53 protein-coding genes (2 of these 53 running past the window's edge) are annotated in these 57,671 nt (G+C 52.0%); 28 read left to right on the top strand and 25 right to left on the bottom strand.

What is annotated here, in order from left to right:
* The 10 genes from F454_RS0106535 to F454_RS0106490 form a co-directional block, all read right to left on the bottom strand.
* Positions 1–551, bottom strand: the 5' portion of a protein-coding gene (locus F454_RS0106535) for a dienelactone hydrolase family protein (RefSeq protein WP_018969838.1). The gene continues 187 nt to the left of window position 1, outside the view; the window shows 551 of its 738 coding nt (coding positions 1–551); it begins with the start codon at positions 549–551; its stop codon lies beyond the left edge, outside the window.
* 54 nt (positions 552–605) lie between these two features.
* The gene (nspC, locus tag F454_RS0106530; RefSeq protein WP_018969837.1) at positions 606–1,754 is read right to left on the bottom strand and encodes a carboxynorspermidine decarboxylase; all 1,149 of its coding nucleotides are present in this window, start codon (positions 1,752–1,754) and stop codon (positions 606–608) included.
* 18 nt (positions 1,755–1,772) lie between these two features.
* Positions 1,773–2,216: a hypothetical protein gene (locus tag F454_RS0106525; protein WP_018969836.1), complete on the bottom strand. Its 444-nt coding sequence runs from the start codon at positions 2,214–2,216 to the stop codon at positions 1,773–1,775.
* 7 nt (positions 2,217–2,223) lie between these two features.
* Positions 2,224–2,793 carry a hypothetical protein gene (locus F454_RS0106520; RefSeq protein WP_018969835.1) on the bottom strand — a complete coding sequence of 190 codons (570 nt, stop codon included), beginning with the start codon at positions 2,791–2,793 and terminating at the stop codon, positions 2,224–2,226.
* An 8-nt stretch (positions 2,794–2,801) separates the two neighbouring features.
* Positions 2,802–3,221 carry a hypothetical protein gene (locus F454_RS0106515; RefSeq protein ID WP_018969834.1) on the bottom strand — a complete coding sequence of 140 codons (420 nt, stop codon included), beginning with the start codon at positions 3,219–3,221 and terminating at the stop codon, positions 2,802–2,804.
* 14 nt (positions 3,222–3,235) lie between these two features.
* Complete coding sequence (locus F454_RS0106510) at positions 3,236–4,825, bottom strand: Rne/Rng family ribonuclease (protein ID WP_018969833.1); 1,590 nt, start codon at positions 4,823–4,825, stop codon at positions 3,236–3,238.
* A 123-nt stretch (positions 4,826–4,948) separates the two neighbouring features.
* The gene (gene mrdA, locus F454_RS0106505) at positions 4,949–7,045 is read right to left on the bottom strand and encodes a penicillin-binding protein 2 (protein WP_018969832.1); all 2,097 of its coding nucleotides are present in this window, start codon (positions 7,043–7,045) and stop codon (positions 4,949–4,951) included.
* A gap of 19 nt (positions 7,046–7,064) precedes the next feature.
* The gene (locus F454_RS0106500) at positions 7,065–7,703 is read right to left on the bottom strand and encodes a hypothetical protein (RefSeq protein WP_018969831.1); all 639 of its coding nucleotides are present in this window, start codon (positions 7,701–7,703) and stop codon (positions 7,065–7,067) included.
* Between the two features lie 3 nt (positions 7,704–7,706).
* The gene (mreC, locus tag F454_RS0106495; RefSeq protein WP_018969830.1) at positions 7,707–8,510 is read right to left on the bottom strand and encodes a rod shape-determining protein MreC; all 804 of its coding nucleotides are present in this window, start codon (positions 8,508–8,510) and stop codon (positions 7,707–7,709) included.
* A gap of 42 nt (positions 8,511–8,552) precedes the next feature.
* Positions 8,553–9,575 carry a rod shape-determining protein gene (locus F454_RS0106490; protein WP_018969829.1) on the bottom strand — a complete coding sequence of 341 codons (1,023 nt, stop codon included), beginning with the start codon at positions 9,573–9,575 and terminating at the stop codon, positions 8,553–8,555.
* Positions 9,576–9,875: 300 nt separating this feature from the next.
* Between F454_RS0106490 and F454_RS0106485 the strand changes: the two genes are divergently transcribed.
* Entirely contained in the window at positions 9,876–10,433 is a 558-nt protein-coding gene (locus F454_RS0106485) for a hypothetical protein (RefSeq protein WP_156817167.1), read from the top strand.
* 119 nt (positions 10,434–10,552) lie between these two features.
* Here F454_RS0106485 and gltS read toward each other — a convergent pair whose 3' ends face one another.
* The gene (gene gltS, locus F454_RS0106480; RefSeq protein WP_018969827.1) at positions 10,553–11,776 is read right to left on the bottom strand and encodes a sodium/glutamate symporter; all 1,224 of its coding nucleotides are present in this window, start codon (positions 11,774–11,776) and stop codon (positions 10,553–10,555) included.
* A gap of 209 nt (positions 11,777–11,985) precedes the next feature.
* Here gltS and F454_RS15685 point away from each other — a divergent pair, with 209 nt between their 5' ends.
* Both F454_RS15685 and F454_RS0106470 read left to right on the top strand, forming a co-directional pair.
* Complete coding sequence (locus F454_RS15685) at positions 11,986–12,774, top strand: PP2C family protein-serine/threonine phosphatase (protein ID WP_018969826.1); 789 nt, start codon at positions 11,986–11,988, stop codon at positions 12,772–12,774.
* A gap of 128 nt (positions 12,775–12,902) precedes the next feature.
* Positions 12,903–13,844 carry a bile acid:sodium symporter family protein gene (locus F454_RS0106470; RefSeq protein WP_018969825.1) on the top strand — a complete coding sequence of 314 codons (942 nt, stop codon included), beginning with the start codon at positions 12,903–12,905 and terminating at the stop codon, positions 13,842–13,844.
* Here F454_RS0106470 and F454_RS14435 read toward each other — a convergent pair.
* Positions 13,841–15,100, bottom strand: coding sequence for a phospholipase D-like domain-containing protein (locus F454_RS14435; RefSeq protein ID WP_156817166.1), 1,260 nt, complete (start codon positions 15,098–15,100; stop codon positions 13,841–13,843). The genes F454_RS0106470 and F454_RS14435 overlap by 4 nt on opposite strands.
* A 91-nt stretch (positions 15,101–15,191) precedes the next feature.
* Positions 15,192–16,094 (bottom strand): homocysteine S-methyltransferase family protein, encoded by a 903-nt coding sequence (locus F454_RS0106460; protein ID WP_018969823.1) that lies wholly within the window; start codon positions 16,092–16,094, stop codon positions 15,192–15,194.
* 141 nt (positions 16,095–16,235) lie between these two features.
* Here F454_RS0106460 and F454_RS0106455 point away from each other — a divergent pair, with 141 nt between their 5' ends.
* The gene (locus F454_RS0106455; protein WP_018969822.1) at positions 16,236–17,684 is read left to right on the top strand and encodes an SDR family oxidoreductase; all 1,449 of its coding nucleotides are present in this window, start codon (positions 16,236–16,238) and stop codon (positions 17,682–17,684) included.
* 2 nt (positions 17,685–17,686) lie between these two features.
* Here F454_RS0106455 and F454_RS0106450 read toward each other — a convergent pair whose 3' ends face one another.
* Positions 17,687–18,280 carry an HNH endonuclease gene (locus F454_RS0106450; RefSeq protein ID WP_018969821.1) on the bottom strand — a complete coding sequence of 198 codons (594 nt, stop codon included), beginning with the start codon at positions 18,278–18,280 and terminating at the stop codon, positions 17,687–17,689.
* 190 nt (positions 18,281–18,470) lie between these two features.
* On the opposite strand from F454_RS0106450, the gene F454_RS0106445 reads away from it, so the two are divergent.
* Both F454_RS0106445 and F454_RS0106440 read left to right on the top strand, forming a co-directional pair.
* Positions 18,471–21,134, top strand: coding sequence for a PVC-type heme-binding CxxCH protein (locus F454_RS0106445; RefSeq protein ID WP_018969820.1), 2,664 nt, complete (start codon positions 18,471–18,473; stop codon positions 21,132–21,134).
* Positions 21,135–21,373: 239 nt separating this feature from the next.
* On the top strand, positions 21,374–22,306 hold the full coding sequence (locus F454_RS0106440) for a 2-dehydropantoate 2-reductase (protein ID WP_026292752.1): 933 nt from the start codon (positions 21,374–21,376) through the stop codon (positions 22,304–22,306).
* Here the strand turns inward: F454_RS0106440 and F454_RS0106435 are convergent.
* The 6 genes from F454_RS0106435 to F454_RS15680 all read right to left on the bottom strand — a co-directional run bounded on the left by F454_RS0106435 (position 22,303) and on the right by F454_RS15680 (position 28,942).
* Positions 22,303–23,100: a hypothetical protein gene (locus F454_RS0106435; protein ID WP_018969818.1), complete on the bottom strand. Its 798-nt coding sequence runs from the start codon at positions 23,098–23,100 to the stop codon at positions 22,303–22,305. The genes F454_RS0106440 and F454_RS0106435 overlap by 4 nt on opposite strands.
* A 219-nt stretch (positions 23,101–23,319) precedes the next feature.
* The gene (locus F454_RS0106430) at positions 23,320–24,135 is read right to left on the bottom strand and encodes a PEP-CTERM sorting domain-containing protein (RefSeq protein ID WP_018969817.1); all 816 of its coding nucleotides are present in this window, start codon (positions 24,133–24,135) and stop codon (positions 23,320–23,322) included.
* Positions 24,136–24,300: 165 nt separating this feature from the next.
* On the bottom strand, positions 24,301–25,044 hold the full coding sequence (locus F454_RS0106425) for a hypothetical protein (protein ID WP_018969816.1): 744 nt from the start codon (positions 25,042–25,044) through the stop codon (positions 24,301–24,303).
* Positions 25,045–25,200: 156 nt separating this feature from the next.
* Positions 25,201–27,051, bottom strand: coding sequence for a sulfatase (locus F454_RS0106420; RefSeq protein WP_018969815.1), 1,851 nt, complete (start codon positions 27,049–27,051; stop codon positions 25,201–25,203).
* Positions 27,052–27,094: 43 nt separating this feature from the next.
* Positions 27,095–28,015 carry an alpha/beta hydrolase gene (locus tag F454_RS0106415; protein WP_018969814.1) on the bottom strand — a complete coding sequence of 307 codons (921 nt, stop codon included), beginning with the start codon at positions 28,013–28,015 and terminating at the stop codon, positions 27,095–27,097.
* 102 nt (positions 28,016–28,117) lie between these two features.
* The gene (locus tag F454_RS15680; protein ID WP_018969813.1) at positions 28,118–28,942 is read right to left on the bottom strand and encodes an alpha/beta hydrolase; all 825 of its coding nucleotides are present in this window, start codon (positions 28,940–28,942) and stop codon (positions 28,118–28,120) included.
* A gap of 153 nt (positions 28,943–29,095) precedes the next feature.
* Between F454_RS15680 and F454_RS0106405 the strand changes: the two genes are divergently transcribed.
* The 22 genes from F454_RS0106405 (at position 29,096) to F454_RS0106300 (ending at position 54,038) form a co-directional block, all read left to right on the top strand.
* On the top strand, positions 29,096–30,070 hold the full coding sequence (locus tag F454_RS0106405; protein ID WP_018969812.1) for a 2-hydroxyacid dehydrogenase: 975 nt from the start codon (positions 29,096–29,098) through the stop codon (positions 30,068–30,070).
* A gap of 315 nt (positions 30,071–30,385) precedes the next feature.
* Positions 30,386–31,126 (top strand): cytochrome c3 family protein, encoded by a 741-nt coding sequence (locus tag F454_RS0106400; protein ID WP_018969811.1) that lies wholly within the window; start codon positions 30,386–30,388, stop codon positions 31,124–31,126.
* A gap of 38 nt (positions 31,127–31,164) precedes the next feature.
* Positions 31,165–34,629, top strand: coding sequence for a TAT-variant-translocated molybdopterin oxidoreductase (locus F454_RS0106395; protein WP_018969810.1), 3,465 nt, complete (start codon positions 31,165–31,167; stop codon positions 34,627–34,629).
* Between the two features lie 55 nt (positions 34,630–34,684).
* Entirely contained in the window at positions 34,685–36,181 is a 1,497-nt protein-coding gene (gene nrfD / locus F454_RS0106390) for an NrfD/PsrC family molybdoenzyme membrane anchor subunit (protein WP_018969809.1), read from the top strand.
* Positions 36,182–36,220: 39 nt separating this feature from the next.
* Positions 36,221–36,772 (top strand): DUF3341 domain-containing protein, encoded by a 552-nt coding sequence (locus tag F454_RS0106385; protein ID WP_018969808.1) that lies wholly within the window; start codon positions 36,221–36,223, stop codon positions 36,770–36,772.
* A gap of 26 nt (positions 36,773–36,798) precedes the next feature.
* The gene (locus F454_RS0106380) at positions 36,799–37,455 is read left to right on the top strand and encodes a c-type cytochrome (RefSeq protein WP_018969807.1); all 657 of its coding nucleotides are present in this window, start codon (positions 36,799–36,801) and stop codon (positions 37,453–37,455) included.
* 42 nt (positions 37,456–37,497) lie between these two features.
* Positions 37,498–38,943, top strand: coding sequence for a hypothetical protein (locus tag F454_RS0106375; protein WP_018969806.1), 1,446 nt, complete (start codon positions 37,498–37,500; stop codon positions 38,941–38,943).
* A 42-nt stretch (positions 38,944–38,985) separates the two neighbouring features.
* Complete coding sequence (locus F454_RS0106370; protein ID WP_018969805.1) at positions 38,986–39,318, top strand: hypothetical protein; 333 nt, start codon at positions 38,986–38,988, stop codon at positions 39,316–39,318.
* Positions 39,319–39,367: 49 nt separating this feature from the next.
* A complete protein-coding gene (locus F454_RS0106365; protein ID WP_018969804.1) occupies positions 39,368–40,828 on the top strand; it encodes a cbb3-type cytochrome c oxidase subunit I in 1,461 nt (486 codons plus the stop codon).
* Between the two features lie 36 nt (positions 40,829–40,864).
* Positions 40,865–41,629 carry a cytochrome c family protein gene (locus F454_RS0106360; RefSeq protein WP_018969803.1) on the top strand — a complete coding sequence of 255 codons (765 nt, stop codon included), beginning with the start codon at positions 40,865–40,867 and terminating at the stop codon, positions 41,627–41,629.
* 55 nt (positions 41,630–41,684) lie between these two features.
* Positions 41,685–42,461 carry a c-type cytochrome gene (locus tag F454_RS15675; protein ID WP_018969802.1) on the top strand — a complete coding sequence of 259 codons (777 nt, stop codon included), beginning with the start codon at positions 41,685–41,687 and terminating at the stop codon, positions 42,459–42,461.
* A gap of 44 nt (positions 42,462–42,505) precedes the next feature.
* Complete coding sequence (locus F454_RS0106350; RefSeq protein WP_018969801.1) at positions 42,506–44,344, top strand: cytochrome c oxidase subunit I; 1,839 nt, start codon at positions 42,506–42,508, stop codon at positions 44,342–44,344.
* A 44-nt stretch (positions 44,345–44,388) separates the two neighbouring features.
* Entirely contained in the window at positions 44,389–46,050 is a 1,662-nt protein-coding gene (locus F454_RS16300) for a cytochrome c oxidase subunit 3 (RefSeq protein WP_018969800.1), read from the top strand.
* Between the two features lie 38 nt (positions 46,051–46,088).
* Positions 46,089–46,439, top strand: coding sequence for a cytochrome C oxidase subunit IV family protein (locus F454_RS0106340; protein ID WP_018969799.1), 351 nt, complete (start codon positions 46,089–46,091; stop codon positions 46,437–46,439).
* A 31-nt stretch (positions 46,440–46,470) separates the two neighbouring features.
* Entirely contained in the window at positions 46,471–46,680 is a 210-nt protein-coding gene (locus F454_RS0106335; RefSeq protein WP_018969798.1) for a hypothetical protein, read from the top strand.
* 9 nt (positions 46,681–46,689) lie between these two features.
* Positions 46,690–46,893: a hypothetical protein gene (locus F454_RS0106330; protein WP_018969797.1), complete on the top strand. Its 204-nt coding sequence runs from the start codon at positions 46,690–46,692 to the stop codon at positions 46,891–46,893.
* Between the two features lie 41 nt (positions 46,894–46,934).
* Positions 46,935–47,774 carry a cytochrome c oxidase subunit II gene (locus tag F454_RS0106325; RefSeq protein ID WP_018969796.1) on the top strand — a complete coding sequence of 280 codons (840 nt, stop codon included), beginning with the start codon at positions 46,935–46,937 and terminating at the stop codon, positions 47,772–47,774.
* 176 nt (positions 47,775–47,950) lie between these two features.
* Entirely contained in the window at positions 47,951–49,348 is a 1,398-nt protein-coding gene (locus F454_RS0106320) for a metal-dependent hydrolase family protein (protein ID WP_018969795.1), read from the top strand.
* Between the two features lie 89 nt (positions 49,349–49,437).
* Positions 49,438–50,988, top strand: coding sequence for an amidohydrolase family protein (locus F454_RS0106315; protein ID WP_018969794.1), 1,551 nt, complete (start codon positions 49,438–49,440; stop codon positions 50,986–50,988).
* Between the two features lie 45 nt (positions 50,989–51,033).
* Positions 51,034–52,245 (top strand): carbohydrate porin, encoded by a 1,212-nt coding sequence (locus F454_RS0106310; protein WP_018969793.1) that lies wholly within the window; start codon positions 51,034–51,036, stop codon positions 52,243–52,245.
* Positions 52,246–52,268: 23 nt separating this feature from the next.
* On the top strand, positions 52,269–52,763 hold the full coding sequence (locus tag F454_RS0106305) for a hypothetical protein (protein ID WP_018969792.1): 495 nt from the start codon (positions 52,269–52,271) through the stop codon (positions 52,761–52,763).
* A 12-nt stretch (positions 52,764–52,775) separates the two neighbouring features.
* Positions 52,776–54,038, top strand: a complete 1,263-nt coding sequence (locus F454_RS0106300) for a dipeptidase (RefSeq protein WP_018969791.1) — start codon at positions 52,776–52,778, stop codon at positions 54,036–54,038.
* A gap of 52 nt (positions 54,039–54,090) precedes the next feature.
* On the opposite strand, the gene F454_RS15670 is transcribed toward F454_RS0106300, so the two are convergent.
* The 5 genes from F454_RS15670 to F454_RS0106275 all read right to left on the bottom strand — a co-directional run.
* On the bottom strand, positions 54,091–54,747 hold the full coding sequence (locus F454_RS15670; RefSeq protein ID WP_018969790.1) for a DUF3299 domain-containing protein: 657 nt from the start codon (positions 54,745–54,747) through the stop codon (positions 54,091–54,093).
* Complete coding sequence (locus tag F454_RS15665; RefSeq protein ID WP_169334336.1) at positions 54,744–56,333, bottom strand: ABC transporter permease; 1,590 nt, start codon at positions 56,331–56,333, stop codon at positions 54,744–54,746. The genes F454_RS15670 and F454_RS15665 overlap by 4 nt, the downstream gene beginning before the upstream one ends.
* A gap of 26 nt (positions 56,334–56,359) precedes the next feature.
* Complete coding sequence (locus F454_RS0106285) at positions 56,360–57,040, bottom strand: ABC transporter ATP-binding protein (RefSeq protein ID WP_018969788.1); 681 nt, start codon at positions 57,038–57,040, stop codon at positions 56,360–56,362.
* Positions 57,041–57,178: 138 nt separating this feature from the next.
* Positions 57,179–57,631 carry a MaoC family dehydratase gene (locus F454_RS0106280; protein ID WP_018969787.1) on the bottom strand — a complete coding sequence of 151 codons (453 nt, stop codon included), beginning with the start codon at positions 57,629–57,631 and terminating at the stop codon, positions 57,179–57,181.
* Positions 57,628–57,671, bottom strand: partial view of an amidohydrolase family protein gene (locus F454_RS0106275; protein ID WP_018969786.1) — the 3' end only. The gene runs 808 nt beyond the window's last position; the window shows 44 of its 852 coding nt (coding positions 809–852); its start codon lies beyond the right edge, outside the window; the stop codon is at positions 57,628–57,630. Before F454_RS0106275 ends, F454_RS0106280 begins: the two co-directional genes overlap by 4 nt.

Genomic DNA, 57,671 nt, shown 5'->3' with positions numbered 1-57,671 from the left:
GGGTCTTGTCGGCCCCAAATGAACATGAGTTCGGCATCGGTGTCGCCGAGTTGTTCGATGGTTTGTGGCTTGTCGCCAGCAGGCATGGTGGAGGAATGGATGTCGGTGGCGTAGAGACAGGCGGCGGCTTGGACGCGCGCGTGGAGAGCGGCGCGGCAGGCCAGATGGCCACCGAGGCAGACACCAAAGCTCCCGAGGCTGCCATTGCAGAATGCTTGCTCGTCCAGCCATTGGACGATGGCTTCGGTGTCGCTATCGTGGTCGCTGAGTGCTTTGGTGAACTTGTCGTTGTTGCCTTTGTCTTTACCCGCATCGTCGTAGGCGAGCACGGTGCCAATCGGATTGAGTTCGTGGAAGACTTCCGGGACGACGACCACGTATCCTTGGCCGGCCAGGTAGGCAGCGGTGCGGGCGATCGGGCTGGTGATCTGGAAGATCTCTGAGTAGAAAATAACGGTAGGGAAGGCGCCATCAATCGTGGGGCGCACTACGCTGCAGCGCATTGTGCCAGTGGCTGTTTCGAGGTCGACAAAAGACTGGGTGACGGTCATGGCTGCAGCTAAGCATAGCTGGGCGGGAGCTGCCACCGAAAAACGAGTGACAAGCTAGCAAAGGCGATCTCGGAAATCGTGATAGCCGAATTCGCGCAGGCATTCAATACTGCCGTCCTCGTGCTTGAGGGCGATGGCTGGGTGGGGTACGCCATTGAAGGTCGTGGTTTTGACCATGGTGTAGTGTGCCATGTCGTCGAAGGTGAGTTTGTCACCCACCTTCAAAGGGTTTGAAAAGGCGTAGTCGCCGATGACATCGCCTGCTAGACAGCTGGGGCCACCAAGTCGGTAAAGGTGCTGGCCACTCGCCGTAGCGGCTAGGCCGTTTGGGCCGATGACATCGGGGCGGTAGGGCATTTCGAGCACATCGGGCATGTGGCATGTGGCCGAGACATCTAGGATGGCAATGTGCTGTCCTGCATTTGTTACGATATCCAAGACGCTGGCCTCGAGTACCCCGGTGTGGATGGCGATGGCTTCACCGGGTTCAAGCCAGACGTCTTCAAGTTGGTAGCGTTGCTTTGTCTCTCTAATGAGCTTCACTAACAAATCACAGTCGTAGTCGGGCTTGGTGATCCAATGGCCACCACCCATATTGAGCCACGTGATTTCGGGGCGGCTGAGGATGTGACCAAACTTCTGGTGAATGGCCTCGAGTGTACTTTTTAGGTCGTGGGAGTTTTGTTCGCAGAGGGTGTGGAAGTGGAGGCCGGTGATGCCGGTGAGATCGACGCCATCTAGCTGCTCGGTGGTGGTGCCCAGTCGTGAGCCGGCGGCGCAAGGATCATAGATCGGGGTGCTGCCGGTTGAGTGTTCGGGGTTGATGCGTAGCCCTAGCTTGAGTTTGCCGCTGTGGTAGCGCGGGTGCTTTAGGGCGAGATCACGGAAGCGCAGCCATTGGCTTGGGGAGTTGAAATCGAGGTGGTTTGAGATTTCGAGTAGCTCAAGCAGCTCAGGTTCCTTGTATGCTGGTGAGTAGGTCAGCGTGTGTGAGCCAAATTCTTGTTGGGAGAGTTTGGCCTCCCAGAGGCCGCTGGCGCAGCATCCGTCGAGGTAGTCACGGATCAAGGGAAATGATTTCCAGAGTGCGTATCCTTTGAGGGCGAGGACGATCTTGCACTCTGCGTCTTGTTTGACCTTCGAGAGTATTTCAAGGTTGCGGCGCAATGCTGCGAGGTCGATCACGTAGCGAGGCGTTGTCATCTAATGAGCGAATACGATTTATTGAGCTGCTAGGTAGAAGAATGTGCCGGCCGTGGGTGAGGAGACGAGGGCTCCGGGCTTGCTGTGGAAGAAAGATACCTGACGTTTGTCGTAGGGGTTGATGTAGGTGTGGCGGGTGCCGGGCACCTTTTGGGCAGTTGGATATTTACTGATCTTGGGGATGTAGTAGCGCTTGCCTTCTGAGCGCAGGAGTGTGCCAGGTACTTTGCCGTGCACGGATACGGCCTTGCCGGTGTATGGGTCGATGACTGCTGCGGATAGCCCGCGTGATGACTGGGCGATGGCGTGACGCCCTTTGGGACCGTCGACCATGATGGGTGCTGGGAGGTCTGGCGTTTCTTTTTCTTCTTGTTCAAGCATGACCGCCATGGCGGCTACTTCGACACAGGAGCTAAGCTGCAGTGCTGTGAGGAGTGTGAGGGTGATGGCAAGTAGGCGCATTGGGGCTTTAGTTGGTGATGATGTTGTCGTTGTGATAGATCACCGAGAAGGTCGCACGCTGGCTGTTGCGAAGGTTGTCGCGGATTTCTGAGTAGGAGAGCATGAGAAAGAGTCCTGCCACGGGTTCGATGTGATAGCTTTGCTCATTGATGGTGAAATCATTCGGAAGCACGTCGCGCTTTTTGTGAGTGAGCTTAAATTGGCCGTGTTTGGCAGTGAGGTCGCGCTTGGCTTGGAAGAACTGGCTCCGTGCGACTTCGTAGCTCTGGGATTCCAGTTGGTAGTGGAGGCTGACTTCGTAGAGTCGGCCCTTGCGGAAGTGAGCTTCGAGCGAGGTGGCTTGGTGTTTCGGCAGAGTGTTCCCGCGATTGCTGATGGTGATGTAGCGTTCGCCGGGTTTATCCGAGGGGTACTCGATGGTGACATCGAGCTTTTGTGCTTCCGCCCACTTGAAGAACTTTTCGGGAGCTTCACCCCACTTGAGCCCAAAGGGGGGAGATAAGATCGCCTGCGCCTGCGCCAGACCACTGAAGGCCAGGGTGATGAGAATGCTGCAGACTGTGATCCAGGGTCTCATGCGCAAAGCTATTTTTTAAAGAGGTCGGTGTAGGCGCTGATGATGGCCTGCACCATTTTGTAGATGAGGAAGAGGATGCCGCCTAGGACGATGAAGCCAGAAAGTAGGATGCCGGCTACGACCCAAAGTGGCCACCACTTCTTTTGTAGGAAGCGGGTGAACTTTGGGTTGGTAGCAAGGCGTGTGAGCCAAGCGAGAAGCTTGAGCTTGAGCGACGAGGCGCCGGGGCCGCCAGCGCCGAACCCCTGAGCCCCTTGGAAGGCGGCGAAGGGATTGTTGGGGTCGATGTTTGGCATGCTGCCAGCAGTGCCCGCGAATGGCGAGCCTTGCGCGGCCGATGCATTGCGGGTGTTCTGCTGGGATCTAGAATCATTGGCACTGAGGACTTCGTCCACGCGTGCTTCGATGACGTTGCGATCAATTGCCATTGTCGGTCGTGAGCTTAGTTACTTTGGAAGACGGTCTTCTCAGTTTCTGCATCGATGACTGCGAAGCGTTCGCGGTGGAGTGAGGGATCGGTGCGGAAGATCAAGCGGCCGCTATGGGTGCGCTCGAGTTCGATGAGGAGCTTGGAGTCTTCGGATTTGAAGCGGTTGAGCACGTCAGGGTTGACCATCACGATGAGGTCGTTGAGTTGCTCGCCATTGCGTTGGATGATGGTGTTGAGACGGCGCTGAATTTCCACGGACATGGTCATGGTGGTCTTGACGCGGCCGCGGCCCTGACAGTATGGGCATGGCTCGTACATCGTGTCGCGCAGTGATTCGTTGAGGCGCTGGCGCGTCATTTCCATGAGGCCGACTGGAGAGATTTGCATCACTTGGGTCTTGGCCTTATCACGCTTGAGGCGTTCTTTCATGGCGCGGTAGACAGTCATCTGATCGCGGCGGTGGCGCATGTCGATGAAGTCCACTACCACGAGGCCACCGATGTTGCGGAGGCGCAGCTGGCGTGCAACCTCTTCGGCGGCTTCTACGTTGGTTTGAAGGATCATCTTATCGACATCCTTGGAGCCTTTGTTGCGGCCTGTGTTGACGTCAACGGCGATCAAGGCCTCGGTTTCATCGATCACAAGGTAGCCTCCACATGGGAGCCAGACTTGGCGGTGGAATGCTTCGTCGATTTGCTTTTGCACCCCAATCTTATTAAAGATGGAGCGGCGGGATGGGTAGTGGTGGATGCGGCGCTTGGCGCGGCGTGAAATCTTGCCGGCAACGTCACGCATGAACTCAGTGGTTTCGAGGTCATCGCAGATGATTTGATCGACTTCATCGGTGAGGAAGTCACGTGCGGTACGCTCGATGAGTCCTGGTTCTTGGAAGGTGCAGACTGGCGCTGGCTTGGAGTCGCGCTTGCGTTCTACTTCTGCCCATTGTTCGAGGAGCATCGCGAGGTCGCGCACAAAGTGGCGCGAGCGCTGGCCTTGGGCTACGGTGCGCATGATGATGCCCATGCCTTCTGGCACTTGGAGCTTTTGCATGATGCGGCGTAGACGCTGGCGTTCTTTCGGGTTGTCTACCTTGCGGGAGATGCCGAATTGCTCAGAGAATGGCATGAGGACAAGGTAGCGACCCGCGAGTGAGACATTGGTTGTGACGCGTGGTCCCTTATTGCCGATCGGGCCTTTGGAGACCTGGATCATGATTTCGGAGCCGATCGGGTAGATGCGCGGGATGTCCTTGGAGGTGATTTTCTTTTGTTTTTTCTTCGGGCGTCCTTCGCGTTGGATTTCTTCGAGTCCGCCGTCGAGTGCTGCGGGGATGGCATCCCAGAAGTGCAGGAAGGCATTTTTCTCGAGTCCGATGTCGACGAACATGGCCTTGAGTCCTGGTTCGATGTTTTTGACGGTACCTTTGAAGATGCCGCCAACGATATTGGCATCGCCTTCGCGTTCTACATCGTATTCTTCGAGGCTGCCGTTTTCGATGAGTGCGACACGACGTTCGAGTTTTTCAGCGTTGATGACGAGTGATACGCCTTCGCGCGGGTTCGGTTCGCCGAGCCCGAGCGCTTGTTTGATCTTTTTAATCATATTGAAAATAGGGAAATTGGTTATTTAAATTGAAAATTTCAGCAATGGGAATTGGGTTATATTAATTGCTTGTGTGGTTATGTAGTTGGATGTTTGCGCTTGTGGTAGCTTAAAATCGAATAATTATTCTGAAACTGGTATGGCTCTGGGTGGGAGGGTCCCTCGAGTGTCGACTTCGGGGCGGATACTTGGAGTGGGGATATTCTCATCTTCTGGTTCGGGTTCAGTGGGAATGATGACGATCGAAGAGGCTTCGTCGCCGGATTCGCCATTGGCCATGAAGGTGGCCATGAGGGCGTTATTTTCTGGAATGGAAATTTCAGCAATGAGGTCGGTGTTGCCGATGTAGGGTTCGAGTGGGTCGAGTGGGAGGCGCTGTCCGGCCTCCTTGGCGAAGATGCCGTTGAGGATGAGTTTTACAAGCGGGGCGGCTACCTTGCCCCCGCTGCCTCCACGTTTGACTGCGACGGCTACGGCGTAGCGCGGTTCTTCGAATGGGGCGAAGGCGACGGTCCAGGCCACGTGTGTTTTGATGCCTAAATCGGAGGTTTGCGCGGTGCCGGTTTTGGCGCCTACTTCGATGCCGGTGGGGGCGGCTAGGCGCGCGGTTCCTCCGAGCTTGTGGGCGGCGCGGTGCATGCCGAGGCGGATGTCTTCAATTTGGCCTGTGGTGATCCCTTGCTTGGTGAGATCGAGTTTGGTGCGTGGGCGGTTTTTGATTTGTTCTCCGAGTTCTGGGTGGATGACTCTGCGGATGATGCGTGGGTGGTAGAGTGTGCCGCCATTGGCAATGCCGCCGACGAGGGTGGCCATTTGCAATGGGGTGGCCTCGGCGTCGCCCTGGCCAATCGAGAGCATACCATTGAGGGCTGGCGTGATTCGGTTGTTGCGGTTGCGCCTTTGCCAGGCCTTGCTGCCAGTGATGATGCCGCTGGATTCACGCGGGAGCTGGACCCCGGTGGGGGAGCCGAATCCAAACATGTTGAAACTATCGACCATTTTTGCTGAGCCTAGGAGGTTGGCGAGTTTCATGAAGTAGGGATTGCATGAGACTTGGATCGCTTCTTGGAGTCTTAGTTCACCGTGCCCCCAGGTTTTCCAGCAACGGATTTTCGCTTTGCCGTAGGTGGTGTAGCCGATGCAGTCGCATTCTGTATCGTGGATGCCGTTTGCTGCGGCGGCTAGTGCTGCGGGGAGTTTGAAGGTGGAGCCCGGTGGGAAGGTGCTGATGGCGCGGTTGAGAAACGGGCCTGATGGGTTGTCACGGTAGTAGCTGTAGCGCTCGACGCTGATGTTGGGGATGAAGTCGTTGGGATCAAAATCAGGAACCGAGGCCATGGCGAGTATTTCGCCATTGCGCACGTCGAGTACGACCGCTGCGGCGCGGCCAGCACGGCGGAGTACAGTTTCGGTGAGGTATTGGATGCGGGCGTCGATGGTGAGTTCTACTTGAGACCCTTGGGCGGGTGGTTGGTAATCTGAGACGCGAAGGTTCTTGCCTTTCTCGTTTTTGAGAATGGTACGCACGCCCTCGGAGCCTCGGAGGTAGGAGTCCATAGTGGATTCGACTCCTGCAATGCCTTTGGGGTCACCGACGTAGTGTTTGAATTGTGGTGGGATGTCGCCTTTTTCCCATTGTTTGAGGTAGCCTAGTGTGTGTGAGGCCAGCGCTTGATAGGGGTAGTGGCGGCGTGGGTTGGCCATGACGTAGACGCCTGGGAGTGCGAGGTTGTGCTCGGAGAAGTGCGCCATCTGGTCGTAGCTCAAATTGTCTTTGAAGACGAATGGAACGAGGCCGCCGTGGGTGTTGTAGTGTGCTTCGAGTGCTTTGGCGCTGTAGTCGTTGTCTACCCCTTGCTTGGCGAGATGTGGACGCACCCATTGGTTGATGATGGTGACGATGTCGGGGAATGCTTCGGGGCGTTGTTCTTCTGGGAGTTCGCGGTAGTGCTGGAGGTAATCTTGTTGGATTTCTCGGAGGTTGAAGCTCAGTTGGTAGTTGATGGTGTTTTGCGCGAGGGTGATGCCATGGCGGTCGGTGATCTCGCCACGCACTCCGGGTTCGCGTACTTTGACTTCATAGTTGCTGGGCACCATGCTGCGGAACTTGGGCTGATGGTTGATCTGGAAGTCGTAGAGCTTTGTTAGGAGCACGCCACAGGCTACCAACACCGTGGCGGTGAGGAGGTAGATGCGATAGCTGTAGCGTTTACTTGGCATGATTGGCAATGCGGGGTGCTTATCCTTTCGGTTTTTTCAGCAGCTTGTGCGCGGCGGTCTCGATCGAGTAACCTTCTTGGTTGAAGTAGCGTCGTTTGAGTCCGTCGTAGCGGATGGTGTAGTCAAATATGTTCGAAAGCTTGAATAAGAGAATAAAGATCACTGGGGCTAGTCCCATCGAGATTAGGCTGGTGAGGCCTATCTGGTATGCCACTTGGTGGGTGAAAGTGAAATCGCCGCGAATGAAGTTGATGAGTAAGAACTCGATCAGCAAGTAGATGCTGAGTGAGACGCCGGAGAGGATGGCGGATATTTGCCAGACCCCTTTGCGGAAGAGTGGCTGGATCCCTTGCATGATCACTCCCATGATGCCGAAGAGGATGATCGAATAGCCAAAGTGTAATGAACCCGTGGGTGAGTGGTAGATCGAGGGATCGCCAGCAGCAGCAGCTAGGGTGTTGTCTGCATCCCAGAGGAAGCCTCCGAAGTAGGCGAGTAGGAGCATGGCGGGGAATTTGACGGTGACTGCGCAGCATAGAAAGACCGTATGGAATAGCAGCACTCGCGCGTTGAATAAGGTCTCCATCGAGCTGAAGTATTGCTGCGTGATGCAGGCAATACTGAGCAATATAAAGAGGCTGATATGGTAGCGAATCACGGTTTACTTGTGGCCTGTTAGGACAAATACGGAGTCTAATGCCGCAAAGTCCACTGCAGGTTTCACCAGTGCTTCAGTGTCAAAGGCACCAAGCTCTGTCGACACAATGGTGCCGAGCTTGATGTTGGCTGGAAATAATCCACCACGGCCAGTGGTGACGACACTGGCGCCGGGGCGGATTTTAGCCTCCTTAGAAAGGTAACGGAGCAGGAGCATACTTTCTTGGCCCTGCTGAGCGCGTTGTCCACTGAGGATGCCCACTTCTTGGGTGCCTTGAATCTTGGCGGATACTTGGCACTTTTCATCGGTGAGCAAAATGACGGTGGAGGACTCATCGTGTGGTCGGTCTACCTTGCCGACGAGTCCTTCTGCAGCGATCACTGGAAGGTGATCTTTGAGTTGGTCTTGCAATCCGCGATCGATGGTGACGGTTTCCCACCATGTTGCGGGTTTGCGGCGAATGATGTTGGCCGCAATCACGCGGAACGGGGAACGTTCCTTGAAGTGGAGTGCGGCGCGAAGGTCGATGTTTTCTTGCTCCAGCTTACGAAGGTGGGAAACTTCGGTGCGCAGCTGCACCAATTGTGCTTCTGCGGACGTGAGTTTGGCCTGTAAGGTGGAGGAGTGTTCGAGTTCGTTGCGGAACTCGCGCACTTCTTGTTTGAGGCTCGACCCATTTTTAAGGAATGGATCAATGACTGCATAATAGGAACGCTGGATATCACGCACACCTTGCTCGCTGCGGGTGAACGCCCAAATGACGCCCGCAAGGAATAGTAAGATCGCAATGAGATTCAGCGGCTTCATAGAGATGGTGGTGCAAAGCCCAAGCCTCGCACCTCCGAAGAATTAGTCCATGTTGGTGATGCGGTGGAGCAAATCGATGGATTGTAGTGATTTGCCGGTGCCCTCTGCGACGGCGCTAAGGGGGTCTTCCGCTACGTGTACGGGAAGGCCTGTTTCTTCCTTGAGTCGCTTGTCCAAGCCTTTGAGTAGGGCGCCGCCGCCTGCGAGCACGAGGCCTTTGTCGACAAGGTCGGCGGCTAGTTCAGGTGGGCAACGCTCGAGGGTGGTGCGCACGGCATCCACGATGTTGGAGAGTGGGTCGGCCATGGCTTCGCGGATCTCTTCGGAGGAGATCTTGATGGTTTTGGGGAGGCCTGCGACGAGGTCGCGACCTTTCACTTCCATGGTGATTTCTTTGGGGAGCTTGAAGGCGGATCCTAAGCGGATCTTGATTTCCTCTGCGGTGCGTTCACCAATCATGAGGTTGTAGGCGCGCTTCATGTAGGAGATGATAGCCTCATCGAGGTCATCACCGGCGGTGCGGACTGAGCGGCTGTATACGATGCCAGCTAGAGAAATGAGGGCTACCTCAGTGGTGCCACCACCGATATCGACAATCATGTTGCCTGAAGGGTCTTGTACTGGCAGTCCCACGCCGATGGCTGCGGCCATCGGTTCTTCCATGAGGAATACTTCGCGGGCTCCCGCTTGCTCTGCAGACTCACGCACGGCACGGCGTTCGACCTCGGTGATGCCCGAGGGTACGGCAATCACCACGCGAGGGTTGGAGCGGCGTTTGTTGTTTGCCTTGCGGATGAAGTGGCGGAGCATTGCTTCGGTTACTTCGAAGTCTGCGATGACACCATCCTTGAGTGGGCGGATTGCGACAATGTCGCCTGGGGTGCGTCCCAGCATTCGCTTGGCGTCGTCTCCGACGGCGAGGACTTTGTTGGTGCCGGCTTTCACCGCTACCACTGATGGTTCGCGAAGGACAATTCCTTGGTCCTTCACGGTGACCAAGGTGTTGGCTGTGCCGAGGTCAATGCCGATGTCGCGGGAGCGCCATCCAAAAAGTTTTGAGAACATAGAGATGTTGGTACGATAAGTGATTAAAATACTATGGGAAATTTCCTGGTCTAATCCAGTGCAGCAGTCTTTCGACGAGGGGAAATAGCAATCAAGGTGCCACCTTCAAAAGTGCGGACTAACTATTTGACCAGCGCCTCCTTAGGTCAAGCCGATTATGAGGGCGGCTCATAATTGTATTTCACCGGAAAAGTGAGAATTTCTATTTCATCGATGAAATAAATTTGCTAGTTTGTTCGATACTCTCGCTTTGGCAGTTTTTGTTAGGTGAGTACAATGAACTTATTTCCCTAGTATTTGATGAGACTGTATCCGACTTTAATCTGTGTTTGTGTGGTGGCGAGTGGTTCCTTGGTGGCGCAGCCATCAACGGGTGCCAGCCAAGTGAAAGCTGAGCAAATGGTGAGTAGTTATTACAAACAGGCTGAGAAAGCATACCGTGATGGAGATCTGGAGATCTGCACGGAGGCTTTACGCAGAGCTCTCAAGTTGAACCCCAATCATGGCCCGTCGTACGCTCTGGCATTGAAGCTAAAGAATTCTGGGCCAGCATTCAAGGTGAAGGCTCGTGAGAAGCAATTCCAGAGTGTGGTATTGCCGATTGCTGAGTTTAATGACGTGCCTCTGGAAGATGCTCTGCGTGACCTGAGTGATTTGGTCATGAAGGTGAGTGAAGATAAGGTGATTCCAAACTTCGTGATTCAAGACCCAAGTGATCAGCTGCAGAAGAAGCAAGTATCATTGAGCCTCAAGCAAGTGCCTGCTCATGTCGTGCTGAATTACCTAATGGAGATGGCTGGAGCCACCGCGAACTTTGGCGAGTATGCGATCGTGGTGAAATCAAAGGCTAGTCGCTGATTGGTAGATGGTCATGCGCTGTGGCCAATAGAATATTTGATTGTTAGACATAACGAAACCCCTTAACGAAGCTCCCAGCGTTAAGGGGTTGTTTCGTTTTAGGGCAGCGGAGGGTTGAGCTAGAGCGAGAGGAAGTAGCGGATGACGAACGCATTCGCGAGGTCGACAAAAAAGGCACCGACGAGTGGGAGGATGATGAAGGCGGTTGGTGCTGCTCCGTGAGTTTTGGTGACTGCTGTCATGTTGGCGATGGCGGTGGGGGTGGCGCCGAGCGCAAAGCCGGTGAAGCCCGCGCTAAGTACTGCAGCGCGATAGCCTTGACCCATCAGAGGAAAGAGGAGGAAGCGTACGAAAAGTATCGTGGCGATGGCTTGAATGCCTAGTAATAATAGGAGTGAGCCCGCCAGATCGGCGAGAGTCCAGAGCTGCATCCCCATCAGTGACATGGCGATGAAGAGGCCCAGAGAGAAGTCTGAGATGACTGCCATGGCGCGGCTGTGTGCCGGCCACTTGAGTTCTTTGAAGAGGAAGGGGATGCTATTTGAAAGAGCGATAGCGACTAGGAGGCATGACACGAAGAGTGGGAGCTTAACCCCTTGTTCGTTGATCCAGCCGTTGAGTGAGTACCCGCAGATGATGGCGATATGGATCACGAGGGTGGAATGCATCAAGCTGACGTGGGTGATTTTTTCTTTTTCTTCGTTGTCGTATGTGAGGCCTACCGTCAATTTGCTTTTTTTCTGATGTAGGTTGTTGGGGCCTTTGAGATGGTATTTTTGGATCAACCATTTCGAGACGGGCCCACCTAACAAGCTGGCCATGACGAGTCCAAGTGTGGCGGCGGCGACACCGATTTCTAGGGCGCCTTGGACTTGGTGGTGGTCTTGTATTTCGCCCGACCATGCGATTGCGGTTCCGTGCCCACCAATGAGGGCAGCAGATCCAGTGATGACTCCCATCGCTGGGGGGAGATTGATTGCTCGTGCTCCAGCCACGCCGACAATGTTCTGGATGATGATAAAGCTCAAGGTGAGCACTAAGAGGACGAAGAGTGGGCGACCGCCTGAGCGTAGGTCGGAGAAGCGGGCGTTGATTCCGATTGTCGTGAAGAAGTAGACTAGTAGGATGTCTCGGAATTCCAGATTGTAGGATAGCTCGATCCCTAGCAGGTGATAGAGCCCTAAGCTGCTAAGTGATGCAATGATGCCGCCAGTGACCGGCTCGGGGATGTTGTAGTCGCGCAGGATCTTGAACCGATGCGTGAGGCTCAATCCAATGAAAAACACGAGGATCGCCAGCGTGTAGGTCATGAAGGTGTCGACCTCTATCAGATTTTTTTCCATAAATTTTGGGGGATATTACTAACATGCCATGGTCGTTGAGATTTGTAAAACTATTCATGCATCAATGATTTACTCGAATTTTGGTGTGACACATGGATGCTCTATGAGATGTTGCGATGAGTGGCATTTTTTCCTCGATTGAGGATCTATAGGTATTGTTGTGCTGCCACGTATGCTATAGATTGTAATCTGACTGACCGATTGCTGAGATGAAATATTTCCACCAAAAAGACCAACTCGCATGGGAGGTGCAGAAGCGGACCTATCCAAGTAAGATCCCTCCAGTTGCTGGTTTTGACGTCTACGGGAAGACGGTGCCGGCTGAGATCAATAATGGCGACTTTTACGATGCGATTGGGGTGGCGAGCCGTGAGATCGAGAAAGGGTTCATCATGGATCGGTCTGAAGATGTTCGTAATATGGTGCTGCTGTTAGGAGATGCCACAGGGCACGGGATGGCAGCTGCATTGATGGCTACTGAATTGCGAGCGCTGATCAGGGCGGCGATCCGTCTTGGGGTTTACCACCGCGTGCTTTCATTTTTGATCAACAAGCAATTGTATGAGGATCTAGCGGACGACCACTTCGTGACCTTGTTGATGGGGCGCTTGAATGTGGACGAGGCGTATTTTCGGTGGGTGAGTTTTGGGCATGGTCCTATCTGGTTCTATCGAGCGGCAGATGGTGAGATTGTTGAATACACGGCGAATCTAGCTCCTTTGGGTGTGGCTCCAGATTTGGACAATTACCAACCGATAAAGACGTATTTTGCACCTGGAGATGCGATGGTTGTGCTGAGTGATGGCTTTGGGGAAACATTCAGTCCAGAGAGAGAAATGATTGGTGAAGTGGCATTTAAGGAGCTTTTGAAAGAGGTGGTGAAACTGCCCTTAGAGGAGGTGGCGGATGCTTTCTGGAATAAGGCCAATAGGCATCAACGGGACGGTAACACGAGGGATGATCGTACGTTTCTGATGATTAGGAGGCATGCTGAGTGAGCCAGGCAGGTGCCACCGCATGACTCTACTCTGGTTGTCTTTGCTGAGATTGGTTTTGGTGCTTGGGCTTATTTCGATGGTATCTTGACCTTACTTGTTCGTGCAGGTAAAAGCCGCTTCGTTAGCAAATGCGTATCTTATCATACATCACGAACTTGTTTTGGCTGTGGACCATCCTCGGCGCAATTTTTGCATGGTTTTTCCCGGATAGCTTCACTTGGTTTCTCAGTGGCAAGGTACCTGGTACAGAAGTCAAGTTGCTGACGGCTGGCTTGGGTTTGATCATGCTTGGGATGGGAGTGACCTTGAAGACTAGCGATTTTCTCGGTGTATTGAAGACTCCGTGGCAGGTGGGTGCCGGCGTGGCGGCGCAATTTATCATCATGCCCTTTGTTGGCTGGGCGGTGGCCACGGTCTTTAGTTTACCTCCGATGCTCAAGTTAGGTGTGATTTTAGTGAGTTGTTGCCCGGGCGGTACGGCGAGTAATGTGATCTGTTATTTGGCGCGGGCGAATGTGGCTCTGAGTGTGATGATGACAATGTGCTCTACCTTGTTGGCTGTGTTGATGACGCCGATACTTACCAAATGGTATGCGAGCGCGATTTTGGAGGTGGACGCAGGCGCGATGATGCAGACGATGTTGTTGGTGGTTTTGATCCCAGTGGTTAGCGGGGCTGTGCTCAATCACTTCTTTGGGAAGCGTTTGCTTGCCGTTCGCGCTCTAGCACCAGTCGTGTCGGTGGCTGTGATTGTGCTTATTGTTAGTGGGATTGTCGGGCGCACACGAGAGGATATCATCGAGTATTCTAGTTCACTGCTTCCTGCGGTTTTCATCGTGCATGTTTGCGGTTTTGGTTTGGGTTATCTGATTGCTCGAGTGTTGAAGCTACGTGAGGAAAACTGCCGTACCTTATCGATCGAAGTTGGGATGCAGAACTCTGGGCTCGGATCGCAGCTTGCGAAGCAACACTTCACCGTTTTGGCCTCTACTCCCTGTGCAATTTCGGCATTCTACCATTGTTTGATTGGTAGCTTGTTGGCCGCGTATTGGCGCCGCAAGAGTGATTAGAGTTGTGGCTCTATGAGTCTGCCAAGCCACTGTTGTGGTTTGTCATAGAGGGGGACTTTTGCATCGGACCAGCTCATTGGCTTGCTCTTTTTGAGGTCATCTTCGAACATGGCGCGTTGCTCTGCAGCGAAGCGTTTACTGAGAACATTGACGTTAAACTCATCGTTGATGAAGAAGGTGCGGTCGTCGAAGTTGCCCGACCCGATGATCGAGAGCGAGTCGTCGACTACGATGAGTTTGCCGTGGAGCATGCCGGAGTCGAATTCGTAGATACGCATGCCTGCATCGAGCATTTCACGCCAATAGGTCTTGCTGGTGAGACGGATCATTTTGGAATCGATTGTCTCGTTTGGAAGGATGATATCGATCTCGACGCCTCGCTTGCGTGCGCGAAACAGTGCGTCACGTAATGTTTTATTGGGGAGGAAATAGGCGTGTCCAATAAGAATGGAGTGCTTCGCTGCATCGATGGCTAAGAGGTAGCTTGCTCCGAGAGTGTCGCCTTGTTCTTGGGGTGCCCCAAGAACCCCGATGGCCTGCATCGAGCCTGCTTTTTCTGGCTTAGGGAAATATTCTGCGCCACTCAGGCGCCGTCCAGTGAGTTCCTCCCAGTTGTCATTAAATGCGTGCTGGATGTGTGCGACGATGGGTCCCTCCAAGCGATACATGGTGTCACGCCAGCGCCAGTGATGTTCGCAGTCTCCATCCCAAACATCCGCATACCCGGCGCCTCCAGTGAAGCCTAGTTTGCCGTCAATGACCATGACTTTGCGGTGGTCTCGGTTGTTGCAGCGCCAGAAGTTGTGCGGCCGGAGCGGCCTGTAGATATGGACTTCAGCGCCCGCGTCACGTAGGGTGTCCAGGTACCAATCCGGGAGTTTACGAGAGCCGATGCCGTCGACTACAAAGTGGACTTTCACCCCCTGCTCCGCTTTGGCTTTGAGTGCCATTACGAGTTCGTAGGTGACTTGAGCATTGATGGCAACAAAGGTTTCAAAGGTGATGGTTTGTTCGGCAGATTCGATTGCCTCGAGCATGGCTGGGAAATACTCGGCGCCATTGACGAGGGTCTCAATGTGGTTGCCATGGGTCCAAGTGGCACGGCAGGTACTGGCCATCTTCTGAGTAAAGTCGCGATGATTGACTTTTGGGGCGGAGCTACTGAGCGCTGCGTAGGGGCTGGGGCTAAGTTTGGCGCAGGAGCACAAGCCCAAAAGTAGGCTGGAGACTAATGCAAATGACAGAAAGCGACGCACGATGCTAGCACGCTACCTAACAGCGCCTGGTAATGCAATCTCAAGTCCTTAGTATCTGAGCGTATGATCCAGGAGCTGGAGTCCTGGTGGTTTAGCTTTGCAGTTGGGCTAGGCCGCGGAGGTGCTCGGTAGTGGTGCCGCAGCAGCCACCAAAGACACGGAGGCCCTGCTTGCGAAGGGATTGCATTTCATGGAGCCAGTCACTGATGGAGTCGCTCTGGGAGCAGCACGCATGCTCGAGTTGGTCGTGACTCAGTGAAGAGGCATTGGCCCAGATGCCGAGGACGCGCTCGGAGTTCTGGAGTTGCTTGAGCTTGAGGGTGCTTGGGTAGACGCAGTTGACTGCATATGCCAGTGGGGCGTTGATTTGATCGAGGTGATGGATTGCCTCATCGAGTGGGGTTCCATCGAGGACCTGCATGTCAGCGTTGATGCAAAAACTCATGATCATTGGGGTGTTTTGCTGCTGAGCAGCTCGGAGGATGCCTTCGGCCTCAGAGACTGCGGGGATCGTTTGAGCTATGATGAATTCGGCTTGTGCCTCGGCGAGTTGCTCGATTTGCCAGCGGTGGAATTGCTCAGACTCTGAGGCGCTCAGCGCGAGTTCTGGGCGGTAGCAATCGTTTTTTGGGCCGAGTAATGAGCCGACCCAAATGCTCGGTTGGTCGGGGTGTTGTGATTGCGTCTTATGGCGTAGCTCTTTGAGAAAGTTGACGGCGTCGATGTTCATGCTGGCGGCGAAGCCATTGCGTTCGAGGCGTTCTCGATCCAGTCGCCATGTGGGTGCCGTGCTGAGGAGTGGGAGCTGGAATTCGCGTGCGACTTGGTAGTACTCACTATGAATTGCTGCCATTTTGAGGCTGAGTGCATCGTCGTAGATGAGCGGGGCATTGAAGAGTTCTGGGTGCAGTTCCACGCCAGGGATTCTTCTTAGGCGCTCGGCTATGGCGCCTTCTCCCAATACGATTCCAGGTGACTCAAGGATGCGTTGCATGGAACGACTGTGGCAAAGATGGGGGGATTGAGAAAGGGAAAAGAGAATGCGCCAGGATGCAGAAAATGCGGTATTTATAGGTCTTTCTATTAAGGTGTTCTTGATTGCTTAAGTTTTTGTAAATGTTAGTGTTGGGCTGTTATGCGAGTGTTGGTTACAGGTGCGAATGGGTATATTGGCTTACGCTTAATTCCTAGTCTATTGGATGCGGGGCATGAGGTGCTAGCATTTGTTCGTAATCCGCGCCGTTTTCCCACTGAGGATTTTGAGGAATGGGGTGATCAATTGCGGGTGCTAGAGGGTGATTTTTTGAGGCCGGAGGGGCTGCCTGATCCGCTTGGCGTGGGGGAGGTGGATGTGGCGTATTATCTGGTGCATTCGATGGGCGATGGAGCTGCCTTCGGGGATAAGGAGGAATGCTGTGCGACAAGTTTTGTGGGATGGCTTAATGATTTGGGTTGTGGGTTGATTGTCTATCTCGGGGGCATTACTCCTGATGAAGTGGGCTTATCGGAGCACCTGGCATCGCGTAATCGCGTGGCAGAGGTGCTGGACTCAGCGGACGCCTCGCTTACGTGCCTGAGGGCCTCGATCATTGTGGGGTCTGGGAGCGCGTCTTTTGAGATTATCCGTGATCTTGTGGAGAAACTGCCGATGATGATCACCCCAAAGTGGACGCGCACGCGTTGCCAGCCGATTGCGATCCGCAATGTGGTGGGGTACTTGCTCGGGGTGATCGAGCCAGAGAGGAGGGCTCAGGTAGCGGGGAAGGGCTTTGATATTGGTGGGCCTGATGTGTTGACCTATCAGGAGATGCTCACGGGGTACGCGAGGGTGCGAGGCTTGAAGCGGGTGATTGTGCCTGTACCCTTGTTGAGTCCGAAGTTGTCGGCGCATTGGTTGTACTTTATGACTGCCACGAGCTTTGCCCTGGCCAAAGCCTTGGTGGGCTCGTTGCATTTGGAGACATTATGCCGCGAGAATACGATGGCTGTCTTGGTGCCACAGGACCTACTCAACTACGATGAGGCGATCGAGCTTGCGCTCTCACGCGTGGCGCAGAATCGAGTGGCTTCGGTGTGGTATGATGCGATTTCTTCAGGAAGCTTTGACCCAAGACACATCCGTAATGTGCAGGTGCCAGCTCATGGCGTGTTGCAGGATGCCCGTGAGGTGCCATTGAAGGCGACGCGTGAAGAGGTCATCAATGCGGTATGGCGTCTGGGTGGTGACTCCGGATGGCCTAGTATGGACTGGGCGTGGCGCCTGCGTGGATTGATGGATAAAATGGTGGGAGGATCCGGTATGCGTCGAGGGAGACGTGATCAATTTGAATTGCGGACTGGAGAGGCGTTGGATTTTTGGCGTGTCGTGGTGGCGGATCGCGAGCAGGGACGCCTTGTGCTCTTTGCAGAGATGAAGTTGCCTGGTGAGGCTTGGTTGGAATTCACGGTGAAAGAGGGGAGTCTGAGTCAACGCGCCGTGTTTCGACCGAGAGGATTATTTGGGAGGCTCTATTGGGCTTCGACCTATCCATTCCATCTCATCATTTTTCCGCAAATGGTGCAGCGCTTGGCTGAGGGGGAGTGACTCTAGGCTGCGGCGTTCGGGATAAGGAAATAATCCCAATCGGCGATGCCGAGTTTATTTTTGAGTGTGAGAGTCACTGGCACCGGGGGTGGGGTGATCGGGGTTTTGATGAGTTTGAGTCCCGCTTCAGACGGCGTCCGAGCGCCTTTATGGGAATTGAGTAGGCGCTCAGCTAAAACGCAATTTTCCCATGAGGTGTCGCCGCCACGTGACTGCGGGATGACATGATCGATACTGGCCTCGCTGGGGCGTAGCATCCTGCCAGAGTATTGGCACTGGCCACCGTCACGGAGCCAAAGGTTTTTTAGGCAGAACTTCGGGCGGTGGATGGGTACTTTGGAAAAGTCTCTGAGCACAATGACGGTTGGAATGCGGATAGCGCCACTTGCTGTCCCTATCGATTGGTCACCTTCGCGGACTGGAAGTTTGAACCATTGGCTCAAGGTGACTGGTTCCATACAATGTTGATCTTCGATATTGAGCGCCTTGGCATTTTCCGTCGACAAGTGTGCGAATGCTGTCGCCGGTGTGATGATCGAAATTGCTTGCCACTGACGGTTGAGGACAAGCACGCAGTTGCTGTGAAGGGCATTCATATTCTTATGGTGGGTTGAATTCCTTAACTCATCTAAAGTAATACCATGGATGTATTCAGTGTATCAATGATTATTTATCAGTGCCTTGTGTCATAGTTGTGACGAATTTCCGGCTTGCGTTGGTGGTGGTGGAAATATTTTTCAAAAAATTATGTCAGGAATTCAAATGGCAGGAAATAGCTAGGTAAGTATGAAACGTATTCCATTGAGACTTTTGAAAAAATCCTCAGCCGTGTTGGCAGCGCTGGGCGCGATGCCAACGGTGTATGCTGAGGTTGAGACGGTGAATCCGAAGCTCCTGTTGGTGGATGATTCTCTTGAGGTGACTGTCTGGGCGAAGTCGCCACTTTTTGGAAACCCTACCAACATGGACATGGATGCGTATGGCAACATGTGGGTGGCTGAGGGGGTGAACTACCGCCGCTTGAACGGTCGACGCCCTGAGGGGGACCGCATCATGGTGGTTCAAGACAGCAATGGTGATGGGAAGGCTGATAGCTCCCACGTCTTTGTTCAGGATAAGGAACTTGTGTCGCCACTCGGTGTGAGCGTTTTCGGTAACAAAATCCTTGTGGCTCAGCCGCCAAACTTGATTGTTTACACCGACGTCGATGGTGACTTGAAGTTCGACCCGAAGGTGGACAAACGCGAGGTGCTTCTCGATGGTTTCAATGGTTGGAACCACGACCACTCACTTCACTCCACCACTGCAGGCCCTGACGGGAAGTGGTACATCAACCAGGGCAACTGTGGTGCTCAATTCACCGATAAAGATGGAAAGACCTTCCGCATCGCATCTTCCTATAGCGGCGGCTACAAAAAAGGTGAATGGGCCTACGACCCGATGACCATTGCTGGTAAGAAGTCAGACGATGGCAAGGTGTGGATCGGTGGCTTCATCGCCCGCATCAACCCAGATGGGACGCAGACCGAAATCGTGGGCCACAACCTGCGTAATGCCTATGAGCATACGATGAACTCATTTGGTAACATTTTCCACAGCGATAACGACGATCCACCGGCATGTCGCAACACCTACATGCTCGAGTTTGGTAATGCAGGCTTCTCCTCTGCAGACGGCAAGTATTCATGGGAATCTGACCGTCGCCCAGGTCAGTCGATCCCAGTAGCTCAGTGGCGCCAAGAAAACCCAGGTACTCAGCCAGCTGGCGATGTGTATGGATCTGGTTCACCTACGGGGGTGGCATTCTACGAGAATGGTGCTCTTGGTAAAAAATTTGAAGGGATGTACCTCGCCTGTGACGCTGGCCGTCGCGACATCATGTCCTACTTTCCGAAGCCAGATGGTGCGAACTTCACCATGGACCGTGGTATTTTCTTGAAGGCGAACGAAGTGGAAGAAGCCTACAACTTCCGCCCATCTGATGTGGAAGTGGGCGCAGACGGCGCGATTTATGTTGCTGACTGGTTTGACCCACGTGTGGGTGGCCATGCCGCTTTGGATGACACCATGAGTGGGACGATCTACCGTATTGCACCGAAGGGTTTCAAGCCTGAGTTTGCTACGGACTTTGATTCCCTCGAAGGCCAGATTGCTCTTTTGCGCAGCCCGTCCGATAACGTACGTTTTCTTGGCTTCCACCTCTTGAAGAAGCGTGGCGCAGAGGCGCTCCCAGCACTGCTTGAAATGATGCAGGATGAGAACCCATACGTGGCTGCTCGCCCGATCTGGCTTCTTCCGCACCTTGGAGATGCGGGGATGAAGCAGTGTGTTAGCCTTCTCAAGGATGCGGACGACCAAGTGCGCATCACTGCTCTGATGGCTCTCAAGCGTGCTGATGTGGACGTGATGCCGTACCTCGCAGACCTCAGTTCAGATGCATCTGCTGGTGTGCGCCGCGAGGTGCTCATCTCTCTGCGCGATGTGCCATTCGCGGACAAAGTAGAACTTCTTGATAGCCTCTATGCCAGCTGGGATGGTGTCGACCGCACCTACCTTGAGGCATTGGGCTCCGCGATGCTAGGACACGAAGCTGCGTTCTGGGCCCGCCAGCGCAAGTTGGTTGAAGCTTGGGATCCTAAGTTTGCCTGGCTCACCTGGAGGTTGCACCCAGAAGTGGCGGCACCTGAGCTCATCGAGCGTGCTGTGAACAAAGACCTCAGCGACAAAGAACGTAAGTTCGCTATCGATACTCTAGCCTTTATCAACAGCCCAGTAGCGCCTGAGTCGATGCTCAAACTCTACGCACTCAATGCTCCAGAAAAGGAGTACGTGCAAATGTGGCTCACCACCAACCTCGACGGTAAGAAGTGGGACGAATGGGTAGACCGTGACCGCGTGGCGAAAGAAGCCAACGTGGCGAAGCCTGCTCCAGCGGTGCCGATCGAGCACCCAGCTCCACCGACTGAGCGCAACATTCCGAAGATGGAGGAGATCACGGCTCTAGCAGGCGATCCAGTCAAGGGCAAGGCCGTGGCTGCACGATGTGCGGTGTGTCACGAGATCGGCGACATGGGGGTGAACTATGGTCCTGGTCTCACTGGGTGGGGGCAGAGCCGCAACAAGGAGCAAATCCTCAATGCGATTCTTTACCCAGACCGCGACATCGCGCACGGCTTCACAGCATCGCGTGTCCATCTCAAGAATGGTGGTGTGATCGATGGCTTGGTAAAATCTTCTAAAGAGCGTAGCTGGCACTTCGTGAACAACGCAGGTGCTACGGCATACCTCACTGTAGTGACTTTTGGCGGTCAACAACAGAAGGTGTCTTGGCGTGAGATCAAGGAAGTGAAGGACACCAAGAAATCCCTCATGTTCTACCCAGAGCAACTCGGGCTCACCGACCCTCAAGATCTAGCCGACCTCACGGCTTATCTACAGCAGCTCAAGTAGTGCTCATGATGTGGTGATCGGCAGCATAGCATGCTGGCCGATTGCCTAATCGATGGTATTTACTGGACGCCATGAGTTAAAGACGATTTTTAGCCTCCTACTCGGCAGAGTCTCCGTGTGGTTTGGTGTATTGCGTTTCGCAAAATTTACCGAACCGCACGGGGTATTGTTGGGGTGCTCATCCCTCTTGTGGGGTTGAGTGGTTGCCATTGTAGAGGAGATTCGCTACATCCAGAGCCATGCATAGGCAAATGGGTTTGGGGAAAATCGCGATCGTTGGTAGTGGGGCGGTTGGGTCATACTACGGGGCAAGGCTCGCGCAGTCCGGCTACGATGTGACCTTTCTCTTGCGCTCTGACTACGAGGTGGTCAATCAGCGGGGATTGCAGGTGAAGAGTGTCCATGGTGACTTTCATTTGCCAAGGGTTCAATGTGTTCAGAACTCAGAAGATATTGGTGAAGTGGACCTTGTCATTGTGGCGTGGAAGGCTACGGCGAATGGTGCGGCGGAGTCGGTGATTCGGCCATTGCTCGGCCAAGAAACTGCGATCCTCACTCTACAGAACGGTCTAGGTAATGCGGAATATTTGGGGCAATTGTTTGGAGCCAAGCGTGTGATGGCAGGCTTGTGTTTTGTGTGTATCAACCGTCTCAAAGCGGGGGTGATAGCGCATAGCGCATCGGGGTTGATTCGCATTGGCGAGCTTGTTGGCGGTAAGAGCGCACGCTTGGTGCAGATCGCCGAAGCTTTTGAGGGCTCAGGGTTTCCTTGCCAAGCAGTGGATTCACTGGAGAAGGCGCAGTGGATGAAACTGGTGTGGAATTTCCCCTTCAACGGGCTCGCGATTGCAGAAGGGGGAGTGGATACTGAGGAGCTACTTCAGCAGCGGTGCTTGGAGCCGAAGGTGCGAAAAATCATGGCGGAAGTGGTGGCTGTAGCGGCAGCTCTGGGGCATGATATCCCCGAGAGTTTTATTGAACTACAGATTGAGATCACCCTGCCGATGGGGCCATATCGCCCGTCGAGCATGATCGACTTTGTCGATGGTCGAGAGGTGGAGTTTGATGCGATTTGGGGGCAGCCACTGGCTGTGGCGAAGAGGCTTGGTGTGCCCGTGCCGGAGATGCAAGACTTGGTGCTGCGCATTCAGCGTAAACTGGGGCTGAGTTAGTTGGACTTTTCCATCTCAAGATCTAAATGACCAATGCTGAGGAGGGTGGATTTGTTGCTGCGGTCTGATGCACTTTGGAGAGAGATGTTGTCGACCCATACTGTGCCTCCTCCCTTTTCAGCGACGCTGAAGGCGAGGAAAAAGCTTTGGATGTCTCCAATGTTGCGAACGCCTTCAATGCCTAGCTTGCTGACGTCAACTTGCCATTGAAAAGAACCTTGGCCTTTTTGGCCTTCGCTGAGGGATGTTTTTTTCGTCCCGATGAGGCGTTCTCCATCTCGCAGGTTGAATACCTTGTTGCCCGCCTTGCTCACTGTTTCAGTCTGCGCGCTGTATCCGTTGAACCAGCCTTGATTGTTTGTAATCCAGGTGCGTTCAGCAGTTTCATTGCTGCTATGCACTGCCCAGAGATTGACAAAAATGGTGTCGCCACCATCGCTGCCGTAGTCGAAGGTGAGTTTGAGTAGTGAATCGTTACTACTATCTTTGGATGGGTTGCTTATCCAAATGAATGCTGGGGATTCACTGACGCGCGTATCATTTGTGTCTGTGCTGTTGAGTTCGAGCCGATTTCTATCCGTGACCGCCCAGGTGATCACAGCATTGTTTTTGCCATCTGTGGTCTCTCCCATGGAGGACCTCCAACCGGCATCAACGAGGTGGTCGAACACGCGGAACTCAGCTTTGAGTATGCCTACATCATTGAACTGTTCTTCCAGAAGTTTGCCAGCATAAGAGGAACAGACGGTGCATGAAAGTAGGGCAAGTATGATGGAGGCGCGAGGATGAGACACAGTGATTTAGTGGCTGGGGAATTGATGGTCGTGATGACTTGTTGTTAAAAATGATATCTTTTTTTCAACAAGGAAGATGTGCGATATTGACCAGCAATGGTGGCAGAGTCAATCGAAGAGTATCAGTTCTTCTGAGCCAGGGGAGTTGATAGGTTTTAACGAAAAGGTCTCACTGGAGAATCCAGTGAGACCATGATTGTCGGTTGATAATGAATGTGGTTATCGTTTGCGGCGCGTGAAACACGCCAGAGCACCTAGGCCAAGAAGAGCAATGCTGCTCGGTTCTGGGACCGGGGCGGAAGTGATGGTGAGATTGTCTACCCAAGTGGTGGTAGTGCCTGTGCCATCTCCTGTTTCATCACCAGCAAAGGCGATGAAGAAGGTATCGATGTCACCCACATCACTCACACCGGACATGCCAAGTGTGCTGAGGTTGATCGTCGCGTTGAAGGTTCCCGTGCCATTGAGTGGGGAGCCGAAGTAAGTGGCGCCACTATTCGGAATGACTGCACCTGTATTGAGGTCATATGGGGCATAGCCGCCGCTACTTGCAGTTTCGTTTTGGTTACTGTTGCCATTGTTCCAACCTTGGTTGTTGGTGATCCAGCTGTTTGATCCTGGCGTGACCCCTGATTGAACTGCCCAGAAGTGCACAGTCAGTGTGTCTGCGCCTTCTGTTGCGTAATCGAACTGAAGGTTGATGAGTGTGTCGGTGTTGGCACCAGTACTGACATTACTGAACCACTTCCATGCTGGAGTCTCACCTTGGACGTAGCTCGTGGTGTCGTTTGTTGTGTTTTGTAAGCGACCACCACCTCCGTCACTTGAAGTTTCCCAGTTGGATGGGTTGGAATGAACTGCGCCATAACCCGTGGTGGACTGCCAGCCAGATACGTCTAGCTGATTGTCAAAGACTCGGCCGATCGGTGTGACTGTAGGGAGGGCATCAAAGTTTTCTGAGAGAAGGGTTGCGCCTTGGCTGCTTGCTATTGCGGTGATGCTTGCAATAGCTGTGTGGAGTGTTTGTTTCTTCATGGGGTGTGGGGTTTGGGGGTTCTGAAATCTATCCCGCGTGATTGATGGCGGTGGCTGAAAATGATTAAGTTAACTCGTTCATTCACCTAAATGTATTAAAAGTCATTATCCTGTAAACACATGATGTGTCAACAAGGGAATTCAGGGGTGTTTGTGTTAGGTGGATTACTTGGACGTCGTTTTGTTTTCTGTGAGCTGGAGGTTTTTCACCCACATCGTTCCGCCACCGGCTTCTTTAGCGGCGAAGGCGATGAAGAATGTATCGATGTCAGCAAGGGAGTTGATGCCTGGTATGTTAAGAGATTTGAGGTCGATGACTTGCTGATATGTCCCTTGGCCTTTGAGGGTAGTGATTGCGATGTCTTGAGGCCACGGTAGGGCTTTGCCTGTTTTTAGGTTGTATGGTTTGTAGCCACCTTTGCTGAGAGCTTCATTTTGGCAGCTGAAACCATGAATCCAGCCTTGGTTGTTAGTGATCCAGGGTTGTGATCCGGAATCATTGGTTTTCTGGACTGCCCAGAGGTGGAGCATGAGTTGGTCATCTCCGTCGGCGGCGTAATCGAAGCTGATGCTTATTGTAGTGCTTTTGCTGTATGAGGCATGGGGGTTGGAGAACCACTGCCAGGCGGGTGCCTCGCCTTGGATGTAGCTGGCGGTAGCATCGGATGTGGTGTTCTGGAGCCGGCCACCATCGTCTGCTGCGATTTCCCACATCGACTGTCCTAGGTGGTCATCCCCGTAGCCGATGGTGGAGCGCCAGCCGAGGTCGAGTGTGGTGTCGAAGACGCGGCCCATGGGAGTCAGTTTTTGGGGAGAGCTGAAAGTTTCATGGAGTATGGGTTTGGCTGAAATAGTGGGGCTGAGTGCGATGAGGCCTAATGCGCAAGTGACGGTGGGGATTGATGTCATGATGTTGGGTTGTGTGAGGTTTATGGGGAAATGGTAGTTTATTTTAGACGGAATCCTGTGTGATACAACAAGATATTGATAGATGGTAGATGATGCATAAAAAAAGCGAAGGATGCTGGGCAACCTTCGCTAGTGGAGGAGTGATTGTGTTGGGGTCTATTCTACAGCAATGGCGATCCCAGCGTATTTGGCCTTTTTCTTGGTCATCTTTTTTCGGTCGATTTTAGGGAAGCTTACGAGGAAGTTATTGGCATCGATGAGGTTGATAAAGAAGTGAGTGGTGCCTTTGGGGAGGGTGGCGTTGATGGTGTTGTCTGCACCGATGGTAGCTGGCACACGAAACCACTCCTCGTAGCGGTCGTTCCCATTCTTGGTGTAGATGAGATCGGCGCGGTTGAGTTTGGTCCCATTGTCTTGGTAGGTGACGGTGATCTGGCGGCCAGATTGCTTGGATGAGCTTACTGTTGGTGCTTTTTTACCCAGCGGGTTCCGAGGTGAATTCGGGTTCAGATGTGGGTAGCTTGCGTCCATTTCGGAGAGTGCGGCAGTGAGTGCGGCATTCATTGAATTGGTTTTCTCAGGCATCGATTCCGCTAGGTTTTTTGCTTCTTCAATGTCCACGCGTTTTTGCGTGCCATTCGAAGAGTCGTAGAGCCGGTAGAGTTCTAGTGCTGGCTTGTCGAAATAATTGCGCACGAGTTTGTAGTCCCCAATGCGGATGGTACTCTCTTGGGCGGCTGAGTTTGGGAAGTGCCAGATCATGGTGTCTCTGACTTGCTGCTTGGAATCTAGGACGAGCTTGGCGTCCCGAGGGTCTCGCTCAAGTAGCGAGCTGAGGTCGCAGCCATCGAAGTGCTTGTTTTTCGGTGTTGCTGTGCCTGTGAGTGATAGGATGGTGGGGTAGAAGTCTAGCCCATTGACCATGACGTCGGATTGGATACCTTTGGGGATAGTGGGGCCATAGACAATGAGCGGCACGCGTGTTCCGCCTTCCATCGCGGATATTTTACCTTTTTGCAGAGGTTTGTTTGTTGTGACAACTTCCTTGCGGCCACCGTTACACATGCCTCCATTGTCTGAGGAGACGATGATGTAGGTGTTTTCGATGAGCTTGTGCCCTGGCCAACGTGGGTCGTCAGTGGTTTTGAGGTAGTCGATCATGCCGCCGATGTAGTAGTCGAGTTGTTCGACCATCGCACAGTAGAATGGGTTATTTTGTCCTTCTACCTTCCAGCTATCTTTCGCTTCTGGGGTGAGCTCGACACCGAGCTTTTCGACATACTTATTGAGTAATTGTTCGCTGTAGGTGTGCCACGGTCCGTGGACGAGCCAAGTGGCAAAGTAGAGGAAGAATGGTTCGCCTTTACTTTGATCAAGAAACTTCATGGCGTCTGCAGTTGTTTGATCGTATGGGAAGCCATTTGGATCCAGGCGGAATGGATGCTTTGGGTCCGTGGTGGCGAAGTCTTTGATGCGGTTTTGCATGCGTGACTGGACTCCTCTGGAGCCTTCCGAGAAGTCAAACCCTTGATCCTTGGGTTGCGGGTAGCCATGATGGTTCATTGACATATGCCATTTGCCGCTATGGCCCGTGGTGTAGCCATTTGTCTTGAGGGCGTCGGCTATCGTCACGGTCTCTACTGGCATGCTCGCGGTGTACCATGGAGACATGTAGTTCCAGCCAGTTGGGTGGTGTGGGTGCGGAGGCTTTCCGCCTGAGACGTGAGTCATGTTTGCCCGGGCTGGGTGAGTGCCGCTCATGATGGCGCAGCGACTCGGGCCGCATGTTGGAGCTGGTGAGTACGCTTGCCAGAACATGACGCCATCTTTGGCGAGGGCATCGAGGTTCGGGGTTTCCATCGGGGAGGGTTCATCGATGTCGTAGCATTTCACATCCTGCCAGCCGAGGTCGTCGGTGAGTAGCAGGATGATATTCGGCTTTGCTGGGCGCTCGGCATAGAGGCTGAGTGAGCCAGCTAGTAGGGCGAGTGATACATTCAATTTCATGGGCAGTGAGTGGATGTTGTTGATTGGAGGCTGTTGTGTCTGGCTAGTCTTTGGGGATGAAATTTTGTTGTTTGAGCCAAGCAATGAAGTCGCGGCTCCACTGGGAGGAGTCGTTTTCTGGACGACCGAGTCCGAAACCATGGCCGCCTTTTTCGTAGAGTTTGAGTTCAGATGGAACGCCTTTTTCTTTGAGGGCTTGGTGCATTGCTTCGCTGTTGCCAGGGAGGACGCCTTGGTCGTCTTTGGCGTGGAAAATGAAGGCTGGTGGAGTCTGGGCGGTGACATGAGATTCCATTGACATGGAGTCGCGCTTGCTGGTTTTTTGAGCCTCGGGGAGTGGGGAGGTGACACAGCCGTGGGCGATGTCAGGGCGGGTGCTGATGACCGCATAGCCAAGACCAAGGAAGTCGGGGCGGCTGCTCACTTTTGCTATGGCGTCGCTACCGAATTGGACTTTATCGAAGTGTGTGCCAGCAGTGGCGGTGAGGTGGCCCCCAGCTGAGAAGCCCATCAGCCCAATTTTTTGAGGATCTAATTGGTAGTCTTTGGCGTGGAAGCGAACCCACTGGACTGCCCGAAGTGCATCTGACACAGGAATTGGGTGCTTGTACTCTACATCAGGCGTGGTGGGGAGGCGGTACTTGAGGACAAAGGCGGTGATGCCTTCCTGGTTGAGGCGTTTGGCAACTGCGTGGCCTTCGTGGCCGCTTGCGATCCAATGGTAGCCGCCACCTGGACAGATGACCACGGCTGCACCATTAGGTTGTTGTGGTGTGTGAACGGTGAGGTTCGGATTGTGGATGTTGCGTACGGTGCCTTTTTGTTGCTCGTGTTCTTCTTCCAGGATTGTTGGGTCGGTGAGAGCTGTGCCCTCTGGCCAGAGGGTGACTGTGGGGGCGGCTGAAGTGAAATTTGCCAAGCCAACGGCACTTGATAGAAGGATGGCGTGTAGGTGGTGTTTCATGGGTTTGCTTTTGAAGTTAAGCTCAACCCATCACTACGCATGAGGCTTTACAGGTGTTTCACATAGGAAGGTAATGCTGTCTTTTGACAAATATCGCAGACGCTACTCTATGAGCCCTTCGCTTTCGAGCCATTTGAGGAAGTCCTGAGCCCAGTCCACCCGTGAGCCGTTCACTTCCCAGTTGAAAGCCATGTGCGTGCCTTTCTCGTACATTTTGAGCGTGGCATCGCAGTCGGATAGCTTGAGGATGTCGGTCATTGCGATCGAGAATGCAGCTGGGGCGATTTTATCTTCTCCCGTAGTAAAGAGGATGGTGTTGAGGTCTTTCTTTTGGATTTTGTAAGTTGCTGGCTCACGGAAATATGGCCAAAGGCAGAGGAAGTTGAGGTGGTCAATGGTTTCTCCACCAGGAGTGCAGGCGTATTGTAAGAGGAGGTTTGCTCCAGCTGAGAAGCCCGTGCCAACGATTTTTTTGGGGTCCAAATTCCACTCTTTGGCGTGCTGGCGTACGACCTTGATGGCTTGATTGAAGTCAGCCACTGGGTCTTCGGGTATTTTATTTTCGGCATAGTTGGTGCGATATTTGAGGCCGATGACGGCGATGCCGCGCTCGGCGAAGAATGGTGCAAGGCGTTCGACGTGGTGGAGCCAAGCCAAGCCTGAGTAGCCGCCACCCGGGCAAATCAGGAGTGAAGTGCCATTCGCTTTTTCCTTTGGAGGTAAGTAGGCAATGATCGCTGGGTTGGTGACGTGTTGGAAGACTCCAACATTTTTGATAGTCTCGGCAATCTTCGCTGGGTCGATAGGTCGGTCGTCCCAGATGGCGATGGCATCCAGCCTCGTGTGAGTTGGCTCGGCGGATTGTGTTGATAGTGAGCTAAGGAGTGCTGCGAGGATGACGGCGGCGCGGATGGATTTTATGATCATGCGGGTGAAAGTTTGTCTGTCGTGATGTCTCTCTATAGACTGATAGAGCCTCGCTGTTAATCGGATAGATGTAGGAGGCTGATTTCTGTGGGTCGGAATTGTCTCGCGATGAGTCTTGTGGCTTGGCCCATGCCTTTGTAGTTTGAGTCAATCATGAGAGTGGCATTTTATTCGACTAAAGAGTACGACAAGGAGTTCTTTAAGAAGGCTCAAGGTGAGCATGAATTTTTGTTTCTGAAGAATGCGCTTCGCTCTGAGACTGCTCCCTTGGCTGCTGGGTGCGAAGCGGTGTGCGTGTTTGTGAATGATGAACTCACCCGTGAGGTGTTAGTGAGATTGAGGCATGAGGGGGTGCGTTTGGTGGCGCTTCGCTGTGCTGGTTACAACAATGTGGATATTGAAGCCGCGAGGGAGCTCGGCTTGAAGGTGGCTAGGGTGCCAGCCTATTCACCTCATGCTGTCGCTGAGCATGCGGTGGCAATGTTGCTGACATTGAATCGTAAAACACACCGAGCTTACAATCGAGTGAGGGAGGGGAACTTTGAGCTTCATGGGCTGATGGGCTTTGACTTGTTTGGCAAGACCGTGGGGGTGTTCGGTACTGGAAAGATCGGGATCGCATTCGCAAAAATCATGAATGGCATGGGGTGTAGGGTGTTGGTGTGCGATCCCTATCCTTCAGAGGAGGCGCGACAGTTTGAATTAGTTGATCCTGAGGAATTGTATCGTGAATGCGATGTGGTTAGTCTGCATTGTCCGCTTTTGGAAGATACCTATCACTTGTACAATCAAGAGACATTCCTAAAGTCGAAGCCAGGCTTCACTCTGATTAATACGGGTCGGGGGGCATTGGTCGATGCGTCTGCTGCGATTGCTGCGCTAAAAACTGGCCAGTTAGGCTACCTAGCGATGGATGTCTATGAAGAGGAGCGCGATTACTTCTTTGCTGATCAGTCCTCTGGAATTATTCAAGATGATGTGCTGATGCGCTTGATGACATTTCCTAACGTATTGATCACTGGTCATCAGGCGTTTTTCACTCATGAGGCGATGGCTGGGATTGTGGGGACAACCATGGATAATATCGCAGATTATCAGGCTGGTGTTGATCTGCGAAATGGAGTTTAAAACCTAAAAATTGGAGCACATTCATGCGTGTTATTAGAATGTCTGATAGGATCATTCATTATTATAATGATCTCCTTCTGAGGTGCTAACAATCTTCGCAGATTTCGTTGATCGTTAGGCAGTTTTGTTGATGTCGTTGGATGGGTTTTGCGTTGTTTACTCGGTGAGCATAAATGCCTTATGAGGAAAATGGGATCCTAGGGTTTTTCGGATTGCAAAGTGTGCGTTCATATTGATACTCGTCGAGCCCAATTGGTGCTTGCTGCAATCTAGCAGTCTGCGGTGATCGGGTTAGACAAGTAACGACTCTTACACATGGCTAATATTTTTCCTCGTTGGACCAACCTACTACCAATCAAGATTGCGATCTGTCTCGGTGCTCTTGCATTTGGTGTTGTAATTGCATTCTCTTACTACGCGACTCCTAAGACTCAGCGTGTTGGCTACATGCCGGATCAGCCGATCCCGTATGATCATGAGCTGCACGTGAAGCAGTTGGGTATGGATTGTCGTTTCTGTCACTCTTTTGCAGAGGAGTCAGGGCATGCAAATATTCCCACAGCTGATCGTTGTTGGACATGTCACCAGCATGTGAAGACGGAAAGTGAGAAGCTTGTGCCTCTCCGTCGTGCGATTGATAAGTCTTTTGAAGGTTACACTGGCGAGCCGGTGAAGTGGGTGCGCATTCACAAGTCACCTGACTATGTGTTCTTTGATCACTCCGCTCACCTCAGCCGTGGTGTTTCCTGTGTGAGCTGTCACGGTAATGTGAACGAGATGCGTGTGGTCTACCAAGCGAAGGATCACAGCATGGGTTTCTGTTTGGATTGTCACCGTGCTCCTGAGAAGCACCTTCGTCCGCTCGAGGAGGTTTTCAATCTTGATTACACCGCGAAAAATTATGTTGAGACGCACCCTGATTTTAGGGCTGCGGTATTTGGTGAGGACTACGACTCTGCGGCTTCTGAGGAAGAAGTGCAGGAGGTGGTTGGCACCTTCCTTAAGAACCATTGGGATGTGCAGCCGAAAGAAAGCTGTGCGACATGTCACCGATAATTTTCATCATTCTCTAAACTTCAAAATTTCCGCCTACAATGAGCAAACGTAAATGGCAACATCCAGAGATTCCAGCGAATGAAGCGAGCACGAAGGTGTGGCGCAGTGCTGGTGAGTTAGAAGACACACACGGTCTTCGTCAGTGGTTGGAGCGCGAGTTTCCACGTGCCGCTGAGACGATGATCGATGAAGATGATCGTGAGACATCCCGCCGTAGTTTCATGAAGGTCATGGGGGCTTCAACCGCACTTGCAGGTTTCGGTTTGGCAGCGTGTCGTCGCCCAGAAGAGCTTATCGTGCCTTACGTGAACGCTCCAGAATGGGTGATCCCCGGCAAGCCGCTCTACTACGCATCATCTATCCCAACAGCAGGAGGTGCCGTGCCGGCAGTGGTGACAAACTACCAGGGCCGTCCAACCAAGCTCGAGCCTAACCGCATTCACCCAGGTAATGATGGTCAGAGCGCTTTTGATCAGGCATCAATTCTTGATCTTTACAATCCAGCACGCTCCCGCGACTTCCTCAATAAAGGGCAAAAGGTGAGCCGTGCTACAGCTGAAAAGCAGCTCGCTGAGTGGACAGCTTCCGGTAAGGTGGGTTTTGTCTTCGGTGAAGATGACTCAGCAACTCGCACGCACCTTCGCGGTGAGTTGGCGCAGAAGTTTGCTGGCGCGAAGTTTTACTCCTACGAGGCGCTTGCAGGTGCAGGCCGCAAGGCTTCGAATGAAGCGATCTTTGGTGCAGGCGCTGAGCTTGTTGCTGACTATGCACAAGCGAAAGCAATCCTCTCTCTCGATTCAGACTTCCTAGAGCTTGATAAGCAGGGCCCAGTAAAGGGCTTCTACGATCGTCGCCACGTCAATGGCCGCAACTACGATAAGGATGCGGTACAGAATAAGAAGAATCTCAACCGTCTCTATGTTGCTGAGCCGACGTACTCACTGACCGGCGGTATGGCCGATCACCGTGCTCCAGTGGCTCCATCTCAGATTGGTCGCTTCCTTGCCCAGTTGGCAAGTGAACTCGGTGTGTCAGTTGCCATCCCTGGTGGTAAGTTTACTGGTAAGAAGGAAAAGTGGGTCAAAGAGTGTGCCAAGGATCTCGCCAAGCATCGCGGTGAAGCATTGGTGCTTCTAGGTTCCCGCTACGATAAGGAGCTTCACGATCTCGCGCACCTTGTGAATGTGAAGCTCGGTGCTTACGGTAAATCACTCAACGCAGTGAAGACCCAGAAGGCCGGTCTTGCTAATGCGGAACAGCTTGTGGCAGATATCAATGCTAAGGCGCTCGATACCGTGATCTTACTCACCCCTGCGAACCCAGTCTTGGAAAATGAAGCACTCACAGAAGCGCTTTCCAAGGTGAAGATCGTTCAGCTTGGTCTTCGTTTGAATGCGTCTGCAAATGCTGCAGACCTGCACGTCCCCGCTGCTCACTACCTTGAAAGCTGGGGCGATTCCTTTACCTCATCTGGTGTGTACACCATCGTGCAGCCGATGATTCTTCCGCTTTACGGCGGCGTTTCTGAGCTTGAGCTACTTCTCGCGCTTCGCGATGGCAAGCTCCACGACTCAAACACATCCGCACTTTCCCCTGCATACACTGCAGTACGTAAGACATTCGATTCCACTGTCCATCCTGTGACTGGTGCCAAAGCTGCTGAAGCGGCCTGGATGAAGCTTCTTCGTGAAGGCTTCCTCAAAGGTAGTCAGTACGCACTCGCTTCAGTAGTCGCTGCTCCTCCAGTGCCGGCGCTCAAGGCTCAAGCTGAGCCGTCAGCGAAGGCACTCGACATCGTCTACAGCACGGACGGTTCCGTTTTTGATGGTCGCTACATCGACAACGCATGGCTCCAGGAAGCACCGGATCCAATCTCCAAGGTGTGCTGGGATAACGCAATTTACCTCGCGCCAGAGACAGCCAAAGATCTCGGCATCTACGAAGAGCTCGTAGAGCTTGAGAAGAAGGGTGCAGCTTGGTGGGCGAGCCTTGGTTTTGATGATCGCGACCTCAAGAAGTCCGATGTGCCTGAAGAAGGTGAAGGTCCTAGCCTCTTTGCTCCAGTAGCGAAAATCACGATCAATGGTAAGACTCTAGAGGCTCCAGTGATTGTTGCCTTCGGGATGGCAGCCAATGTGATTTCTATCTCCCTCGGTTACGGCCAGGGCTACGATGAGCACTTCGCTTCTGAGTTTAAGAATGGAGGCATCAGCTACAATCAGGATGGCAAAGGCAACGTTTCTTCTGTCGGCGTGAACGCTGGCTTCAACGCCTACCCACTCCGTGGTGGTGTTGATTACTTTGCCCAAGGAGCTAGCATCGCTCGTGCTGAAAACGGCGCAACCTACAAGATGGCACGTACTCAGGAGCACCACTCCATGTACGGACGCGCTCTTGCTCGTGAGATCTCAACAGCTGAAGACAAGCTGACTCACAAAGACTACGCAGCTCAGATCAAGGGTGTGCAGAAGCAAGGCATGGATTCTCACATCCCTGAGAACATGAGCCTCTACAAAGGTGTTACCAATGGTGGTCCTATCACCTCAGGTCTTGCCGGCCGTGAAGAAAAGCCAAACCTCTTTGACAAGTCCCAGCAGTGGGCGATGAGCATCGACCTCAACGTTTGTAATGGTTGTAATGCCTGTCTCGTTGCTTGCCAGGCTGAGAACAACATCCCAGTAGTGGGCAAGACTCAGGTGGCAATGGGACGTGAAATGCACTGGATCCGTATGGATCGCTACTTTGCAGCACCAGACCTCGATCAGTACCCAGAAGGTACCGACGAGTGGGAAAAGTCTCCAGAGATGATTCCTCAGCCAGTCGCTTGTGTGCAGTGTGAGTCTGCTCCATGTGAAACCGTTTGTCCTGTGAATGCCACGGTGCACTCAGAAGACGGCCTTAACACCATGGCTTACAACCGTTGTATCGGAACGCGTTACTGTGCAAACAACTGCCCGTACAAGGCACGTCGTTTCAACTTCTTTGACTACAATAAGCGCAACCCGCTGATCCACAAGAATCTCTACAAGGGGCCGATGGGTGTGAAGCAGGAAGGTGATTCTAAGTCACTCCAGCGCAACCCGAACGTGTCAGTTCGTATGCGTGGTGTGATGGAGAAGTGCACCTACTGTGTGCAGCGCCTTCAGTCCGCTAAGATCGAAGCGAAGAAGCTCGCCAAGCAAGAAGCTCTGGCTGTGGCTGGCGGTTCTACCAAGGCAACCATCACTGCTGAAAAGCTCATGCCTAAGACCGACTCCGTTCGTGTTGCATGTCAAGATGCCTGTGACGCTGGCGCGATTGTCTTCGGTAACCTTCTAGACCCTAAGTCCATGATCAGCCGCATCAAAGATGAGAACAATAAGATCATCAATGACCGCGCCTACGATCTCTTGAACTACATCGGCACACGTCCACGCACTAGCTACCTCGCTCGCGTGAAGAACCCGAACACCAACATGCCTGGTAAAGAGTATGTCGGTAAGGCAACAGTCCACATGCACTAATTGCAACGAATCAGTAATTTCTCCAACCGTTCTAAATCTAATCTAGCAACCTACCATGGCTGATACAGCATCAACAAGTACGGAGCAAAACTCCGAAGATAAGAATTTCCAGCTCCCAGTATTGGAGCGTGAAAAGCTTATCCTCAACAACAGATCCTATTCATGGATCACCGATCGTATTGCCGGAATCGTCGAGAAGCCACAACCATTACTTTGGTGGATCCTCTTCATTCCGTGCGCACTCATCGCCCTCATTGGCGTGGGTGGTGGTCTGACTTACCTCGTATCCACTGGTGTTGGTGTCTGGGGTAACACAAACCGCACGATGTGGGGTTGGCCGATTGTGAACTTCGTATTCTGGATCGGTATCGGCCACGCTGGTACGCTGATCTCTGCGATTCTTTTCCTGACGCGCCAGAACTGGCGAACCTCGATTAACCGAGCGGCGGAAGCGATGACGATCTTCGCGGTTTGCTGTGCGGGTATTTTCCCAGCCTTCCACGTCGGGCGTGTTTGGATGGCTTGGTTCCTTGCACCTATTCCGAACGCGAATGCGATCTGGCAGAACTTCAAGTCACCACTACTTTGGGACGTGTTTGCGGTTTCCACCTACTTCACAATCTCACTTATCTTCTGGTACATGGGCATGGTTCCTGACCTAGCAACCATCCGCGACCGTGCGAAGCCAGGTATCCGCAAGGTGCTCTACGGTATCTTTTCACTCGGCTGGCGCGGCGGAAACCGCCAGTGGAGCCACTACGAAATGATGTACCTTCTCCTCGCAGCGCTTTCTACTCCGCTGGTTCTATCGGTTCACTCTATCGTTTCCTTTGACTTTGCGACCTCAACTGTACCAGGTTGGCACACCACGATCTTCCCGCCATACTTCGTGGCTGGTGCGATCTTCGGTGGATTCGCAATGGTGATCACCATCATGGTGCCTGCGCGTTCGATCTATGGTCTGCACGACGTGATCACCATGAAGCACATCGAAAACATGTGTAAGATCATTCTAGCGACTGGTACGATCGTCGGTTACGCCTACATCATGGAGCTTTTCGTGGCCTTCTACTCTGGTGCGAAGTTCGAGATGGAAGCCTTCAAGCTACGTATCACTGGTCCGTACTGGTGGGCTTACGTTCTGATGATGTTCTGTAACGTGATTGCTCCTCAGATCTTCTGGTTCAAGAAAATGCGTGAGAACCTCTGGGTGGTCATGGGTACTTGTATGCTCGTGAACATCGGTATGTGGTTCGAGCGATTCGTGATCATCGTAACCACACTCCCACGTATGTGGCTCCCAGGTGACTGGAAGTACTACGAGGCTAGCTCAGTGGATGTTCTTACTTTCGTAGGAACTATCGGTATGTTCCTCACACTCTTCCTTCTCTTCCTACGCTTCTTGCCATGTATCAACATTGCAGAGGTGAAGTGGACACTCCTCGAAAGTGACCCTCACTTTGACGACCACAAAGCACACCCAGATAAGGGCGTGAAGAAGGAAGCTTCCTATCAGTACGAGCTCAATGAAAATCCAAACGTTGAGTGCTAATCCCACACGAATCACGAAACCTTTACCTATCACACAACAGTGAGTACAAAAGTAAAACGCGTCTACGGCTACCTTGCCGAATTTGAAAGCGCATCAGCACTCTACAAAGGTGCAGAAAAAGTGCGCGATGCTGGATTTAAAAAGTGGGATTGTTATTCCTCATACCCGATTCACGGCCTCGATGATGCCATGGGTGTGAAGCGCTCGATCCTACCATACTTCGTGTTCTTCGGAGGATCCACTGGTCTCCTTACCGGCTTTAGCTTGGCATTCATCACCCAGGTGTTGATCTACCCAACAATTGTGCAGGACAAGCCAGCCAACATCTTCACCACCGCGGCGTTCTTCCCGATCATGTTTGAGCTTACCATCCTGTTCTCAGGTTTCACGGTGCTTTTCTGTGTGCTCGGTCTGATGGGCCTTCCTCGCCTGAACCACCCGCTCTTTGCTAGCCGCCAATTCAACCGCGTGACCGACGATGGCTTCTTCATCGCCATCGAAGCCCGCGATCCTAATTTTTCCGCAGAAGAAACCAAGTCACTCTTGGAAGAAGCCGGCGGATCCAACATTGAACTCGTCGAAGAAGACTAATAGCAACCATTTCACCTACTAACATTATGCGCTATTTCTTTATCATCTACGCACTTCTCGCTGTACTCGTTGTAAGCATCGGCGGTTTCCGTGGCGAAAAGTTCAAGGACACTCCGATTCGTATCTTCCCAGATATGGATGAGCAGGACCGCATCGACGCTCAGGAACTCAGCCCGTTCTTTGCTGACAACAATGGTGCTCGCCTTCCGGTCGAGAATACCGTTCCACAAGGGCTCGTTCAGGCGGACCTTGCTGACGAGAATGCCAAGCAATTCACCAACGACAACAGCTACTACCACACTGGGATGTTTGACGAGAAGGTCTTCGGTACTGGACTTCCAGTGTCTGATCTCGCTCTCGACGAAGCAAATCTCGAAGCGTTCATCAAGCGCGGTAAGGTTGTGTTCGACTCCAACTGTGCAGCATGCCACGGCGTGTCTGGTAACGGTAAGGGCGTGGTAGCATCATACGGTGTTCCAGGTGTCTTCAATCTCATCGACTCCACGCTGCCAGACGGCGGTATGTTCGACGTGATCGCTAATGGCCGTGGTAACATGGCAGCATTTGGTTATCAGATCGATCTCAAGGATCGCTGGGCAGTCATCGCATACATCCGTTCACTCCAATACGCTCGCAAAGCTCCACTCGAGCAAGTCAAAGCCGCTTACGAAGCTGCTCAGTAATTTCCTTCCCACTCACACTCACTTTATAACTTTACTAGTCCCATGGCACATCACGTCACATCTCAGGACATTCCAGCAAACGGCGAGCAAATCGCGAAGAAAGACCTCAGCAAGGTTAAGTTGATCTCGCTTTTGATCTTTGTAGCAGGTGCAATTGCATCCTTCTTGCTCTTCAGTAACGAAACATGGGGTGCGGGTTACGCATACTCGTGGTTGTTTGCCTTCATCTTCTTCATCACCTTGACTCTTGGTGGTGTTTTCTGGACCACGCTCCACCATGTCACCAACTCCGGTTGGGGGGTGAGCATCCGCCGCATCATGGAGAACCTCGGCTTTGTGTTCCCATTCTTCGCTGTCATTGCCATTCCGCTCATGATTCCATCAGTTCAGGATGACCTGTATGAGTGGATGAATCGCCATCGCTACGTTCAGCAGACTGTTGAGGCTGTTGAGGTCAAAGTAGATGGCAAGAAAGGCTACGAGGCAAAGGTCGTAGCAGGTACTGAAGACCTAGACGAGCACGCACCTGGTGGCGCCTACAAGTCACCTGAGAAGGCGCAACTTTACGCAACACACGAGCCATACGATCACCTTCTCAAAGTGAAGAAGTGGTACATGTCCCTTGAGAACTGGCTCACTCGCGTGATTCTCTTCTTCGTGGTGCTCGGTGCAGGAATCTTCTTCTTACGTAAGTTTTCCATCGACCAAGACAAGGATCCAAACCCGACGACTCGCCGCCTCATCCTCACGCGAAAGCTATCCTGTGCTGTGATGCCATTCTTTGCAGTGATTGCGACCTTCATCGCCTTCGATTTCATGATGGGGACTGACTACAAGTGGTTCTCCACCATGTATGGTGTGTGGTTCTTCGCTGGCTGTGCGCTCAACTCCATGGCGGTGCTCATCCTCACACTCACATGGCTGCGATCAAAAGGCTACCTCACGACAGTGACTTCACAAGAGCACTACCACATCATGGGCAAGCTCATGCACGCCTTCGTGATCTTCTGGGCCTACGTATCATTCTCGCAGTTCATGCTCATCTGGTACGCCAACATCACTGAGGAAACCACTTACTTCCTTCTACGTAACTCATCTGATGGCTCAGTAAACTGGAACCTCTGGAGCACACTACTCGTATTCCTTCACTTTGCTCTGCCATTCGCAGTGCTTCTTCCTCACTACATGAAGAAGAAGGTGAAGTTTGTTGTGCCGATCTGCATCTACTTGTTGGTGATGCACATCCTCGACCTCTACATTGCCATCATTCCTGAGCGTGGCCCATCACTCTCCGTGATGAATAAGTTCGCTGGACACGAGGGCGAGATCCTTCTCACGGCACCGCACAAAGCTTACCTTGGTGACATCGTAGCCTTCATCACCGTGGGAGCTTTCTTCGTGTTCGTCTTCGTTCGCAACCTCGGTAGCGCGAATACTTACCCGAACCGCGATCCACGCATCCTCGAATCCGCAAACCTTCACAACTAATCCAGCTAGCCGGATAACTACTAACTTCTGATTATCATTACCATGGAACCGAATCTAAGAGACACACCACTTCGTCGATTCAATACCTTCTGGTGGGGGCTTGCACTCTTCCTATCATTTGCTATTGCAGCAGTGTTGGTTAAGAACGCGGTGCAAGACAACGTGATCGATGCCGAGACTGAAAAAGGCAAAGTTCGCACTGAAACCTACAACAAAATCAAGGCTGAGCAGCTCAAGGAGCGCAATAGCTACAGCGACAATGGCGACGGCACCGTCAAGGTGAAGCCAGAAGACGTATTCGGACTCGGTAAAGAAATGGGTCTTCTCCAACAGCCAAGCGCATCCAGCATGGCCCACGGCAAGAAGTTCAACTAATTCCGCGCTAAGAAACCTGCACATTTCAAATTCTTAAGACATTAGATTTATGGCCTCAGACATCACAAGCCAACAAGTAGAAGACAAGGTGCTGCGTGCGTCCATTGACCGCTCGCTACGTCACCCAGTCATGTTCTTCTTCACCAGTGGAGCAGCCTGGCTCGCTTTGTCACTCATTCTCGGAATGGTGGCATCTGCCAAGTCTCACTCACCAGGATTCCTTGGTGATTGTGGCATCTTCAATTACGGTCGTGTGTTCAGCGCGCACATGGCAACCTTCATCTACGGATGGGCTGCACAGGCAGCCTTCGGCACCATCATCTGGCTGATGGCGCGTCTTTCCCGCCAGGAAAGCAAAAAATCAGGTGTGATCCTCAGCATCGGCCACGCATGGAATTTCGTAATTTCTCTTGGCTCCATTGGTATTCTCCTCGGCGGCGGTACTGGCAAGCCTTGGATGTATTTCCCTGATTGGGTATGGCCGCTGCTCATCGTATGTTACTTCGCGATTGGCATCTGGTCTGTGATTGCATTCCGCGTGCGTCGCGGTGGTCACGTCTACATCTCTCAGTGGTATCTCATGGCAGCGCTGTTCTGGTTCCCATGGGTATTCCTCTCCGGCAACGTCTTTGTGAATAGCTTCGCAGATGCTGGCAATGGGGTGATGGCTGCAGGGATCAATGCCTGGTTCCGCTCCGCCATGTTCTTCCTCTTCTTCACGCCGGTTGCGATTGCATCCGCATACTATATCGCACCAAAGGTGACTGGTCGACCGGTCTACTCATACAAACTAGCGCTTCTGGGCTTCTGGGCTCTCGCAATCATCGGCCCATGGGCTGGGATGCAGAAGGTGATGGGTGCTCCCATCCCAGTATTCCTCCAGTACGCTGGTGCTGCGGCTTCGATCCTCTTCATCATCCCAGCAATCTGTGTGGGTGTGAATGTTCTCAGAACCACCACAGGGAAGTCTGAGACTGTGGCCCATTCACCATCCCTGCGCTTCACCGTGGCAGGTATCATTGGCCTCATCGCCACTGCAGTAGTTGGCGGCATCCTTTCTCACCCAGATGCGCTCAAGTACACCCAGTTTGCTTTCGGCGGCACTTATGGTTACGAGATTCTCGCACTCTATGGATTCTTCTCTATGTGCATGTTCGGTGCGATTTACTTCATCGTGCCACGTGTTACCAATCGTGAATGGATTGCTGGAGGTTTGATTCGCTCACACTTCTGGATGTCACTCTACGGTGTGGTATTCATCGGTCTCTTCTGTGGAATCCTCGGAGCTTTCATGCACGGCTACTCACTTGAAGCTCTCGACGTACCAGGCGAGGCATCTGAAGATCGTCTGCTAGCGTACACCGTTGGCATCACTGTCGGTTGGATCTTCGTAGCACTTGCGAATGTATTCTTCTGCTTCCACTTGCTCATGATGTGGCTCCGCCTCGGTCGCCGCAGTAGCCACCCAACGCTGCTTGAGCACCATGAACCAACTCTGCCACCAGCTTAATCCACCTCGTAACTTACCAACGATTTATCTACAATCATGACTGTTAAAACATTCTTTATCGGCCTCATTGCTAGCTTTGCATTCCCATGGCTCGTGGTGGTTGCTGTACCATTCGCAAAAATGCGTGCGGTGGAGATCCCTCAATACGACGACGTTGCAGACGGCAAGTCTGGTGCCTACACACCAGTGAAGTCTGGTCGTGTGACTGACGGTTCTGCTGTCTACGGTGCAGAAGGTTGTGCTCAGTGCCACAGCCAGCTTGCCCGCCCAACCTACGCAGGTAACGACCTTGGCCGCCCGGCTCTCGCGGGTATTGCCAAAGATCCTAACCTCGGTGACACGCGTCGTGAGTCAAACCTCTGGGACTATGACAAAGAGCCATTCGCTTGGATCGGTGAGACCCGCATGGGGCCAGACCTTAGTAACTATGGTCGCCGTATGGAGATCAGAACTGCTGAAGAAAATGCCAAGACCGCTGAAGCGCTCGGCGTGAAGGTTGAAGAGCTCAGTGTTGCTCAAAAGTTTAACCCAGAGATGGCTGTGTACCAACACCTCTACAATCCCCGTGCCGACAATACCAAGTCCATCTGCCCATCGAACAAGTGCTTCTTCAAGAAGAGTGCGGTCAAGGGCCAGGAGCAACCGAATGCTCTGATGATCGATCCGAGCAGCGAACTCGAGCTGGTGCCTGGTGCAGAAGCTCAGCGCCTCGCCTCATACCTCCTCGGTCTCAAGCGTGATGGCGAAGTGCCATTCTCCATGAACTACTCACGCAACAAGAAGAAAGCTACTGGCAAGTAATGCTGCCGACTCCCACTTTTGTTCATCCATTTCAATAACTACCCGTTACATTCCGATGTCATCTGATCAAACACCTGTAGATCCAACAAAGCCGGATCTCGAAGAATCAACAAACGTCGCCAAAGCGCATGAAGAGGTTACTCGTAATGCTGCTGCGGTTTCACGTGAACAGCAGCTCCGCGAGAATGGTCTCGAGCCAGTTTCCACTTGGATCATGATTGCTGGCTTCATTGTCGCTGTCATTGGCGGCGGTGTGCTCTTCTCATCCGATTCCTTCTTCAACTATGAGCAATCTGTGAAACCAAACTACGTGCGTGCACAGTTTGATGATGGCAAGGCTGCGATTCCAATGGCACTAGCCGCAGACGCCTACATGAAGAAAGGTGCGGCTCTCTACAAGAACTGTGCATCATGTCACGGTCCAGGTGGTGCAGGTAATGGTGCGGTGTTTCCGCCACTTGCAGGCTCTGAGTGGGTAGAAGGCTCTGGCGTGGTTCCTGCGCTTACCATCATCCACGGCCTCAACGGACAGATCAAAGTAGCGGGTGCCACCTACAATGGTGCGATGCCTGCAATGGCTGATGGCTGGAGCGACTTCGATGTTGCTGCCCTGATTTACTACATTCAGAATAGCTTTGGTAATAAAGTTGGCCAGATTTACTCGCTCGACCAAATTGCTGAAATCCGCGCGATTAGTAAAGAATTTGGCAAGAAGCCAATGACTGCCAGCGATCTAGAAAAGTACCTCGCGCACAAGTTCGAGGCTGCTGACCTTCCATCCGAAACAATGCTCAACCTAAAGACTGGAGAAGTCGTTGACGCAAACAACTAATTCAGCTACCAGACCTCACACCAACCTTTCACACGGCTAAGATTATGAGTGACCACGATCACAACCCAGGTTTCGTACAGAAATACATCTTCTCCCAAGATCACAAGATCATTGGGATCCAATACGGCTTGACGGCTTTGCTGTTCTTGCTACTCGGTTTCTTCCTTATGATGGTGATGCGCTGGAGCATCGCGTATCCTAACGAACCACTCCCAGAGTGGATGAGCTGGGTGTTCACCGACACTTGGAAAGGGCGCTGGCTCACTGACGGTAAGGTGACTGGCGAGACCTACAACATGTTCGGTGCCATGCACGGAACCATCATGGTTTTCCTCGGTGTTGTGCCACTTGGCTTTGGTGCCTTTGGTAACTACGTGACACCACTCCAGATCGGCGCGCCAGATATGGCATTCCCGAAACTCAACATGATGTCATACTGGCTCTACCTTGTCGGTGGTCTCATGATGTGTGGATCATTCTTCCTCGAGTCTGGTGCTGCAAAGTCTGGTTGGACAAACTACCCACCACTTTCCTCAATTGCTGATTCCCAGCACCCCCACCAGTTCTTCACTGGTCAGACTCAGTGGCTTCTCGGTCTCGTGATGCTAATCTCATCATCGCTACTAGGCTCGGTGAACGTGATCACGACGATCATCAACCTACGTGCCAAGGGTCTCACATGGCTACGTATGCCATTCCTGGTATGGGCGATGCTCGTCACCGCATTCCTTCTTCTGCTCGCATTCCCACCACTCGAAGTGGCTGGTATCATGCAGGTGGTTGACCGCTTCTTTGGCTCATCATTCTTCCAGCCATCTGGTCTCTACACCTCAGCGACTGGTGTGGTCGAACAAGCTGGTGGTGGTTCACCACTCTTGTTCCAGCACTTGTTCTGGTTCCTTGGTCACCCAGAGGTGTACGTTCTTCTTCTCCCAGCGATTGCTTGTGTGGCTGAAATTATCCCAGCAAACACACGTAAGCCACTCTGGGGCTACAAGTCGATGGTCTTCGCTGTCATGGTCCTTGGCTTCCTTTCCTTCATCGTATGGGCTCACCACATGTACATCACTGGCATGAGCTCCTCGATCTCCACCTTCTTCCAGGTTACCACGGTGATGATTTCCGTGCCGTCTGTGATCTTGATCACCTCGCTGTTGATTTCACTTTGGGGTGGTTCCATCCGCTTCACGATGCCAATGATCTGGGCCTGTGCCTTCCTTCCAATGTTCGGTATCGGTGGCCTCACTGGTTTACCGCTCGCGTTCAACTTGGTAGGTCTTCACCTTCACGACACTTACTATGTGATTGGCCACTTCCACTATGTGGTTGCACCAGGTATCCTCTTCGGCCTCTTCGCAGGTATCTACTATTGGTACCCTAAGATGTTCGGTCGTCACATGAATGTGTTCCTTGGGCACCTTCACTTCTGGCCATCATTGGTGGCAATCAACTTTGTATTCTTCCCAATGCTCATGCAGGGGATGGCTGGTTTCCACCGCCGCTGGTACAATGGTGGTGACGCCTATGTCGTAGATGCTGATTCAGCGAACGTTTTCGGTCAAATCGTACGTGACAACATTGGGCTCAACTCTGTGATGTCTGTAGCAGTATTCGTCCTCGCAGCTGCTCAGCTCCCATTCATCATCAACCTCTTCACTTCATGGTTCGCCGGTAAGGAAGTTGCAAATGACAACCCATGGGACGCAACCACCCTAGAGTGGGCGACTCCTACGCCTCCAGGACACGGCAACTTCACCACCGAGCCAGCAGTGTACCGCGGCCCATACGAATACAGCCGCCCTGACCGCGAAGAAGACTTCTACCCGCAATGGATTGAGCCTGCTAAGAAAGCTGAATCATCAGAGAACAACGATGCTAAGTAACGACGAGGCAACGATACTAATAACTACGAACTGAATACCTTCAAATGGAAATTCCTTATATCGTCAACGCCCGCAAGGACACCGGTCTGAACAACTCCAAGATCGCAATCTGGTTGTTCCTCGCCTCTGAGGTGATGCTCTTCGGTGGCTTGTTCTCCTCCTACATCTTCTTGCGTATCTACGCAGACTACCCATGGCCGGAGCGTACTCTTCCAGTACTTCCAGGTCTGATCAACACCTTCATCCTGATTCTATCTTCAGTGACTGTGGTGTTCGCATGGGCAGGCCTCAAGCTTCGCAATTGGAACATGTTCGTTGCCAACATGGCAATCACGATCATCTGTGCTGCAGTATTCATGGTGTTCAAGGCCAAGGAGTACGCAGGCAAGTTCCACCACCACGCCACTCAGACCGAAGACTACGGCTGGGTAGAAGGTCACCTTCACTACGATGAGGGCGACAGCACCCACGGCAATGCCTATGTGGTAGCAGCCAAGGAAGTCAACTTTTCTGTAGACAGCACCACCGCGAACTACCTTGCCTCTATCATTGCTCAGGCTGGGGACAAGCTTAGCCTGAAGCGTGATTATGTGATCCGCGAGATCTCCGGCAATACGTTCAATGAAAAGGTTTTGTTTGAAGCTGGCACAGCACTCACTCCAGAGGTGATTGCAGAAGCTAAGCAGCACTTCATCAAGGCTCGTACGCACAACCAAGAGCTTCGCACACAGCTTCTCAAAGATGCCTGGGTCATCGCTCGCGATCCGAACAAGCACAATGAACTCGTTGGGCTTAAGGACTTCGATTCCAAGGTCAAGAACACCGTGGCTGAAGTGCACACCGCACTCGTCAAGAAGGCAGAAAACAACAACGAGTTCTTACTCGCTAATGGTAACATGGTGTTCGACGCCGATGGTGCTGAACTCAAGTTCAACTCCGGCTGGGGCCGAACCTCTGACGCTAAGGAAGGCGATTCTACCAACCTCAGCCTACTCGATGGCACCGTGGTTACCGGTACTGCTGGTGATTCTAATTTCCACTACCGCTACGTTGATGCTCTCGACTTCCGTCACTTGGTGATGAAGGCAGAAGCAAAGGGCCTGCATGCAGACGATCTCATCGAACAGTCCCCGATCCTAGCCCTCGAAGGTGAAGGTGGTGATAAGATTCGTAAGATCTGGAAGACCCACAAAGAATGGCGCAAGCATCTTGCAAAGCACCTCGAAGGCCGTAAAGATGCCCTCACTGGTGAAGGCCGTAAGCCTACAGAAATCGATCTCTACCGCGTCACGTGGCATCAGATGTATGCCTACGCTCAGCTAGATTACAACATTACCGAAGAGAACTGGATGCAAGTGAAGGATGACCACCAACCATCCATGATCTATGACATCACAGGCATGACAAAGGAGCACAAGGCCACCTTCCCGAAAGAAGTGGAAGTACCGCGTGAAAAAGTACGCTTTGATTCTGTGTTCTCTCCGAAGATGAATAACTACTACGCGATCTACTTCACCATCACTGGTCTCCACGGCCTTCACGTGATTGGCGGCGCTATCGTCCTCGGTTACTATCTCTTCTTCGGTCGCAAGATGTACAACTCCAACCCGGAGTGGCTTGCAAACCGTGTTGAAGTAGGCGGCCTTTTCTGGCACTTTGTTGACTTGGTATGGATCCTCGTATTCCCAGTCTTCTACCTCATGTAATTTTACCTAAGAATATTCACCTATAACTACTCAAGAATATGGCAGATACTCCTGAAGAAATTAAGTCACACTTCAAGCTCTATTTCACGATTGCTGGCGTGTTGTTCGTAGGTACCGTTCTTACCGTACTTGTTGCCACTGTTGAGTCACTCGACATTGGTGGGCACGGTTTCGATACATACGATTTGGTCCTCGGTCTCGCGATTGCTACCTTCAAAATGTGCTGTGTGGGCTACGTCTTCATGCACTTGAACCACGAAAAGAAAGCGATCTACTGGATCTTCTTCGGTTCCCTTGCATTCGCTGCAATCCTCATTGGCCTATTCGGATGGGCATTCGGTGATCCAATCATCTTTGATGGGATGCTCCCTGCGAAGCCTGGTCAGTAATTGATCCATCAACCACTCACGAGATAAACCTATGTCACTCCGCGGATTCCACATCGTCTTCATTTCCCTAGTCACACTCTTCTTTGCAGCATTTGCCGCTTGGGGCTTCTTCTTCGGCATGCAGCAAGATGCGAAGTTCTGGCAACCCGTGGCATGGATCTGTGTAGCCACAGCAATCCTCGCACCTATCTACGGCGCTTATTTTATCTCCAAAGCCAAATCACTCTATTCTAACGCATAGAATCATACCATGAGCTCGTTCACCACTATCGCTTGTTTGACATGTGCCAAAGCATTTGAGCATGTAGGAAAAGATGCTGCCGGCATGGCAATCCTTTTCATGCTCTGCATTGTGCTGCCAATCATAACGACCATTGGTGTGATGATCTTCCGTATCGCACGTCGTCAGAAGCAACACTTCGACCCTCAGTACGCTGATACCCTTGATTCCTAATCCACTTCTCACCTTTCATTCAACTCATTTGCTCTAGTCCAATGATCTCAAGCAACTCCACAATCGCATCACTTTTCTCACCATCCGAATGGCTTGGTCTTCCCAAGAACTACTCGCTTCATGGCGACTCAGTTGGCCACACGATGGACGTGATCAACTGGTTCATGATCGCTCTCTTTATCGGGTGGACCCTCTTTTTCTTCTACTGCTTGTTCCGTTTCACGCAGAAGAAGAACCCAAAGGCATCCTACCATGGTGTCACCAGTCATGCTTCGACGCACCTCGAAGTTGGCGTGATTATTATCGAGGCAGTGCTCTTGCTCGGTTTTGCTCTGCCACTCTGGGCTGAGCGAGTTGATCGCTACGATGAAGTGCTCAAAGAAAACCCAGTCCGCGTGCGTGCAATCGGCTACCAATTTGGTTGGAAATTCCACTACGCAGGCAATGATGGTAAGTTCGGTTACATTGACCGCGACCTCGTAAGTACCCAAGGTGACGCATGTATCTACCCAGATGACCCGAACGGCTTTGATGACTTCGTGACATCCACACTCAAGCTTCCTGTTGGCCGTCCTGCTATCGTGCAGCTCACATCCACAGATGTGATTCACAACTTCTCTATCGTGCCAATGCGCGTCCAGTCCGATGCCATTCCAGGTAAGGATATCCCGATGTGGTTCACTCCAATCCGTGAGCTTGAAACATCAGTGATCTGCGGGCAGCTCTGTGGTGAAGGTCACGCTGACATGGTAGGTACCATGATCGTGGAGTCAGAGAAATCCTACAACAAGTGGGCATCTGACCTCTCTTCCAGTGCCTACGAAGAAAACAAAAAGGCATTCGAAGCTCGCCAGGCGCAAGCAACTGCTGCAGCGCACTAGGCCAGCTTTCCTATAGTATTTCCCAAAGCCGTAGCTCATAGAGCCACGGCTTTTTTGCGTTCGGCACTTTGGCAGTAAATGAGAATGTTTAGTCAGTGACTCAACCGGCTTCAGGCTCTATACTGATGTGCATTCGAATCAATCTAGATTTCTAACCGTTAGCAAAACTCCAATTAATGAAACTAAAACATAAACTCACCTCCCTGGCTGTAGCTGCTGGGGCTCTGCTTAGTGGCTATGCGACCGCTGAAGAAGCGAAGGCCTCCTACACACTCATCAAGAACGTTAATATTTTTGACGGGAAGTCAGATAAACTCAATATGGGTTCGGCGGTTCTCATCGAAAACAATCTGATCAAGTCGGTCGGCAAAGACGTCAAAGCACCAGCGGGTGCCACTGTGATCGATGGAAAGGGTCGCACGCTTATGCCGGGTCTTATCGACGGCCATGCCCACGTGATGATCAATGACAACTTTGATGTCGTAGAGAAGAACATGGACATGGTGGATATTTCTATCCGTTCCACGCGTGTGGCTGAGCGTTTCTTGATGGATGGTTTCACGGCTGTGAGAGACATGGGAGGTCCAGCCTTCGGTCTACAGCGTAGTATCGACCAAGGTTTCGTGAAAGGTCCACGTCTCTATCCATCAGGTGGTTTCATTTCCCAGACATCGGGTCACGGTGACTTCCGTGATAGGGCGGATGCTGGATTTTCTATCAAAGACGCGGGTGACCTTTCTAACTTCGAGCGCATGGGGATAGGTAATGTGGCGAATGGGGTACCAGAGGTGCTGGCGGCGACACGTCTCAACTTACGTAATGGAGCCTCACAGATTAAGGTGATGGCTGGTGGTGGCGGTTCTTCGCGTTTTGACCCGATTGACACGACTCAGTATTCGGTTTCCGAGTTGAAAGCGATTGTTGAAACGACGAAAGACTGGGGAACTTATGTGGGTGCACACGTTTTTAATGATCGCTCGGTGAACCGCTTGTTAGATGCCGGTGTGAAATCTTTTGAGCACGCATTTTTCATCAATGAAGAGACGATGCAGCGCATTGCCAAAGAAGGCGGTTTTGTGGTGCCACAGATGTGGGGCGTTTCCCCAGATCTCGCACGCAATCCGTTGATGCCGGCGAGCAAGCTTCCAATGATCAATGAGCTTGCGAAGCAATATAAAGATGTGGGCAGGCAGCTGATCAAGCATAAGGTGAATGTCGTTTTCGCTTCTGATTATGTGGGAACATTCCCCGATGCTGAGCGTGCGCGCCGTTATGAAATCTGGTGGCGCACCCAGTGTTTCGACAGTAACTATGAAGTGCTCAAGCAGATGACTTCTGTGGCAGGTGAGCTACTTGCTCTTTCTGGTCCACGTAATCCTTACCAAGCTGGAAAGCAGGGAGTGATAGAAGCCGGCGCCTATGCAGATCTTTTATTGGTGGATGGTAATCCACTGGAGGACATCACCGTGATTGGCGGTACCGATAAGTGGTTCGACGCCCCTGAGGAGTACAAGCCGATTGAGACGCTGAACCTCATCATGAAGGACGGAGTGCTGTATAAGAACACGCTCTAAAAAGGGTGTTACCTATTATATTTAAATGATTTTGTGTGAGCATCTTAAGCTGGTTGTAGCAGTGGGAATGTGATATATGCTTGTTAGTTATGAATGCACGTATCTTCTCTGCCTTTTTGTTCGTGATCATGAGTGGGGCGCTTTTCGCTGAAAAGTATGATCTCGTTTTGTTGAATGGTCGTGTCATAGACCCGGAAACTAAGTTAGACGCGGTGCGCCATGTAGCAATAGATGACGGGAAGATTGTAGCGATTAGCGAGGAGGTTATAGAAGGCGCTCAGTCGCTTGATGTGTCAGGGATGGTTGTTGCGCCTGGCTTCATTGATATTCATGCCCATGGGATGAATCTTGGAGACATGCGAATGCAGGCGATGCAGGGAGTGACCACTATTTTAGAGTTAGAGTCAGGTGTGCTGCCTATCGCTCCTTGGTATGACATAATGGAGGCGCAGCAGACACCGCTCAATTACGGAGCATCTGCAGGCTGGACATACAGTAGAATCGAGAATTTTTCAGGAAAGAAGGCGGAGCCTACACTAGAGTACTTTCAAGCAGCTCAGGGAGCAACTGATTGGAAGCTAGATGTGGCAGAACCACTTTTGTTAGGCGAGATTTTAGGTTCTGTAGAACAAGGATTAAAGGAGGGAGCTCTAGGTATAGGAATCAATGCTGGGTATGCGCCGGGTTATGGGCAGAAGGAATATTTTGCCTTGGCTGAGTTGGCTGCAAAATACGGTGTCGGAACTTTTACTCATGTTCGCTATGCCAGTATTATAGAGCCACAAGGCTCGTTTGAGGCTGTCAAAGAACTGATAGCGAATTCTGCTCTGACCGGGGCTCATATGCATCTGTGTCACATTAACAGTACTTCATTGACTGATATCCATGCCACACTCGACTTGGTCGATAAAGCGCGTAAGAAGGGGATAAAAGTGACTGTGGAGGCCTATCCTTATGGTGCTGCAAATACGGTTGTAGGGGCAGCGATGTTTAGTGGTTCAGATTGGCGTGAAAGAATGCATTCATCAGCTAATAATTTCCAATTAGGTAAAAAGCGCATGACGGAAGAAGAGCTCAGTAGTTATCAAAAGGATAAACCTGGAACAATGATCACGTGGCACTTTCTTGATGAAGATAAGCCGGAGGATTTAGCCTTGTTGGATGCCTCGATCACGCACCCAGATGTGATGATTGCGTCTGATTCTGTCTTCTGGTCCTATTTTGACGAGAATGGGGATGTTAAAACCTACGCTGGGGAGCAATGGCCACTGCCCGATAAGGTGTTCAGTCATCCAAGATCAAGTGGGACTTTTGCAAAAATACTACGCTCTTATGTACGTGAACGTAAATTGTTAGGGCTGTCAGAAGCAATCAAGAAAATGACATTGATGCCAGCGCAAGTACTGGAAGAATTTGTGCCACAGATGAAGAAAAAAGGCCGAGTACAAGTAGGGATGGATGCGGACATTGTCGTGTTTGATCCAGCAAAAATCTCGGACCGAGCGACCCACGAGAATGCGAACCAAGTAGCGGTGGGTGTTTCTGCTGTATTAGTCAATGGAGAGTTCGTGCTACGAGGTGGTTCCCTAGTGTTAGAGGCTGACAGCGGGAGAGCTGTCAGGAGAGAGGTGAGCAAGTAGCATGAAAATGGGCACATTATTCTAGCCCACAGCTTAAACAAATTTATGAAACCATTCACAATATTTTTGCTGACATGTACTTTTGTTTATGGCGACTCCAGTGGGTTTTCTGGGCCTAGCTCAGTGGAGAAACAAGTTCAAGCGGATGCTATAGAAGGGTCTCATACCAGCCAAGATTTACTAGAGCGGTGGAAGGACCGTAAAGAGAAAGTCAAGGAGCAGACAGGCTTCTCCATCAACTCTGATTACTCATTCTTTTACCTAGCAGGAAGTAATGACTTTGGTCCTAGTGAGGCTGGGAGTGGAGTGTTTCGAGTTTATGGCGCCTGGGATCTGATTGACCGAGGTGGAGATAACCCGGGAGGCCTTATTTATAAGGTGGAGCACCGGCATCGTTTCACGGATACCACACCTTCTCAGTATAGTTTAGCGGTAGGCAATGTCGGTTTTCTAGGCGCCCCATATAATGATGATAAAGTGAGGCTAACGAATCTCTACTGGAAGCAAAGCTTGGGAGGTGGACGCTTCAAGTTGATGTTAGGTTTTTTAGACGCGACTGATTATGTGGATGTTTATGGACTAGCGAACCCATGGACGGCATTTACAAATTTGGCATTTAGTACCGGTGGTTCATCTATTGCCTTGCCTAATGATGCTACTTTCGGGGCTGTTGCTGGTTATTGGATCAATGAGCATATGTACACCATTGGTAGCGTCTCAGATCTGAATGCCAGACCTACTGACCCACTGAAATCAGCTGAATATTTTTTCACAAGAAATGAGTACTTCAAAAGTGTGGAGCTTGGGTGGACGACATCTCAAGATCGCGTGTATTTTGATAATGTTCATTTTACGCTTTGGCATGTAGATATGATAGAGGCGAGCAATACCCCTGAAGGGTGGGGAATCAATTTTTCAGCCAATAAATGGATCGATGATTTATGGATGCCTTTCTTAAAGGCTGGCTATACTGAGGACGCTGGGAGTTTACTTGAAACCTCAGTGAGTGCTGGGGTCGGTTATAAATCTACTGGGTCGAATGACCTGTTAGGAGCCGCTTTTAACTGGGGAATTCCTAATGAAAATACTTTTGGAGCAGGGCGTGAAGATCAGTACACCGTCGAGGTGTTTTACCGCTATCAGCTCACTGAGAACATTGCCCTCACCCCGGATATCCAATACTTGATTAACCCCGCATTAAATCCCCAAGACAGTAGTATTCTTCTTGGTGGTTTGCGGGCCCGTATTGTATTCTAAGCAAAACCAACAAACCCCATACAATGAAATACACACTATCCTATAAGGTCCTGACCTGTGCACTTGCTTCACTTTGCCTCGTAAACTTAAGCTCCGCCGATAAAGGCGGCAAAGGTGGCGGTAAAGGGAAGCCTGATAAAAGTTGGTCCAAGAAAGGCGTCGATAAGAAGGACTTTGATAAGAAATTCGATCACAAGATCGATAAGAAAGACTTTAAGTACGATGGAGACGATGATTGGCAGAAGCTATTCTCTAGCAAAAGTGACTTGCCTCCAGGTCTTCAGAAGAAGGTGAGCAATGGCAAAGGCCTCCCAGAAGGCTGGAAGAACAAGGTCAAGCCAGGCTGGGCGATCGATGACGATTACTGGGATAAGCTCAAGCTCCTCGATGCTTCTGATCTTCCGAAAAACTTCAAACTCTCAGAAGGAGTAGGCGCTTATATGTTAGGGAATCGATTGCTTCGTGTTGATAAAGACACTAAGAAGGTTATCGATTTCGTCGATTTGGTGGCGGATTGATCCTATAGATTCATGAAAAAGATACTGTCTGTATTCACAGCCTATGGGCTGTTATTGTGTGGCGCTCTCGCCAGTGAGGAATCGAAGACTTGGCCGGCGACGGACAAAGCGAAGCAATTTGTAAAGGACTCGATCGTGATTGGCTTCTTCGCGAGTCCCTATGGGGCTGGTTGGTTAGAAGAAAAGACTGTGCATGATTACCTGAATCGCTCGAGAGCAGCCGGAATCACGGGGCACGACATGACCATCGCTGCGGCCAATTTCACCTGGGAGCAATACATCAACGAGCTCTACATGTTCCGCAAAGCTTACGCTGCGCAGCCAGGAAAGTATGTCTATGTGCGCTCGGTGCGCGACATTGAACATGCTCATAAAACGGGTAAGACGGCGGTGCTCTGGAACACGCAAACGTCGACGATTCTCAACAATGATTTGAAGAAGGTGCCGATCCTCAAGGAGCTTGGCATCACCAGCATGATCCTCACTTACAATGATGTGTTCCGCGCCGGGTCGGGTGGTCTTGCTGAATACAATGGCACGAAAATCGGCCTCACAGCTTGGGGCAAACAGATCATTGATGAGTTGGTGAAGTACGGCATTCTTGTCGACCTCAGCCATACCGGGCCGAAGACATGTAAGGACATTATTGCCTACATGAATGAGAAGCACCCGGGGGTTCCATTTGTCTACACGCACTCACTTCCATCGGGGCTTTATAAAAATGAGAAGAACGCGACCAAGCGTGGTTGCTATCGTAACATTTCTGATGAAGAAGCACTCGCTGCGGCGAAGTCTGGAGGTTTCGTCTCACCGACCTTTACCGAGTGGATGATGGATGGTGTTTGGCCAGACGACATCTCCCCGAAGCAATGCGCTGACATGATCGACTACTACGTGAAGCTTGTGGGTGTGGATCATGTGGGGATCGCATCGGATGATATGTTTACCACCAAACCAACCCTAGATTTCGTGGCGAAGAATGCGGCTGCTTATGATGACGGCGGCTACATGATGAATGCCTTCAACAAGGGAGCGGATGGCTGTGGGGAACTCTCCAAAATTCTCGCCGCTGTGACAGATGAGCTCTGGAAACGCGGCTATTCCAATGAAGACATCCAGAAGATCTACGGAGGGAATAAGATGCGAGTCTACCACCATGTGTGGGAAGGAATCCCCGATGCCGAACGCAAGAAAGGTGCACAGCATCGCGCTGAGTCGCTCAAGAAGCTGAAGCAAGAAATCCAAGGGGACCCATTCGATCCCTTAAATTCCTAAATCATCCAAACCGCAGCGCCATCGGACACTGCGGTTTTTTTGTCTTCGGCTCCTATTTTTTTGAGGCTTGGTATTTTTCGACTTTGGCGTCCACCATGGAGTAGCTCATGTGAATCGTGGCTGTGCCATCGACGAGAAACAACTCACTTTCTTTTTTCTCTAATTGCATTTCCCCTCTGATGGTAACGGCTTCGAAAGTTCCTTTGGTGAGGAATGGTTGATTGGCGGTCACGTGGACGATTTGGTTCGGCGGTGGTGGGGGAGTGTGAATGCAGGCTCCTACCCAGGGAACGAGGAGGAACTCAGTGACTTTTTTACCGTCAAATTCGAGAGGTAACACAAAGCCCGAGAGCGCGACGGCTTTGCCATCGAGTTCGTCCACCGGCATGGTGGCACGCTTTTGTCGCAGTTCTCGAATCTCATTGCGTTTGTTGAGTAAACCGTCGATGTCGATGTCTTGGGCGATGAGGCTTTTTTCAGATTCTTTGAACTCGGCAATCACGTCTTCACTGACCTCTCGATTGGCCTTGAGCATGGCTCGTGTGCGCGCGACCATGGCGAGATCGTAAATTTGTTCGTGACTTAGCTTCGTGAATGGGTCGTCGAAGTCAAATTTGCCTTTCATGTCGTCCCAGGTGATGACTTGTGGGGCGGCCTGTACAATACTGCAACAGAAGAGGCTTAAGGCGGCGGTGCGAATGATGTTCATAGTTTGGTGCTGAGTCCTTGGCTAAGTGAGCGGCGATAGCAATTCCAAGCCGGAACTACAGAGATGGTAAGACCTGCTAGATAGGTGCCTAGTATGAGGTTGAAATCTGCAGTGTTGAAGGAACCGATGGAGATCTGAATCCCAAGCTGGGCTTGAAGGATGGGGGCGAGAGTGAGCATGCTAATCGATAAAAAGGCAAAACCCAGTGCAAGTGCTCCCGTGCAGAGTACGAGTGCTTCGCCCAAAATTAAGGTGAAGATGTGGTGTGGTCTAGCTCCTAAGGAGCGCATGATCGCCATCTCGCGGTTACGCTCGCGCAGGCTCATACTCAAGAGCGCGAGCATGTTGGCAAACGATATTCCCAGCACACAGAGGGAGATCGCGAAGAGCACACGTTCTACCATCGCGACGACAGACCAGAGCTCTGTGAGTGCGATGCCAGGCATGACTCCGGTGAGTGCTTCATTGTTGTATTGGTTGATAGCGCGCTGGAGTTGTAGTGCGTCGCTGCGTTGGTGCATGCCCACTAAAAAGGCTGTGATTTCGGTGGGCGTGTAATCGATGGATTCTGCCGGCGGGGCCAGGAGTTGATCAAAATCGTCCAAGCTCATTGCCGAGGGTGCAGCGGATCCTGAGGATTTAGCCGTGTTGGAAGTCGGCTTCGCGGGAGGCTGAGCCTCATGCTTACAGGACTCATCATGTTGGTGTGTCTGATCCTCACCGTGGTCACAGGCTTCACTCTCACTATGGTCGCATTCCTCGCTGTGTGCTAACTCAGCATGTGAGCAACGATCACTGTGTTCGTGCTCGCTATGGTCGCATTCTTCGCTGTGCTGGTGAGTGTCGGAATCTGCGCCATCAATCGAGCTTGTTGTTTCATCTTTACGGTGGCTGGGGTGGTTGCAGCCGCTGTGGTCTTGCTTGTCTTGGCGGTGGCTGGGGTGATTGCAGCCGCTGTGGTCTCCGCCCTCATGGTGGAAGTCGCGGTGGATTGCTTCGATTCCCTCAAGCTTGACATGCACGGTCTGGTCGACGGGAGTGCCAGTTGGGTTGAGGATGCCGACCACAGTGAATGGATTTTCGGTATGCTCGACAAAGCTGATTTCACCAGAGCCATGGGATAGTACGACTTGCGTGCCTAGGCTATAGCCCAGCGTGCGTGCGACCTCGGCACCCAGCACGCAGGAATAGAGCCCATCGAGCTCGCCGCCGTCTGCGAAGGTAAGGTTTTCTTTATTGGCATAGCGGTAATGCTCAAAGTAGGCATTGCTAGTTCCTAGCACAGCGTAGCCACCGTGGGTGTCTCCCAAGCTTAGGGGGATGGTCCAGGCTACTTGCGGGTTGGCGTCGATTTTTTGATAGGTCTCCCAAGTGACGTTGTCGCTAACATTGCCAATATGAAAGACCGAGCTGAGTAGCAGAGAGACAGAACCAGAGCGCGCTCCCACGATGAGGTCCGTTCCAGATAGGGTCTGGATGAAGCCATTTTCAGCCTCATTGCGGATACGTTCCACGCCCAGTAGTAGTGCCAGACCGAGTGCTAAGGAGGCGATGGTGATAAGTACGCCAGTTTTCCGGTGGCGCATGCTTTTCAGAATGAGATGCAGTGAGTTCATGCGCTCTGCCCTCCTAGCAAATAACATGTCTCAAAGTGTTGTTTGAGATCCTGATCATGGCTGACGAGGACGAGGCTGGTTTTCGCTTTATTGCATTCGGTGAATAGTAATTCGATGAATTGCTGAGCTGACTCTTTGTCTAGTGCGGAGGTCGGCTCATCTGCCAAAATTAATTCCGGTGACCCAATGAGCGCGCGAGCTGCGGCCACGCGTTGTTGTTGGCCCACACTGAGTTCAAAGACGCTACGTTGGATGTGATCGCCCATGCCGAGTTGCGTGAGAAGCCGCTCCGCTTCAGCAGTGGCTGAGTCGACACGTGCGGCTCGGGTTTTCGAAAATTTCAAGGGAAGGCAGACGTTCTCGACCACCGAGAGGTAGGGTACGAGATTGAACATCTGGAAGATATAGCCGATGTGGTCAGCACGGAATTGATCGCGCATGCTACTAGTCAGCGAGTTCAGGCGTGTGCCCAAGATGTCCACTTGGCCGCGCTGTGGTGTCTCCACTCCGGAGAGGAGCGAGAGCATCGAGCTTTTGCCGCTACCGCTGGGTCCGCCAAGGAATAAGCGTTCCCCTCGAGATAGCTGCAGGCGCTCCACGCTGAGGACTTCATCGCGATCCCAGGCAAAGGAGATGTCCTCCAATTCGAACGCCCATTGCGTAGTATCATGCTCCATTGAACTAGTTAATTATCAGACGAACTAACGCAGTGCAGCAAAAAATGGAGAGAGAGGATGTGCTTTTTTAAAAGGGAAAATCTTGAGGCGGGATGTGGAGCCAAAATACGGGGCTGATTAGCTGAGGGGCATACCGCACTATGAGCCAGAGGCTTGCTTCTTCTCCGTGAGCAAAAGGTGTTCGCAGACCATCACGAGTTCCTGGTGTTGGTTGAAGACTTCTAGCTTTTCTACAACGACTCCGTGAGTGGGGCGTTTGTGCTCGCGCTTCTCAGAGATGGTGACCTTGGAGGTGATGGTGTCATTGATGAAGACTGGGCGAATGAAGCGCAGCCTGTCGTAGCCGTATGAAATGGCTTTTGGATTGATCAAGTGGGCGGTGGAGCCAACAGCGATGGTGAAAATGAGGGTGCCGTGAGCAATGCGTTCTTTAAAGTCCTGAGTTTTGCAGAATTCGGCATCCATGTGGTGGGGGAAAAAGTCGCCACTTTGGCCAGCGTGTAGGACGATATCAGATTCCGTGATGGTACGCCCCATGGTGCTGCGTTCTTCATTGAGGGTGTAGTCTTCGTAGTAGATGTCTTGGATCATAAGTTTGGGATGTTGTAGGTGTTTGTTGCGTTGTGGTGGA

The sequence above is a fragment of the Rubritalea marina DSM 17716 genome, assembly GCF_000378105.1.
Lineage (GTDB): Bacteria > Verrucomicrobiota > Verrucomicrobiia > Verrucomicrobiales > Akkermansiaceae > Rubritalea > Rubritalea marina.
The sequence above is the reverse complement of the archived record's forward strand: the minus strand, read 5'-3'. Positions and strand labels throughout refer to the sequence as shown.

Bases quoted from the DNA above. Each gene is read 5' to 3' on its own strand.
- F454_RS15670 (WP_018969790.1), bottom strand. From the start codon at position 54,747: ATGAACATCATTCGCACCGCCGCCTTAAGCCTCTTCTGTTGCAGTATT.
- F454_RS15665 (WP_169334336.1), bottom strand. From the start codon at position 56,333: ATGCGCCACCGGAAAACTGGCGTACTTATCACCATCGCCTCCTTAGCA.
- F454_RS0106485 (WP_156817167.1), top strand. From the start codon at position 9,876: ATGAGACTGTATCCGACTTTAATCTGTGTTTGTGTGGTGGCGAGTGGT.
- F454_RS0106285 (WP_018969788.1), bottom strand. From the start codon at position 57,040: ATGGAGCATGATACTACGCAATGGGCGTTCGAATTGGAGGACATCTCC.
- gltS (WP_018969827.1), bottom strand. From the start codon at position 11,776: ATGGAAAAAAATCTGATAGAGGTCGACACCTTCATGACCTACACGCTG.
- nspC (WP_018969837.1), bottom strand. From the start codon at position 1,754: ATGACAACGCCTCGCTACGTGATCGACCTCGCAGCATTGCGCCGCAAC.
- F454_RS0106395 (WP_018969810.1), top strand. From the start codon at position 31,165: ATGAGCAAACGTAAATGGCAACATCCAGAGATTCCAGCGAATGAAGCG.
- mreC (WP_018969830.1), bottom strand. From the start codon at position 8,510: ATGAAGCCGCTGAATCTCATTGCGATCTTACTATTCCTTGCGGGCGTC.
- F454_RS0106470 (WP_018969825.1), top strand. From the start codon at position 12,903: ATGCGTATCTTATCATACATCACGAACTTGTTTTGGCTGTGGACCATC.
- F454_RS15685 (WP_018969826.1), top strand. From the start codon at position 11,986: ATGAAATATTTCCACCAAAAAGACCAACTCGCATGGGAGGTGCAGAAG.
- F454_RS0106340 (WP_018969799.1), top strand. From the start codon at position 46,089: ATGGCAGATACTCCTGAAGAAATTAAGTCACACTTCAAGCTCTATTTC.
- F454_RS0106330 (WP_018969797.1), top strand. From the start codon at position 46,690: ATGAGCTCGTTCACCACTATCGCTTGTTTGACATGTGCCAAAGCATTT.
- F454_RS0106460 (WP_018969823.1), bottom strand. From the start codon at position 16,094: ATGCAACGCATCCTTGAGTCACCTGGAATCGTATTGGGAGAAGGCGCC.
- mrdA (WP_018969832.1), bottom strand. From the start codon at position 7,045: ATGCCAAGTAAACGCTACAGCTATCGCATCTACCTCCTCACCGCCACG.
- F454_RS0106425 (WP_018969816.1), bottom strand. From the start codon at position 25,044: ATGACATCAATCCCCACCGTCACTTGCGCATTAGGCCTCATCGCACTC.
- F454_RS0106445 (WP_018969820.1), top strand. From the start codon at position 18,471: ATGAAACGTATTCCATTGAGACTTTTGAAAAAATCCTCAGCCGTGTTG.
- F454_RS15675 (WP_018969802.1), top strand. From the start codon at position 41,685: ATGTCATCTGATCAAACACCTGTAGATCCAACAAAGCCGGATCTCGAA.
- F454_RS0106360 (WP_018969803.1), top strand. From the start codon at position 40,865: ATGACTGTTAAAACATTCTTTATCGGCCTCATTGCTAGCTTTGCATTC.
- F454_RS0106380 (WP_018969807.1), top strand. From the start codon at position 36,799: ATGCGCTATTTCTTTATCATCTACGCACTTCTCGCTGTACTCGTTGTA.
- F454_RS16300 (WP_018969800.1), top strand. From the start codon at position 44,389: ATGGAAATTCCTTATATCGTCAACGCCCGCAAGGACACCGGTCTGAAC.
- F454_RS0106400 (WP_018969811.1), top strand. From the start codon at position 30,386: ATGGCTAATATTTTTCCTCGTTGGACCAACCTACTACCAATCAAGATT.
- F454_RS0106420 (WP_018969815.1), bottom strand. From the start codon at position 27,051: ATGAAATTGAATGTATCACTCGCCCTACTAGCTGGCTCACTCAGCCTC.
- F454_RS0106305 (WP_018969792.1), top strand. From the start codon at position 52,269: ATGAAATACACACTATCCTATAAGGTCCTGACCTGTGCACTTGCTTCA.
- F454_RS0106525 (WP_018969836.1), bottom strand. From the start codon at position 2,216: ATGCGCCTACTTGCCATCACCCTCACACTCCTCACAGCACTGCAGCTT.
- F454_RS0106350 (WP_018969801.1), top strand. From the start codon at position 42,506: ATGAGTGACCACGATCACAACCCAGGTTTCGTACAGAAATACATCTTC.
- F454_RS15680 (WP_018969813.1), bottom strand. From the start codon at position 28,942: ATGATCATAAAATCCATCCGCGCCGCCGTCATCCTCGCAGCACTCCTT.
- F454_RS0106280 (WP_018969787.1), bottom strand. From the start codon at position 57,631: ATGATCCAAGACATCTACTACGAAGACTACACCCTCAATGAAGAACGC.
- F454_RS0106300 (WP_018969791.1), top strand. From the start codon at position 52,776: ATGAAAAAGATACTGTCTGTATTCACAGCCTATGGGCTGTTATTGTGT.
- F454_RS0106415 (WP_018969814.1), bottom strand. From the start codon at position 28,015: ATGAAACACCACCTACACGCCATCCTTCTATCAAGTGCCGTTGGCTTG.
- F454_RS0106315 (WP_018969794.1), top strand. From the start codon at position 49,438: ATGAATGCACGTATCTTCTCTGCCTTTTTGTTCGTGATCATGAGTGGG.
- F454_RS0106490 (WP_018969829.1), bottom strand. From the start codon at position 9,575: ATGTTCTCAAAACTTTTTGGATGGCGCTCCCGCGACATCGGCATTGAC.
- F454_RS0106455 (WP_018969822.1), top strand. From the start codon at position 16,236: ATGCGAGTGTTGGTTACAGGTGCGAATGGGTATATTGGCTTACGCTTA.
- F454_RS0106515 (WP_018969834.1), bottom strand. From the start codon at position 3,221: ATGGCAATTGATCGCAACGTCATCGAAGCACGCGTGGACGAAGTCCTC.
- nrfD (WP_018969809.1), top strand. From the start codon at position 34,685: ATGGCTGATACAGCATCAACAAGTACGGAGCAAAACTCCGAAGATAAG.
- F454_RS0106320 (WP_018969795.1), top strand. From the start codon at position 47,951: ATGAAACTAAAACATAAACTCACCTCCCTGGCTGTAGCTGCTGGGGCT.
- F454_RS0106510 (WP_018969833.1), bottom strand. From the start codon at position 4,825: ATGATTAAAAAGATCAAACAAGCGCTCGGGCTCGGCGAACCGAACCCG.
- F454_RS0106310 (WP_018969793.1), top strand. From the start codon at position 51,034: ATGAAACCATTCACAATATTTTTGCTGACATGTACTTTTGTTTATGGC.
- F454_RS0106325 (WP_018969796.1), top strand. From the start codon at position 46,935: ATGATCTCAAGCAACTCCACAATCGCATCACTTTTCTCACCATCCGAA.
- F454_RS0106440 (WP_026292752.1), top strand. From the start codon at position 21,374: ATGCATAGGCAAATGGGTTTGGGGAAAATCGCGATCGTTGGTAGTGGG.
- F454_RS0106520 (WP_018969835.1), bottom strand. From the start codon at position 2,793: ATGAGACCCTGGATCACAGTCTGCAGCATTCTCATCACCCTGGCCTTC.
- F454_RS0106375 (WP_018969806.1), top strand. From the start codon at position 37,498: ATGGCACATCACGTCACATCTCAGGACATTCCAGCAAACGGCGAGCAA.
- F454_RS0106430 (WP_018969817.1), bottom strand. From the start codon at position 24,135: ATGAAGAAACAAACACTCCACACAGCTATTGCAAGCATCACCGCAATA.
- F454_RS0106450 (WP_018969821.1), bottom strand. From the start codon at position 18,280: ATGAATGCCCTTCACAGCAACTGCGTGCTTGTCCTCAACCGTCAGTGG.
- F454_RS0106335 (WP_018969798.1), top strand. From the start codon at position 46,471: ATGTCACTCCGCGGATTCCACATCGTCTTCATTTCCCTAGTCACACTC.
- F454_RS0106365 (WP_018969804.1), top strand. From the start codon at position 39,368: ATGGCCTCAGACATCACAAGCCAACAAGTAGAAGACAAGGTGCTGCGT.
- F454_RS0106405 (WP_018969812.1), top strand. From the start codon at position 29,096: ATGAGAGTGGCATTTTATTCGACTAAAGAGTACGACAAGGAGTTCTTT.
- F454_RS0106370 (WP_018969805.1), top strand. From the start codon at position 38,986: ATGGAACCGAATCTAAGAGACACACCACTTCGTCGATTCAATACCTTC.